Below are 57,671 nucleotides of genomic sequence, written 5' to 3'. Positions count from 1 at the left end.
GAAGTCGTCAGCGCGGAAGATGGATCGGTCGCGGCACTCCTTGGTGCTTCTCCAGGTGCATCGACAGCTGTTCATGTCATGTTGAAAGTGCTCGAACAGTGCTTCCCGCAACAGTTGCCGGAATGGGAAGCAAAAATCAAAGAGATGGTTCCATCGTATGGCTTGAAGTTGTCGGAACATCCGGACCTGTTTAGAACGATTCACGAATCGACAGCGCTCGCGCTCGGTCTAAAAGAAAAAGATATGGTACACAATTAATTTACTTGGAGCGAGTATACAATCGTATGCTCGCCCTCTTTGTATAGAACAAGTGATTACTCTTTCACCATTTTTTGGACTTTCGGACCTATCTAGTATGTCATCGATGCGTTTGACGATTCCTTAACTGTTGTCGTTTGTTTCTGTGATGGAGAGAGACTTTTTTCGAGAGGTTGCGTACCCTTGTTGCGACGATATTGAACCTGTGCCGATGATGGCTCGTCCGTATTGATGACATCACAAAAAAAGACCGCTTCCACAGGAAGGGGTCAAGGTGTGAGTGTCGTCATACTTTCATGTAAATACTCAGATATGCTACGATCAATGTCGCTTTCTGAACGATTGAGAGCAAGCGAGATTTCTTTTACCAAAATGGTTTTGGCGTTCTCTAGAATCTTACGATCTTGTTCGTATAGCTTTTTATTCGCATGGAGCGCCTCAATATGTCGACGACTCAATGTATTGACGACTTGAGCGATATCGTGACGGTTCCCTGAATGGACGACATTCAAAAATTCGCGATTGCGATTGTTGGAATGCGGGTTCCATTCAACGCCAGGCGAGCGGAACGACTCTAAAATCTCTAATGCCTCGTCTGCTTCGAGCAATGTCAACATCATCACATTATCGTTATCGACCGGGATGCTGATCTGTAACTTCTGTGCATTGTTGATCGGGTGAAGCGTGTAGTATGATTTCGTTTCTCCTGCGACCGTTTTGTCCGAAATGTCGTCGATGCGACATACGCCATGGGTCGAGTAGATGATTAAGTCTCCAGCTTTAAACAAGTCGATCACCTCTTCCTTATCCATAAGCATAGTCGTTCAGAAGGTGAAATGTCAACTCGGTTGACGTTTGGGTTCATGTATGCATATAAAAACCGTGCCGATTCTATCCGACACGATTACAGCTTCCAGTCCATGCGCAGAATGATTTTCAGTTGCTCGAAAGCATCTTGTCCAATTCCTTCTCGGATACGTTGCTCGAGTTGCGCTTTGAGCGCCTCGTTTTGTTCATAACAAGTATGGCCGAGCGCAGTCAGTTCGATGCATTTGTCTTTTCGACTCTGTGGATGGTCCGTTACGAGAACGAGTGCTTTTCCTTCAAGGTTCTTAATTAGTTTATGGATGGCTTGTCGAGAGATATGGACATTTCTTGTGACTTCGGCAATAGTCGTGTTCGATTGGTAAAGTGTTGCGAGAATATACCATTCAGAGTTTGAGATGAGGATGTCACTCTGTTCATTCCAAGATTGTTCACTCATCCGTCGAACTTGATTGTTTCGTTCTGTCAGCAAATCAAGCAGACGGGTTGACGTTAATGGAGTCAAATCAAGTCACTCCTCTTTCATTTTCGGCTTTTTGGACGTTCCTAACTATACAAAAGCAACTATACCCCGTCAACGTCAAACTAGAACAAAACGAGGCACATGGCCTCGTTTTAATTAACAGTCTTTATTTTTGAAGTCGATGACCATGCGTCCTTGAATTTTCCCTTGTTCCATCTCTTCAAAGATATCTTGCACTTCGTGAAGACAACGTTTGTGAACAACAGGCACAACGAGTCCTTCTGCTCCGAATTGGAAGGCTTCCTCTAAGTCTTTACGTGTCCCGACGAGAGATCCGACGACTTCGATTCCATCGAGAACGAGACGAGGAATATTCAAATCCATCGTTTCAGAAGGAAGACCGACTGCTACGACTTTCCCACAAGCGCGAACCGCATTGACAGCTGAGTTAAATGCGACTTTAGAGACAGCCGTGACGACTGCAGCGTGTGCACCACCGAACTTCTCTTGGACGATGTCTGCCGCATCTCCTTCGGTCGATGGATTGATTGTCAAATCAGCGCCACTCTCTTTAGCAAGTTCAAGCTTATCATCGTTCAAGTCGACGGCAATCACATGCGCATTGAATACATGCTTCGCATATTGAATTGCCAGGTTGCCCAGTCCCCCACAACCATAGATGATGACCGTCTCACCAGGTTTGACGTCTGCCACTTTGATGGCCTTATACGTCGTGACACCGGCACAAGTAATACTTGATGCCTGTGCAGGGTCTAATCCTTTAGGTACTTTGACGGCATAATCGGCGACGACGATACTTTGTTCGGCCATTCCGCCATCTACGCTATATCCGGCGTTTTGAACGTTTCGGCAGAACGTTTCCCGTCCCGTCGTACAATATTCACAGCGACCACACGCATGATACATCCAAGCGATACTGACACGGTCTCCGACTTTTAAACTCGTGACATCATCCGCAATTTGAGACACGACTCCAATTCCTTCATGACCGAGCACGCGACCTTGAACATCTCCAAAATCACCACCGGCGACGTGAAGGTCCGTGTGACATACCCCACAGTACTCGACATCGACGAGTGCTTCTCCTGCTTGTAATGGACGTATTTCCTTTTCAACGATTTCGATATTGGCTTTGCTTGCTGAATTGACAACGACTGCTTTCATGTCTCAACACACTCCTTGTGAAATGTTATAAAACCTAAGGAATTCTTTCTTCAATCACAACGTCAGGATATCACAAAATATGGAATGGAAGCGCTTTATTTTTATATAGCATTTGTCTGAAACATGAACTTTTTTCACATGAAGATTTGGGGGAATATAGATAGAAGTAGCAAATGGAAGGGGTATGGTTCAGGTGACAAGAACAAAATTATTTCACACATATAAATCAAAAATCTTGCAGCTATCTGATTTAGAGGAAGAGAAGTTAAAAAGTGAAGATTTTTTGTTAGACCGTGATGAAAAGAAACAACTCGATATCTATTACGCACCGTTTGAATATATCAATCCGGATGCTAAAGTCGTTATCGCCGGGATCACGCCAGGCTTGTATCAGATGCGTCAGTCGTTCGAGGCGATTCGCGATTTGAAAGGTGCTTCTGATGAAGAAACACTGCGAGCCGTCAAACAACGAGGAAGTTTCTCTGGTCCAATTCGTAAGAACTTGGTGACGATGCTGGACGATTTGGATTTACATCATCATTTGGGAATCGAATCATCCCTTGATTTATTTGGGTCGGCGAACCATCTCGTACAAAACACGGCGGTTCTCCCTTATCCCGTTTTCTATAAAGGTAAGAACTATAACGGGTCGAGCCCGGATATGATTCGGACTGAACTGTTTCGACCTTACGTGGAAGGTGTATTCGCTGAAGAGATGGCACAGCTGAAAGATGCCCTCATTCTACCGATGGGCGTGAACGTGAGACGAGCCGTGGAGCTGTTAGTGGAGCGCGGTCTCTTGGACCAGGAGCGGGTCGTGAGCGGGTTTCCGCACCCATCCGGCGGGAACGGTCATCGTCACCGCATCTTCGCCGAAAATCGAGACGCGATGAAACGACACATTGCTGAACATTTCAAACGACATCCACTCTGAACCGTATAACGAAAAAAAAGATTGAGCCTCCGTTGGCTCAATCTTTTTTAGTACTCTTCGTATTCACGCGGATCCTGGTCATCGATGCGACCATCTGGTTTCGTCAACGCATTAAGCGTCTCCATCTCTTCATCTGTCAATTCGAAGTTGAAGATATCGAGATTCTCTTTTTGGTGCAACTCGCTAGACGAGCGGGCGAGCGGGATGACCCCAAGTTGCATATGCCAACGCAAGATGACTTGAGACACACTCTTTCCTTTTTGTTTGGCGAGCTCGGTGATCTTTTCATCATGGATGACCGTACGGGCGCGACTGAGTGGGCTCCACGCTTCTGTGATGATGCCTCGCTCCTTGTCGGCTTGACGCTGTTCGACTTGAGAGAAGTACGGGTGTAGCTCGATTTGATTGATGACCGGTGTTTCTCCCGTCTCTTCAATCAAACGATCGAGATGTTCCGGCATAAAGTTCGAGACCCCAATGGAGCGAATCCATCCGTTTTTCTTTGCTTGAATCAAGGCACGCCATGCCTCGACGTATTTATCCTGCTTCGGATTTGGCCAATGCAAGAGGAACAAATCCCAATAGTCGAGATTTGCTCGGTAAAGGGACTCCCGAATCATCTCGAGTGCCTGGTCATAGTCATAATATTGCGCGCGCAATTTAGATGTTAAGAAAAGCTGTTCGCGCGGAATGCCGGATTGACGAACCGCTTCACCGACCGTGCCTTCATTGTCATAACGAATTGCCGAATCGATGAGTCGATATCCGTTTCGGATGGCACACGTAATGGCGTCAACCCCTGCCTCACCTTTCAAATAAACCGTCCCGAGTCCAATGGCTGGAATCTCATGGCCGTCATGTAACTTGATTGTTGGAATACCCATCAAATGCCTCCCCATTCAAAATCCGTTCTCTAGTCCCGTATTCCACTTTCCTCGGAAATGAAACGTTTGAATGTGAGATCAACGCCGAAATGCTTTGTAGAAACCTTCACCTAAATCAATGATACACACGATGATGATGGTGAGCAATACACTCCAGACGCCCCAGCGACTAATCGTTTCGATGTCGATATTGATTTGATCGGCAATCAACGAAATGGCATCGGATGAAATCAAATCAGGTTGCAGTAAAATGAGCGCCGTGACGACAATCCAGACGACATTGAAGAGGGCGTTCCACAAGGCGAGCGGCTTCGTCCAGTGTCGAACCATCCATTTATAAATAGCGATGGCGATTCCAAAGACGGCCAAGGCGATGACAAACGGGAGGAATCGATCCAAGACAGACGGATTCAACAACGGATAGGATTTACCATTCATGACGACTCGAATCATCTGCTCGGCGTTGACGTACAATACGACCATCAAAACGGTGGCGACAAAGTCAAACAAGATGGAACCAAAAGAAATCGAGGTCGAACGTGGTTTCACTTTCTTGAGTTGTTCAGGTTTCCAACTAGAGAAGGGGACTTCACCTTCAGGCACAGTGCGTTCGATGATGAAGAACGTAAGCGTAATCCAAAATAGCGTCTGGACGACGACGTTGAAGATGGCCGCCCCGACTTGAAGGAGTCCTTGAATCAAGAATGGAAGCCAAGACGTGTCGTCAATCGAGTTGTTCAGATAACCGATGACTGAGAGGATTGTGATGACCGTGACGGCAATCGGTAAGACGATCTTGATGACGTTCACGTATTGTGTGAAGAGGGCAGGGCCGATCAGGTGGAGCGGTCGGTTCGCATAACGAGCGGCGAGAATATGAGGGTCACCGAGTTGGCGCAACGCTTCAAACAAAGTCGCTTCAGACGGGTCATTTCCAGTCATGTCATCAATGGTCGACTCTAATTCGAGTGCGACATCTTGCCGCATCGACTCAGGAATTCGAGAGGTGACTTCATCAATATACACATCACGAAGATTCATGATCATTTCCTCCTTCAATCAAACGGGTCAATGTTTTCGACATGTTCATCCACTCCACGTACAACTCATTCAAAATATCCAATCCGTCCGGGCTGAGCACATAGTACTTTCGTGGTCGACTCTCCGTCGTGTCCCAGGAGCTCGTGACGAGTCCTTGTTTTTCAAGTCGACGCAAGAGGGGGTAGAGCGTACTCTGGTCAATGTTGATGTCGGCATCAAGTAGCGCTTGAACGAGAGAATAGCCGTATTGAGGTGTCTTCAACTGGCTGAGCACCGCAATCGTCAACGTGCCGCGTCGCAACTCTGTCACTAATGAGGCTTTTACATCGGACATTTTTTCGCCTCCTTCATTCGTTTATTTTTATACTGTATATCATACACTATAAGTTATCATACATCAATGTGAATAAAAGATGTTGAGTTATTTCCTTATTTTGGGATAATGAAAGGGAGGTGATGTGGATGAAGTGGTGGTGGATGATTGGCGGTATAATAATTGTCGTGTTGATGGAAGTGAACGTTCGAGTATATGGGGGAGCCGCAACATTCGGGGTACCGATTGGCTGGATCATCATGCTACTAGTCTTGGCACAGTTTCGAAAGCCGACATCGACTGCGTGGGCTGTGTCGTTTGGAGTGATCAGCGTAAGTATAGGAATCGTGTTATCCGTACCGAGTTATTCGGTAGCGGAAGCAGAAGAAACGTTGGGCAAAACGTACAATGACGTGACGTATATGGAAAACGTTCCGACGACCGGGGGAGAATGGAATCCATTTAAACCTCGAGTAGGATATCGGTTTAAAGCAGGAAGCGGAGAATCGATTTTATTCATCCCGGACTCGGGGAAAACGTTTGAACTGTAAAAAAAAGACTCGCCCTCTAAGATGAGAGCGAGTCTTTGTGTTAGTTGCGAATCATGTAGTCGAAGGCGCCGAGTGCGGCTGTCGCACCAGAACCCATCGAGATGATGATTTGTTTGTAGGCGCTGTTCGTGCAGTCTCCTGCCGCGAACACACCTGGGATGTTCGTCGCGCCATGACGGTCGACGACGATTTCCCCGAAGTTGTTGCGTTCGACCGAGTCGAGCCAGTCCGTGTTCGGGACGAGACCGATTTGGACGAAGACGCCTTCAAGTTCGACATGATGTGACTCGTTCGTCTCACGAGACACATACGAGATGCCGTTCACTTTGTCCGTACCCGTGATTTCTGTCGTCTGAGCGTTCGTGATGACAGTCACGTTCGGGAGGCTGTGGAGACGGTCTTGAAGCACTTGGTCGGCCTTGAGTTCAGGAGCGAACTCGAGGACCGTCACGTGCTTGACGATCCCGGCGAGGTCGATAGCCGCTTCAATCCCAGAGTTACCGCCACCGATGACCGCGACACGTTTCCCTTCGAAGAGAGGTCCGTCACAGTGCGGGCAGTAAGCGACCCCTTTGTTTTTGAACTCCGCCTCACCTGGGACGTTGACGTTACGCCAGCGTGCACCGGTTGAGAGGATGACGCTCTTACTCTTCAAGACAGCACCGTTCTCGAGTTCGATTTCGACGAGGTCATTTTTCTCAAGACGCTTCGCGCGTTGGAGGTTCATGACGTCGATGCCATACTCTTTGACGTGCTCTTCAAGACTTGCGACAAGCTTTGGACCTTCTGTATAAGCGGTACCGATGAAGTTCTCAATACCCATCGTGTCCATCACTTGGCCACCGAAGCGCTCTGCGATGATTCCTGTACGGATTCCTTTACGAGCCGCGTATACGGCAGCACTCGCACCCGCTGGACCGCCACCGACGACGAGGACGTCGTATGGGTCTTTGTCTGAGAATGCAGAGGCGTCAGGACCTGTACCGAGTTTCGCCAAGATCTCTTCGAGTGACATCCGACCGTTACCGAACGATTCGCCGTTCAAGAAGACCGTCGGGACAGCCATGATCTCTTTTGCTTCCACTTCATCCTTGAACGCGGCTCCATCGATCATCGTGTGGGTGATGTTCGGGTTGAGGACGCTCATGACGTTTAGCGCTTGCACGACGTCAGGACAGTTGTGGCAGCTGAGGCTGATATATGACTCGAAGTGATACGCGCCTTCGATGTTTTGGATTTGTTTGATCGTGTCCGCATCGACTTTCGGTGCGCGCCCGCTCACTTGGAGGAGGGCGAGGACGAGTGATGTGAACTCATGTCCGAGTGGAATCCCCGCAAAGACGATTCCTGTCTCTTCAGACGGACGATTCACGCTGAAGCTCGGTGTACGCTCGAGTGTCGCGCGTTCGACCGAGATGCGTGATGACATGCTGGCGAGTTCGTTGACGAGCTCGAGCATCTCGTTTGAGACGTTGTCTTCCCCAGCGCTCACACGGAGGACGACATCGCCCTCCATGAGCTGGAGATATTGGTCGAGCTGTTGTTTAATCGCTGCTTCTAACATGCAATCGCTCCTTACAATTTACCGACGAGGTCAAGGCTTGGGCGGAGTGTTTCAGAACCCTCTTCCCATTTCGCCGGGCAGACTTCGCCTGGGTTGTTGCGTACGTATTGTGCTGCTTTGACTTTGTTGACGAGCGTGCTCGCGTCACGGCCGATGCCGCCAGCGTTGATCTCGACAGTTTGGATGACACCGTCTGGGTCGATGATGAACGTACCACGGTCTGCGAGGCCGTCTTCTTCGTTCAAGACGTCAAAGTTGCGTGAGATGACGTGTGATGGGTCACCGATCATGATGTACTCGATTTTTCCGATTTTCTCAGATGTTTCGTGCCAAGCTTTATGTGTGAAGTGTGTGTCTGTTGAGACAGAGTATACTTCTACACCGAGGTTTTGAAGTGCAGCGTACTCATTTTGAAGATCTTCGAGTTCAGTTGGGCAGACGAATGTGAAGTCAGCTGGGTAGAAGCAGACAACGCTCCATTTGCCTTTGAGGTCATTCTCTGTAACTTCGAGGAATTCACCTGTTTGGAATGCTTGTGCTTTGAATGGTAGTACTTCTTTGCCGATTAATGACATGGGTTATGTCCTCCTTGTTTTTTTACTCTAGCGTTTCTATCTCGACTAGAATAATTATAATGTAATACTAACTTCATATAACGAGCTAGAATTGTCAAGGCGTTTGCATGCTTTGAAAGTATGAGGCTTACCAACAAATTATCTACATTTGGCTTAATGGAAGTAAAGAAAACGATTACATTCCGAATGGTATTTTTCTCTCAATTTTCTTATTTCGATAAATAAACATGTTGAATAGAGTTGCTAATATTTTGGAGAGGGTTCTACATTTTCTCGTCGGAAATTAGAGGATTATCAATTACATCAATAAAATAACCTTAATCACAAGTAGCGATTAAGGTTGAAGAATTTGCTGTATAATTTTTTCTCGATACAAAGCACGATCCTGACTTTTCCGTAGTCGAGCATGACAGTTAGGGCAAGTGGCAATCACTTGCTCGGGAAGAGCCAATCCTTCATCTGATTCTTTATATAGCGAGTAAAGTTCTAAATAAGGACCATTTTCAGTATCGAATGGTGCGCCTTGACCGCATGCTTCACAGTGATTATTTGCTCTTGCAAGTACATAATAATATAAGGCCGCTGTCTGTTCTCTCACTTGACGCTTTCGAATCGACATGCTTAATCCAGTCGCACGCTTCGGGTCACGATTGGCAATTTGTTCGAGTTCCTCAATTGACTTGTACCTCATAGTTGTTGCATATTCGTGAGATTCTTCCTGTACGACATGGAGAGGTTCGAAAGCAAAAACGATTACTTCTCGCTGATTTTGATGTTTGTCGATTCCAAATTGAATATCATAGCCAATCAAAACAAGTTGATCTACAAAGCGGTAATTTCCTTTTCCGAGAGATTCAAATAGATAAACATCTTCACCATTTTCGATGTGATGGAGAAGCGCCTTGTTACCGAAGGAGAAGGTTTGATTTCCTTCTTGTCCTTCTCCGCTATAATAGAACAACCCATCTTCTTCGCTCCAGCCATTCTTATAACCAAACTCTTGGTCCATCCCACTATCGAAAATAAAAATAAGTTTATGTTTGTTAGGTGTACTGATTCCTCGTTGACGACTCCCACCATATTGATCGTGGATAAAGGAACGCCTATACACTTTATTTTTTTCGAACAGCATAAAGCACCTCATTTCCAGGTTTTTCTTTAAATAGAGTGTAGCATGCTTTTTTATTAAAAACGAAAAGACAGAGGTCGCCCTCTGTCTTTCAATTATTCCGCCATCAACGCACACACCGCATTCGAATACGCTACCGGATCTTCAATCGGTAACCCTTCAATGAGGAGGGCTTGTTGATACAAGAGGTCTGTATACTGTTTCGCTTTCGATTCATCTTCTTTATACACACGTTGGAGTGTCTGGAAGATGGCGTGGTCGGCGTTCACTTCGAGCACTTTCTCCGCTTTCATGCCGCCACCGTTTGGCATCGCGTTCAAAATCTTTTCCATCTCGATCGAGACGTCACCCGCGACCGTCAAGCAGACCGGATGTGACTTGAGGCGTGTCGAGGCACGCACTTCTTTGACGCGGTCTCCGAGCTCTTCTTTCATGAATGCGAACAAGTCTTGGTTGTCTTCGTTAAGCGATTTCGCTTCCGCGTCATCGAGACCGAGGTCGCCACTCGCAATCGACTTGAACTCTTTGTTGTCATACGACTGAAGCATCTTGATAGCAAACTCGTCGATCTCTTCTGTGAAGTAGAGGATTTCATATCCTTCCTCTTTTAAGCGCTCTGCTTGTGGCAAGAGGTCGATGCGATGAATCGATTCGCCTGTCGCGTAATAGATATACTTCTGATCTTCTTTCATCCGCTCGACGTACTCTTTGAGCGAGACGAGTTTCTTCTCGTGAGAAGAATGGAAAAGAATCAAGTCTTTCAATTCTTCTTTGGCTGCGCCGAACTGGTCATACACGCCGAACTTCAATTGGCGACCGAACGACTCATAGAACTTCTCATAGTCCTCACGCTCGTTTTGAAGCATCTTCTCAAGCATGCCTTTGATTTTCGACTTCACGTTCTTCGCGATCACGCGAAGCTGGCGGTCCTGCTGTAACATTTCACGGGAAATGTTGAGTGAGAGGTCTTCTGAGTCGACCATTCCTTTGACGAAGCCGAAGTAGTCAGGCAAGAGGTCGGGTGACTTCTCCATGATCAACACGCCGTTCGAGTAGAGCTCGAGTCCTTTCTCGAACTCTTTCGTGTAATAGTCGAACGGGACCGTCGACGGGATATAGAGGATTGATTGATAACGAATCGTGCCGTCGACGTTCAAGTGGAGGTGCTTGAGCGGCTCATCAAAGCCGTAGCGCTTCTCATGATAGAACGCCTTGTAATCCTCATCGGTCAACTCGCTCTTACGCTTCCGCCAAATCGGTACCATGCTGTTGACGGTCTCTTCTTCCTTATAGTCCTCGTACTCTTCTGAGTCCTCTTTTTGACGATGTTTCGTCACATCGAGTTTGATTGGGTAACGGATGAAGTCCGAATGTTTCTTGATGAGCGAACGGATCTCATACTCTTCAAGGAATGACGAGTACGCGTCATCTTCAGTGTCTGCTTTCAAGTGGAGCGTGATTTCTGTACCGATGTCCGCCTTGTCTGTCGACTCGATTGAATAGCCGTCTGTGCCTTCTGACTCCCATACGTAGCCTTGATCACTGTCAATCGAGCGAGTCCGTACGGTCACACGGTCAGCGACCATGAACGCAGAATAGAATCCGACTCCGAACTGGCCGATCAGGCTATGGTCTTCTTCCATCTTCGTCGCTTGCTTCATGGCGAGTGAGCCACTCTTGGCGATAATTCCAAGATTCGATTCGAGCTCTTCTTCTGTCATCCCAATCCCTGTATCACGAATCGTGATCGTCCGCGCCTCTTTGTCGAGTTCGATTTTGACGAAGTAATCGTCTTTGTTGAACTCGATGCTCTCATCGGAGAGGGCGCGATAATACATCTTGTCGATGGCGTCGCTCGCGTTCGAGATGAGCTCGCGCAAGAAAATGTCCTTATGTGTATAAATTGAGTGGACCATCAACTCTAAAATTCGTTTCGATTCGGTTTGAAACTGTTTCTTTGTCATGATCGTTCTCCTTTTGATGTCTGTATTTTGGCACTCTATAATTAAGAGTGCTAACACTCTTAATTATCCTAATTTTTAGGAAGATGTCAACCGAGATTGAAGAAAAGATTGACGAGGACGTAGGTTTCGCATATAGTTGAGTACATGCGATGAGCTGGTCTATGTAAGACGGCGGACATTCCCTTGAGGAGCACGTTGTGGAGCGTGGTCCGTCGCGGTAGACTTTCGAGAGCACCTCTAGTGAGAGGTGCTCATTTTTTATGTATACAATTAGCCTCCCTTCAAGCGAAGGGAGGCTTTTCTCATGCCCGAATGGATGCGAGTAACATCTCTTTCAACGCACGCAATTGAACGGCCGGCTCGATATCGTCTTCTAAATAACTGATATGTGACTTCAACATGATGTTGTTTCCGAACGTCCCGAACGTATTGATGATTGTGACGACGGTCACCTTCACATCGATATCCGAGCGGAATGATCCGTCTCGTTTCCCGTCTTCAATCAAGGGTTCGAGCGTCTGCATGATTTGTCGCTGCACGTCAATATAAGTCTCGATCCCAGGAAGGGGCGTGGCGACGAACGATGCATAGCTTTCAAACGCCTCTCGGAAACGGGCGTGGTTCGACCGCTCCAACTGCATCTCGAAAAAGTGGTTCAAGATGGCTTCAAGCCTTTCATAGGCGTTTCCCTTCTCATGCATGAATTGTTCAAATCGCTCGAGTGTCGGTTGTAGATTCTTGACTGCCGCTGCGACGATCAATTGGTCTTTCTTCGGGAAGTAGCGAAATAGCGTCGCCACCCCAATTCCTGCCGCATCCGCGATATCCTGCATTTGAACTTTCTCAAAGCCGTTCTCTAAAAATAAGCGCTCTGCCTCTTTGATAATCAGTTGAATCCGTTCTTCTTTGTTTTGTTGTCGTTTACTCAATTCCATCACCTCATTGTCTTTCCTTAGTATATCGTCTTCGAGCAGTTTCGTTGAGATTAATGTCACATCCAATTATGATTATGATAGTTAGACTATCATAATTTAAAGAATGGAGCTGGGACAATGCGTTTACAGGGGAAAGTAGCGGTCATCACAGGGGCAGGAAGCGGTATGGGAGAGTCGACGGCACGTCTATTCGCCAAAGAAGGAGCGACGGTCGTCGCGACAGATATCAATGAACAAGGTGTAAACAGCGTGGTCGAATCGATTCGTGCACAAGGCGGTGAAGCCATCGCGGTGAAGCATGACGTGACATCGCGTTCGAGCTGGGAAGACGTATTCGCAGAAGTGGAAGCGACGTGTGGCAAATTAGATATCCTCGTCAATAATGCCGGAATCGCACTCGCGAAACCGTTCTTGGAACAGACAGAAGAGGACTGGGCACGGACGTATCGGATCAATATCGATGGCGTCATGTTAGGGACACAATATGCGATTCCGCTCATGACCGAGAATGAGGGAGGATCAATCGTCAACATCTCCTCGATCTCTGCATTAACCGGTATGGCGGGTGCCGGGGCATACACGGCCTCAAAAGGTGCTGTCCGTTCTCTTACGAAAGCAGCAGCAGTCGATTACGGGAAACAAAACATTCGCGTCAACTCGGTACACCCAGGGTATATCGTGACGCCGATGAGTGCGCCACATATGGAGCACCCGGACTATAAACAGCACTTCCTGAATCAAATCGCATTGCCAAATCTCGGACAAGCGGATGAAGTGGCGGCAGCCGTTCTATTCCTCGCGTCAGACGAGGCGAATCATATTAGCGGGATTGAACTTCCGGTAGACGGTGGCGTGACAGCGAAATAAAAAATAAGCCTAGACGCGCGTCTAGGCTTATTTTAGTACCATTCTTTTGGTTCGTAATTCAATTCGCGGAACAATTGCTCCCGTTCTTTTTTCGAAAGGTCGCGCCATTGTCCGGGTGGGAGCTTCCCGAGCGTGATGTTCATGACACGCACACGTTGGAGGCGGAACACTTCATAGCCGAGCGCCTCACACATCCGACGGATCTGACGGTTGAGTCCTTGGGTGAGGGTGATGTTGAAGTCAAACTTCGAGAGCGGACGGACTTTACACGGAAGCGTCTTCTGTCCGAGGATTTTGACGCCGGCTTCCATCTGTTCGACGAACTCTGGTGTGATCGGCTTATCGACCGAGACGATGTATTCTTTCTCATGCTCGCCTTCTGCACGGAGAATCTCGTTGACGATATCGCCGTCGTTTGTCATGAGGATAAGACCTTCCGAGTCTTTATCGAGACGACCGATATTGAAGATGCGGAGCGGGTGGTTGACCATGTCGACCAAGTTCCCTTTTACTTTCTTCTCTGTCGTACTCGTGATCCCGACCGGCTTATGGACGGCGATGTAGACGTTGTTTCGTGCGACACGTGCGGCCGAACCGTTGACGAGGACTTCATCGCCCGGTTTGACCTGGTCGCCGATTTTTGCTTTTTTCCCGTTGATGGTGACGCGTCCCTCTTCGACGAGACGGTCGGCTTGGCGACGGGACGCCTTGCCTGATTCACTAATGAATTTATTGATGCGCATGTATACACGTCCTTTATTTGGCTTCGTCCTCTCACTATAACGCATTTTATAAACTCTCGAAAGCGGGAAACGAACGGGAGAGGAGGGATGACATGGAGGCAGTACGACTGTTACAAGACGCGATTCGATTTCAAGCAACGCTATGTGATACATCATTCGGAAAAGAATTAATTTCGGAGGCGTCGCCTGTCCTTTGGTACGGTCGACCTGGTCTGAATCAATGGCTGACCATCGGGACGAATCCGTCCCGCGGCGAGTTTTTACATCGTGACGGGACGCCGAGAATGGGGCAAGCCCAAAAGTTCTATTGGCGGGACACACTCTCGTTTGAAGATTACCTCGGAAATGAAGAGGCGCTGAAACAAACGCTCGAACGGACATCGGTCTATTTCGAGTCGGGTCGCGCAACGACGAGCTGGTTCGGGAAACCAGGTGGCGCCAAACTCGAGGCGCTCCTCAACGGGATGGGGCGGTCGTTTTATGACGACCCTAACGCTGTCATCCACGTCGATTTTTTTAAATTTGCGACGTATGAACAGATGGGGAAGATGAGGACGGGGCGCGACTGGATGGAGCATCCGACCTCAATCGAATTGTTGGAGCGGACGATTGCGTATATTAAACCGAGCCGTATCATCGTGCTCGGGCGAGACAACTGTCGTGCCTTGAACGAGTTTTCAACAATAGGAAGTCTGTCTACGTATCCTGCCGTCACTTATGAAATCGGACGTCATGAATCAGGTATCCCGATGATTGGCCTCCATATGAAGCCGTCAGAAGTGTTCGTCGGGCTCGGGAATGGGTATGACTCAAACGGGCTACATTACGGGTCATACGCCAAGCGCGAGCATCTTTTAAAAATCGGTCAAGCGATTGAAACGATTACGGACGAGTGGTTGGTGGATGGACGCGCGTGATGCTTCCCCAAAAGTTGAATTCGTTGAAGTCGATATAGCGCACGTCTTTCGACCGGTTGTCGAGCACGGCCAACAAGACGACGTCGGGAAATCCCCGTTTTTCAAACTGTAAATAGCCGACCCCCGTGACGGAATGATTCTTATAGAAGCCGTTCGCCATATTTAATACGAACGGTCGACCCGCTTTCAGTTCCCGCTCGAACGTCGACCACTTCCATAGATAGCGGGAACTGCCTCGACCGTCATACCCGTATCGTTTCCATAATTTCGTGATGATGGTGGCGATTTGAGTCGGTGGCGTCCCTTTCTCATCTTTGAAATGGTGCCTGAAGGCAATCTCGCGCATATCCTCCTGAATCTGCGTTACATCGTCTGGGATATTAGTGAATCCGTGATTTCGATAAAAGCGGAAGATGGCGGTGATCGATGTCAACGTACAGTTGTTCTTTCCGTTCTCGAATTGTCGTTGGAGCAAGACGGGCACGCCTTCGATCTGTACAGAGCGCTTTAATGTCCAGCGTCCATGGTAACGATCGTTCACATAAGCTTCCGGGTCGATGATACCGGCATAACCGTTGTTTGCGACCTCGAGTTGTCCTGCGAATGGGTGCTCCATCTAGATTTCCCTCCTTTTCTTTTAGTATACAAAGGACGCCCCATCTCATAAAAGAGAAAGGGCGTCGTTTTCGTTAAAACACAAGATGTGCAATTCCGACGATGATTGGAAGTGTGATGAATGTACGTAACAAGAAAATCAACACGAGATCGAAGAACGAGATTGGGAGTTTCGAACCAAGCAACAAGCCCCCGACTTCAGACATATAGATGAGCTGGGTGACGGACAACGTGGCGATGACGAAACGCGTCATTTCACTCTCGATTTCACTTCCGAGTACGGCCGGCAAGAACATGTCCGCAAAACCGACGACCATCGTCTGTGCGGCCGCTGCCGCTTCCGGCACTTGTAGGAACATTAAAATCGGCTCGAACGGCTTTCCGATGATTGTGAAGAACGGTGTATATTCGGCGATGACGACAGCGATTGTCCCGACAGCCATGACGACCGGAAGGACACCAATCCACATATCGAGTACGTTTTTAAAACCATCTTTTAATGTTTCCAAGAAACTCTTACTTGATTGTGACTTCTTCAAAGCTTGGGTCAGCGCCCATTTACCGAGCGACATGTTCGCCGGAACATCTTCTTCCGGTTGAAGCTCGATTTCCTCATAAGCAGTATCCGCTTTTTTAGATAACGGATAAATTCGCGGCATGATGAGGGCTGCGATTAGACCTGATAAAATGATGGCACCGTAGTACGGCAGGAAGTATTGATCGAGTCTCATATACTGCAGGACGACGATTGTGAAAGTGATGGAGACGACAGAGAATGTCGTTGCAATAATGGATGCCTCTCGTTTCGTATAATAACCTTCTTCATACTGTTTTGTCGTAAGTAGAATTCCAATCGTTGCATCTCCGACCCATGACGCGAGCGAGTCGAGGGAAGCGCGTCCTGGCAGACGGAACAACGGACGCATGATTTTCATCAGGAATGTGCCGACGAACTCGAGAAGTCCGAAGTTCAATAGGAGCGGTAACAACATACCCGCAAAAAAGAATGTCGCAAACAAGATTGGAATCAAATCAAAGAGTAGCAAGCCACCCGTAAATTCCGACGTAATCATCTCTGGTCCGACCGCGAGTAGCGTCATGACACCGGCGATGAAACCGATGATGCGCATGACGAACCAAAACGGTGTCACGCTAAACAGTGCGTTGATTGATGGTCGTTCCACTATAAAGGCAGGACGTGCCGTAAATAATAACAACGAGCCAAGGATTGAAATTCCCATCATGATGACGGCGAGTGCCGGTACGATGGCGCCAATCCAATCAATCAATAGATTGGATAAGAAGGCGATTGGAATCGTGAAACCTTCCTCAGATGAGATTGGTACGATAAAAAACATAATGCCGATGAGCGATGGAATCAAAAACTTAAAAAAGTCTCGACTCGAAAATTTCTTTCCGTCTGGTGTTGATGAACCATTCATGATGCATTCCTCATTTCCCCGAAATGTTTTTGCTGTCTATCTATCCCCATTACACATCCAGCCACGATTAAAACCTCTTTCTTTATCAGTATAAAAAATATGACTAGGTACTATCAACCAAATGCGTGAATTTTCTAAAAATATTGGATGTTGACTAGGCAAAACATTCGTATTCTATAGAGCCATTTAGTATGATGACGGCGAGTCCAACAAATTCAAGATATTTAGAAACTTCATTATAGAGATAGGAGAATGCATGATGAGATTGAGTGTGTTAGATCAGGCGCCGGTCACGTCGGGTCATACGGGAGAACATGCGCTGAAAAGTGCGGTCGAGCTTGCACAAGTCGCAGAAGAGTTAGGATATTACCGCATGTGGATGGCGGAGCACCATGGAGGCATGTCGTTCGCTAGTTCGGCTCCTGAGGTCATCACAGCCTATCTGGCAGCCAAAACAAAAAAGATTCGTCTCGGTTCAGGTGGCATCATGATGATGCACTATTCGCCACTCAAGATGGCGGAGGTGTTCAAGACGCTCAGTGCACTTGCGCCTGAGCGAATCGACTTTGGTGTCGGACGTGCACCTGGAGGTGACTCGAACGCGATCTATGCGATGTCACAGGGACAAAAGCCGATGATGGATGGGCTTTATGAAAAATTAGATACGACGCTTCAATTGATTAAAGACGAGGCACCTGAAGAACGTTGGTATAAGAATACGCCGGCTGCGCCGACAGGCATCACCCTTCCAGAGGCATGGTTACTCGGTTCGAGTGGGAACAGTGCCATTCAAGCTGGACGGATGGGGCTTGGCTATTCGTTCGCTCAATTTTTCAATGGCCAATTGAGCGCCGAGACGCTCGATACGTATCGTCATCACTTCACACCGTCTGACTTTATGGAAAAACCGGATATCAGTGTCACGTATTTGGTGACGACGGCGGAAACGGAAGAAGAGGCTGAGTATTTGGCTCGACCTTCTGATTTGTCGCGTCTCTTCTTGATGCGAGGGCAGTTGCGACAGCTATTGAGTCCAGAGGCGGCCCATGACTATCCGCTCACGGAAGTCGATAAAATTCATATCGCCAACAACCGGGCGATTCACCTCGTGGGGACGCCGAAACAAATCGCGGAACAGTTGCGTGATGAGTCGGAACGTTACGGCTTCGATGAAGCGATGATCTGTAGTATTCAGCATAAGCAAGAGGACCGATTAAACGTCTATCGCCTATTGGCAAACGAATTACTTTAATCCGACAGACACCTTCTCAAGACAGGGAAGGTGTTTTTTGTACGGACGAAAAACGTTTTCCCATTTTTTCAAAGGTTTTCTCCATACTTAGCACGAAACCAACTACACTATAAGAAAAAGGAACGGGTGGAGGGATACGATGCAACGGATGAAAGGGGACCCACATTATCTGTTCGAGTTGTTCACACGTTTGTATCGAATGGTATTTCTAATGGAAGTGTCAGATGAGGGCTATCGTTACGTTCACGTGAGCAATCAGGCAAAACTTGCTTCTTCACTCCCGGATGATGTGGAAGGGCATTATTTACATGAAATGTATCAATCAGAGGTGGCCAATGAGCTGATTGAGCATTATGATTCGGTCGTTGAGACAGGCGACCCGGTCTATTTCATGTCGAAGATGAATATCGAATCCAATACGGCCCGATTTGCGTCGTCTATGCTTGTACCAATCGAGGATGAGGCGGAGACGGTTCGTTATATACTTAGCTTGACGACCGATTTATCGGAAGAGGCGGAAATTAAACTACTTCGAAGTATCGAGCACATGGACTATTTGACGGGAATGCCGAATTTGATGAAAGTGAAATTGGAGCTCGATCAATTGTTCGAGCAACAGAGTTCAGAAGAAACGAGCGTCATACGTCTGCACATCAATCGTTTCAAGATGATGATGTCACTTCAAGGGGTAGAACGATCGAATCAGTTGATTAAAAATATCACACGTCAATTGGCGAACACACTTCCAAAAGGGTCCATCATCGGTCGGGTGGACAGCGAGGACTTCATCGCGGTTCTGCCATATGTGCCGATTAAAATCGCTTATATGTATGCTGAACATTTGCTTGATGTGATTGCGAGTCATTCCTACCAAGTTGCGGAGGCAGAATTCCCATTATCGAGTTGTATCGGAATCGGAGCGGGGACGACAGACGCCGACCGTATCATTATGAACGCTTCGACTGCTTTACTCGAGGCGCGGCAGACCGGGAGTCAGACGATTCGTTTATATGAGCACGATGAGTACGTACAACGCTATATCGATGAAATCATGATTGAGACGGAACTCGTGAAAGCACTCAAACAAGACGAACTGTACATGGTGTATCAGCCGAAAGTATCGATGGATGGAGCAATTCATTTTGAGGCGCTCATTCGTTGGGAAAGTCCGGTGCTCGGTATTGTTTCTCCTGAAATGTTCATACGGGTTGCGGAGCAGTCGCTACTGATTGAGGACGTGACACAGTTTGTACTGAATCGGGTGTGCCAAGAGGTGTCAACACATCCCGAGCAATTTGAAGGGCGCCGTGTGGCCGTGAACGTGTCGCCGAACTTGTTTCATGAGAACCATATGAATGAACTCGTTTCCATCATTTCATCGTACGGTCTTCAACCTGAACAGTTTGAGTTTGAAGTGACAGAGCACACGTTAATGCATGAACCAGTCGCTACGATCAAAATAGTCGAATCGTTAAAACAGCAAGGCTTTCGACTGATGATTGATGATTTCGGAGTCAGTTACTCCTCTTTAAATTATTTGAAGCTATTCGAAATTGATGGAATCAAGATTGATCGATCGTTCGTTGCTCAACTCGATCAAGAGAGTGGACTAAAAGAATATGAAATCGTCAAACTGATTGTGTCGCTGGCAAAAAAATTAGACCTAGAGGTGACGGCAGAAGGGGTCGAGACGGAAGAACAATATCGTATTTTACGTCAACTCGGCTGTGATGAGATTCAAGGTTATTTCTTTAGTCGCCCGATGCCGCTCGGAGACTTGGATGAAGCGCTCGATATCTTATATTCCCATCAAGCGATGTTGTCGAAAATCGAACAGCCGTCACAGTTACTTCAACCTTCTCTAGACGACCGTGAAATAAAACGCTTAAAAGCGATTCTGAGATTGGAGATTTTAAATACACCTCAAGAGGAACGTTATGACCGAATCTCACGTTTGGCCGCACAAACTTTACAGATGCCGGTCGCCTTCATCTCCATCATGACGACGGATCAACAGTGGCTCAAATCATGTGTCGGGATTGAACTCGAATCTGCGCATCTTAAACGGGAATGGACGTTATGCAATCGGGTTATCACATCCGAGCGTCCGGTCGTCATTGAAGATGTCGTGTCAGAAGCGATTGAGAGCGATAGTCCTTGGCTCGAGCGTATTGGGTTTTATGCAGGTGTACCACTTCGTACAAAACAAGGTCATGTCATCGGTACGCTTTGTGTAGTCGACGAGCAGGCGAGAACGTTCACGGAAGCAAATCTACAAACACTTGAATCGTTTGCGCATTGGGTCATGACAGAAATTGAGCATACAGAAGTTTTAAGGCGACAAATCAATCGTCAGCAAGTTGTAGAAGCATTGTATGAAGCGACGGCATTACGCCTGCCATTTCAAGACCAATTGGAGCGGGTTCAAGAAATTCTATTGGAATGGGTCGGTTATTCACACGCGGTCATCTTCTCGATTGAGACTTTCAACCGACTCTTGGTAGAGAATGGGGTATCCCGTTTGACGTGGGGAGAAGAAGAACTTCAATCCCTCCATCAACTGACGACAGTCGGTTCACAAACGCTACAAGAAGGCGAACTTATTGTAGACGGCATTGAATTCACCACGCTCATCAGTTTTCCTCTGACACATAATCATCAAGTGTTTGGCTGGATTGTTTTATTGGCGGAGCAAGGGAATTTAAATGATCAACTCGACGAGAATACCCTTCAGGAATTGACCGACACGATACGATTGCTCGCGAGGTGGATGGAGAGCGGGATTCGAAAAGAACGGAAACAACGCGAGATGGTTCATATCGCGAAACAGGATCAATTGACGAAACTATGTAACCGTCACACCCTCACGACTGATTTATACAAGCAATTGCAACGCTCGCAACCAATCACATTACTATTAATTGATTTAGACGATTTTAAACGAATCAATGATCAATTCGGTCATTTGATTGGGGATGAAATGTTAATTGAGATGGCTCAACGATTAAATGAGTTTGTACAGCGTGTTGGTGGTCAGGTGTATCGATTTTCTGATAATGCATTCATTGTGATTCAGGATGGCTCTCCCCGCAGGTTAAAAGATATAAATAAAGTCATTTCCCGGGGAATAACTGCGTCGAATGGAGAAGTGATTCATCTTACGGCGAGTGTCGGGGTCACTATGGTGCAAAGTAATGACACGATCGACGCTATTCTTCATCAAGTCGATTTGGCCATGCACATTGCAAAAAACAATGGAGGCAATCAATGGTTCCGGTACGATGTATATTCAGATGGTGAGGAACTTTAACTGATTTAGTAGAAGAGGAGTTTATTTGTTCATGCAAACTTTGATCAAGCACTCGGAACGTTTTTGGTACATGACACCTGTCGACCGTACAGACCGACCGATTCTCGGTGCCGTTGTCGGCGATACGCATACGCTGCTCATTGACGCTGGTAATTCTGTGTCGCACGCGTCATTCTTTTTAGAACAGCTAGAAAAACAAGTCCTCCGTGCGCCTTCGATGGTCGCATTGACACATTGGCATTGGGACCACATCTTTGGTTTACCGGTCCTAGAAGGGGTGGTATCGATTGCAAGTGAGGCGACAAAACAAGGTATGGAGAAGCTCGTCCCGTACGATTGGGACGATGCGTCTCTTGATGAACGGGTGGCGCAAGGGATTGAAATCGCATTTTGTGCGGAGGCGATCCGAGAAGAATATGGGGACGCCCGCGACATCGAAATCGTGTTGCCGACGCTGACGTTTCAAGAATCGCTGACGCTCGACCTCGGTGGGGTTCACGTTGTGTTGAAACATGTCGGGGGAGACCATGCAAAAGACGCTGTCATTCTATATTTTGTAGAAGAGAAAATCTTATTTTTGGGAGACGCGTTATACGCAAATCTATACGCTCCGACATGGCGGATGACACCGGAAGAGACACTTCGATTGTTGGATGTGTTGGAGACATTCGATGCCCAACAAATCGTTTGGTCACATGGTGAGATGGTGAGTCGTGAAGCGTTCGCAGAAGATTGCCTCGCATTAAGACGAATCGCCACCATATCAAATGATTTCCCAGGAAATATCGATGGAATCACTCGGTCATACGCTTCACTCGTCAATCGTGAAATCAACGAAGAAGAGAAAGAATTGATTACGTTTTTTGTGAACGGGACGATGGGAAGATGACACATATCACAAGAATTCACGAGGAGGACGAGACGTTCCAACAGTTTTTGACCACTCAATTGCGTGAGTATAACAACGTTCATTCGATTCATCATCGTGATATCCGCGAAGCGAACGTGCCGCTCATTCAGTTAAAAATCGAACAAGAAGGACAGGTGATCGCCGGATTGTATGGGAGTGTGTATTGGGGATGGTTCGATTTGGATCGCCTGTGGGTCGATGCAGACTTTCATGGTCAAGGCATCGGTAGTCAAATACTTGTAGAAGGGGAGGCGTTAGCGAAGTCGCTCGGTGCGACGCGTGTGAAGTTGACGACGTTCTCGTTTCAAGCAAAAACGTTTTATGAACGATTCGGTTATACGGTCGCGGGTGTGCTACCGGACTATCCACCTGGATCGGACTACTACATGATGATGAAAGAACTATAAAAGGCGACACGAGGTCGCCTTTATTAATATACTTTATCCCCATTGAAGATTGAGTTTTTCACCATGACATAGTCTACTGTGCGCAATGCCTCGAGACTGTCACCACCCGCGTAAGAAATCGCCGATTGGAGGTCTTGCTCCATCTCGGTCAATGTATCTTGTAGTGCCCCTTTGTGTTCGACAAACATCTTTTTCCCCTCGACGTTTTTCCGCTCACCTTTTTGAAACTCGGAAGCCGAACCGAAATACTCTTTCAATTGTTTCCCGTCTTGCTCGAACGTTTCCCCCGGTGATTCATCGTGTCCGGCAAATAACGAGCCAATCATGACCATCGAAGCCCCGAAGCGAATCGATTTGGCGATGTCACCATGTGTCCGGATCCCTCCATCCGCGATAATCGGTTTTGTCGCCGCCTTGGCACACCATCGCAGTGCAGCCAATTGCCAACCCCCTGTACCAAACCCAGTCTTGATTTTCGTGATACATACTTTACCGGGTCCGATTCCGACCTTCGTCGCATCCGCTCCGGCGTGTTCTAATTCGCGAACAGCCTCTGGCGTCCCGACGTTCCCGGCGATGACGAATGAGCCGGGAAGATGGTGTTTGATGTGTTGAATCATTCGAATGACCGCATTTGAGTGTCCGTGTGCGATATCGATCGTAATGAATTCTGGCGTATGACCGGTCGATTTAAGCATCTCGATAAAGGCATACTCTTCTTTCTTCACCCCGACACTGATGGATGCATACAATCCACGCTCATGCATATCTTGGATAAACGCAAGACGCGTCTCTGGATTGAAGCGATGCATAATGTAAAAGTAACCGTTCTTGGCCAGCATCAGTGCTACTTTTTCATCGATAATCGTCTGCATGTTAGCCGGAACGACCGGTAAACGGAAAGTAAAGCCACCAAGCTCGACGGTCGAGTTACATTCTGAACGACTGTCGACAATACATTTTGCAGGAATCAATTGAATATCTTCGTAATCAAATACTTTATCCATATGTCACACCCCTATTCACGAACATTAACGTCTTAAATAACAAAAAACTTCGCCCATTCGGTAATATAACGTGAATAGAACACAAAGTCAAAGGATATCTAAATAAATTAACTTAAATATGAATATAATTCGATAAAATACATTTAATCGTTCGGTTTTTGATGTTTCACGTGAAAAAAGGACCACTCATTCGTGGTCCTTTGCGAGTACATATTGGTTTCGTCCGCCAGCTTTCGCTTCGTAGAGAGCAAGGTCGGCGCGTTTTAATAACTGTTTGGTCGACAAGCCTTTCACATAACGAGCGCCCCCGACACTTGAAGTCGTGATGAATGTATGATGGTCAATTTCCCATGGACGTTGCAATGCCTGGATGACTTTCTCTGCGACACGATGTAGAGAACAGAGGTCGTTGAAGCGAATGAGCACGGCGAATTCATCACCTCCGAGTCTAGCGATCATATCTTGTTTTCGAAGCACGGATGTCAATCGACGTGCGAGTTGGCGCAAGAGCTCATCACCCACATCATGACCGAACGTATCGTTTATTTGTTTGAAGCGGTCAACGTCAAGTGCGAGGACGGCCAATTCGCCCTGTTCGAACTCGGTTCGATCAATCTCTTCTTCGAGATAGGCGAGGAAGAAGCGGCGGTTCGGCAAATCCGTCAACGTGTCGTGATACGCCAAATGTTTCAATTGTTTCTCGAGTGCTTTTCGCTGCATGATTTCACGGCTGACCGTCAAGTAGTGAAGGAGACGTCCAGATTCATCATAGATGGCCTGTATTTTCGTTTCGAGCCATATCCAGCGCTGATCGGCGTGAAAATGACGGAACTCAAGTGTCAACGAGATGTCCTGTTGCTGCCTTTCTTTCAATTGCTCCCTGACGATATGGATGTCGTCAGGATGGATATAGTCGAGCGTATTCTTCCCTTCGTAATACCCGGCCGCAAAGCCGAGCACGGTACGGTGGGAAGGGGATGCATAACGAACGGTACCGTCCCGTTCTAACATACAAACGAGATCACTCATGTTTTCTGTGATCAATCGATATTGTAACTCGCTTTGTCTCAAGGCTTGTTCCATTTCACGTTTTTCTGTGACATCACGTAAAATCGTTAGGACGGCCGTTTCGCCCTCGTAGTCGATGAGGAGACTACTGATATCCATCTGGAGCTTGTCTCCACTCGGCGTCACGATGGCCATTTCCGTATCCTTCACAGGGCCTCCAAGTTCAAGGGATGCGAGTCGTTTACGGGTGGATAGATGATGCTCTTCTGCGATGAATGAAAAAATCGATTCACTCTCGAGGTAAGTTTCACCAATTGTGGCGAGCGCCATCGCGTTCGCGTATATAATTTTCCCGTCTTGATGGACGATGATGCCTTCTGGAATCGTCTCGATCAGTTGACGATAGCGGCGTTCACTTTCGACCGTAGCACGTTCGGCGTTCTTCTCGGGCGTCAAGTCGATGATGATTGCAAATAGGCCGGTAATGTTACCACCGACCTCGATTGGAATGTTGAGGACTGACAAGTCGAGTCGTTCACCGGATTGATGTTCAGCATAAACGGAATATTTGTGTGGAATCCCAGAAAGCGTGAATTGTAATCCTTTCCGTACACGAGACCGTTCACTCTCGGGAAGCCAATGCAAGAACGGATGGTGAAGCATGTCCTGTTCCGCATAACCCGTGATGGCCGTGACGGCCGGATTGACTGATTTAATGTTTAGATGATGATCGAGCACAAAGATGCCGTGGGGAGAATACCGTCGCAGCGACTCATGATGATCTTTCAGGATTGAGAGTTCGAGCTCACGACGTTTTCGTTCTGTCACTTCACGAACGACGGAGACGATATGTGTGCAGATTCCCTCATCATCAAAAATCGGAGTTACTTCTGACTCGAAGTAATGAAGTGGAAGCGTCAACACATCATTCGCCTCTACGGTATCCGTATAAAATGAGTCAGCAAGAAGATAGTCTTCATAGACGACACTCTTTTTTGTTCGGATTGCTTCATCGTAATACTGTGAGATGAGAGCGGCCGTCTCAGTCGGAACGAGTTCATCAATCTTCTTCCCGATATCCTCATCCGACCAGTTGATTGCACGTTTTCCGGGTTCGTTCACGAAGACGTATCGATAAGCTGAACCATCAACTTCCATAAAGAATACATAGTCTGAAATTTTATCGAACGTCCGTAGTAAAATCGATGCGTTGGATTGAAGTGTATGGTCAGCTTTCATCTCGTCTCCCTCATTTCGTTCATTCTATTTTTTACACGTCATTTTTATTTTAACGTATCCACCACAGAAATGTGTGAACTTTCAAAAAAAGACAGGATGCATATACATCCTGTCAGGCAGCTTCGTTCAGTTGTTTTTGTTCGTTCCGTCCATTCATAACGTAATACAAGAAAATGGTAAAGAGAACGACGCCAGAGAGAATCAGGTATAACGTCGAGAAACCGGTCAACGGAATGAGTAGTCCGATGAAATAAGGTCCAAACCCGAGACCTGCATCGAGCGCAATAAAGAACGTGGATGTCGCCATCCCCATCCGGTGGGGTGGTGAAGCCTTAACGGCAATCGCTTGTGTACCAGATTGGATATTTCCGAAACCTAGTCCAATCAAAGCACCTGCGAGTAGAAGAATCCAGCCACTGCTTGCTTGACTGAGCACAAGAAGCCCGACGGCAAAGATGGCGATTGCCGGATACATGACGACGTTTGCTCCGCGCGCATCCATCAATTTCCCAGTGATTGGACGTGATAAGAGTACTGCAACCGAATAGACAAGGAAGAAGATACTTGCCGCCTCAATCAAGTCGAGTTCACTTGCATAAAAGTTGATATAGGACAAGACACTCGAGTAGCTTAGTGCGGCCATGCCGATGATGAGGGCAATCGGTAACGCCCTCGGTTCGACGAATGATTTCAATGAGAAGCCACGAACGACTTCAGGAGCATCGACTTCAGGTACGTTGACGAAGAACGTACTCGCTAAACTGATGACTCCAATCACGAAACAAAGAGCGAATATGACGGTAAAGCTCGTATATTGGCTAAGGAGCAATCCGACGAACGGCCCGATGGCTGTCGCCAGAGTGGAGCTCATGCTGTAATAGCCGATGCCTTCACCTTTCCGGGTCGCAGGGATGATTTGCGCTACGATGGTCCCGGTTGCCGTACTCGATAATCCCATCCCGAGACCGTGAACGAACCGGGTGAGCAATAAGAAGCCGATGCCCCAATGGACGAAGTACAATAAAATCGTGGTGGTGAAAAAGACGAGCCCGATATAAAGCGTCTTCTTCCGACCAATCGAATCAATGAGTCGACCGATGAATAATCGTCCGGTCAGCGTCCCGATGATGAAGATACCGGTGACGAGTCCTGCTTGACTCGTCGTCGCTCCGTACGACTCGACGGCATGCACTCCGATTGTGACCATCAATAAGAAAAAGATAAGCGTCAGGAAGAAGTTGATGAGCGAGATGATCAAGAAGTCTCGCGTCCACAGTTTTTGAATAGGTTGATGCATCGAACACGACGCCTCCTTTTCTTCAAAGTCGAATAGTTAATAAACATAACTAAAAGAGTATACCAAATCAAATTAGGATTGTCTGAGATGATGCACTACATGCACTGAATGACAGACATGAAAAAAACTCGACTCGGGAATCGAGTCGAGTAAAGTAACGTCGTTAGGCACGGTCCCAGAAACGGGCTGTCGCAATCCCATCGATGAACGCATCGAATCCATCGAGGTTGTGCTCGTCAAACGTGAAGACGCCAGGCTGGTCTGTCTTCACGCGACATGTGGCGAGTGCCTCTTTGTGATGCACGTGCAAGGCGAGCGGCTTATAGTGCTTATACGTGTTCTCGATAAACTCGAGGACATCATCTTCGACCGAGGTTGCGGCGCTCACTAAGAAAGCGGCATCGAAGAGACTCGCGTCGACTGTGTCATACGTCTCTTTTACTTTCAAATCACCGAGCATATGCGCTTTTTTTCCGACGAGGCTATAGTTGACATTGTGGTCGGCGAGCGTCTGCACCCATTGTTTCACCTGATTCGCGTCCACGTCACCGGCGAGGAGGAGGGCGACACTCTTCGTGTCCGGTTTTTTAATCGTGTTGGCCATCGAGAGGGCAGGGGAGCTCTTATCTGACTGGACCTCATTATTCTCTTCTGGCACTTGTACCCCTAAATTGTCCGCGACGACTTCGGCGAGGTGACGATCGATCCGATTCAATAAATCGACGGCGTTTTCTTTCACCATGTCGGACTCACATTTTCCGAGTTCAAAACTACAGGCGTCTTGAATATGTTGCTTCTCGACATCGGTCATGCTGTTGTAGAAGAGCTTCGCCTGTGAATAGAAATCAAGGAAGCTGTCGCTACGGCCGCGAATCTTATGCCCGTCCACCTTTTCTTGATAATGCTCGAAACCACCTTGGTCGGCCGGTACGGGTTCCGGCTGGTTGTTGTTGAGCGCATTTTTGTGATAGCTCGTCTGCCCTTTATGGACGGCCATTTGATGCATCCCGTCCCGCTGATTGTTGTGGAACGGACAAACTGGTTTATTGATTGGAATCTGGTGGAAGTTTGGTCCACCGAGACGCGAAAGCTGCGTGTCCGTATACGAGAACAGACGACCTTGCAAGAGCGGATCGTTCGAGAAGTCGATTCCTGGAACGAGATGACCCGGGTGGAACGCGACTTGCTCAGTTTCCGCGAAGAAGTTGTCGACGTTTCGGTTCAAGGTCATCTTCCCGACGAGTTTGACCGGGATTTCTTCTTCCGGCCACAGTTTGGTCGGGTCTAAAATGTCGAAGTCGTACTTGAACTCGTCTTCTTCAGGGATGAGTTGAAGTCCGAGCTCCCATTCTGGATAGTCGCCTTTATTGATTGCTTCATACAGGTCGACACGGTGGAAATCAGCATTTTTCCCGGCTGCTTTTTGGGCTTCGTCCCATACTTGTGAATGCACCCCGAGCTTTGGCTTCCAATGAAACTTAACGAAGTGCGCTTTTCCTTCAGCATTTACGAGACGGAACGTATGCACCCCGAACCCTTCCATCATGCGTAGACTACGCGGAATCCCCCGATCACTCATCGCCCACATGACCATATGAGCGGTCTCGTGATTTTGTCCGACGAAATCCCAGAACGTATCGTGCGCGCTTCCCCCTTGCGGCACTTCTGTATGTGGTTCAGGTTTCACGGCGTGGACGAGGTCCGGGAACTTGATTGCATCTTGGATAAAGAAGACCGGGATGTTATTCCCGACTAAATCATAATTCCCTTCGTCTGTGTAGAACTTCGTCGCAAATCCACGGACGTCCCGAACGGTGTCACCGGAACCGCGTGACCCCTGAACCGTTGAGAAACGGACGAATACGGGTGTTGTCTTCGAAGGGTCATTCAAGAAATCCGCTTTGGTGAACTCGGCAAGCGGTTCATACACCTGGAACTCCCCGTGTGCTCCGACTCCACGCGCATGAACGATGCGCTCCGGAATCCGCTCATGGTCGAAGTGAGTCATCTTCTCACGGAAATGGAAGTCCTCGATTAACGTCGGACCACGACGTCCTGCTTTCAGCGAGAATTCGTCTTCCGCCATCTTCAGACCTTGGTTTGTCGTCAAGCCAGCTTGTTGTTCGTTATCAATCGTATGTTGTTTTAACTGCTCTTCTTTCTTGTTCCCCATGTGATTGCCTCCCTTAAGTATGACTGACCGTCGTAAGTCACGATTTGACCTACTATATCGGTGTTCCCTAACCTAAAATAAAAAAATCCCTCTTTTTCAAAAAAAGAGAGATTTCACACAAAGTTAAGGTTATTCATAATGCGGCCCATACATGTTGTTTCAATACGATTTGTTGCACCACTTTAGGGTCGAGTTCGTATTCCGTGGCAATGACACGCGTCACTTTCGCTTTCGCATCGGGGTCATCAGGATTCTGCTCCGTATACTGGTCTTGCCATGACCTCCAAATCTGTATCTCTTTGTCGGTCAATTTGGTCGTCCATTCTTTTTCCCGAAGTTGCCAGCCGAATATCATGTCGTCTATTTGACCGGGTTTCACCCAATCGGCAAGCGCGTAATCACCTTCCGGAGCGAATACGGCTTCACCGAGTGGGGGTTCCGTCCCGATATACGCGGCATCATCATAAAATCGTAGCAAGGCGGCCTGAAACTGATCAGACTGTTGTACGTCATCGATGACGTCATGACTGATTGATTGAAGCTCATCCGTACTCCGTTCCCCATGTACCACGACATCATATTCATATCGAGTGACGCCGTCTTCTTCAATGGGTGTACGTTCTTCAATCGTGTATATTTCCTCGGAAATAGAGGCTTGTTCAGACTTCAATTGTGTGGTGGGTGTCGACTCCTGCGGCCAGAACCAGACGGCCAAGCCGAGCGGGACGAGAAACACGGCGAGACGCCGGAGTTGATATACCCAATTTGCTTTTCTTTTTTTCTTCAACCAAAAAACACTCCTTCAATATGTAACAATCCCCGAGATGTCGGGGATTATGTTCGATCTAGACGAACGAGGTCCGCATCGGGATGCGACTGACCGCGAACGAGGGCACTTAAAATACGAGAGCCGAGCATGCTGTACACCGTCCCATTTCCCCCATATCCAAGTAAGTAAAACAAGTTCGGTTGATTCGGGTGCTCTCCGATGAACGGGAGTTGGTCCACTGATTCTCCGAACAAGGCGACCCAGGCATAATCGATTTCAAGGTCATACATCGGGAAGAGCTCGGCTATTTTTTCTTTCACCCGTTCTGCCCGATCATTCATGAGCGTCTCGTCGTGAGGTGTCTCCGCTTTGTCTTCATCGAGACCGCCAGCGATAATCCGACCATCGGGAGTCGTACGTAAATAGAGATACGGGCGTTTCGTTTCCCAAATGAGGGCACGTCCTTCCCAATCACTGAACTCAGCGATCGGATTCGTGGCGATGGCGTATGACCGATTTAAATCGATTCGATGGGAGTCGAGTAGGGGGGCTGGCCCATAACCCGTCGCAAAAATAACTTTATTCGCTTTGAATGTCCCGTTTGAGGTGAAAACGACCCATCCGTCACCGTCGGACACGACCTCATCCACCGACGTTTCTTCAAAAATTGGGACGTGTTGTTTTGATAAATGGCGAATGATTTGACGGCTTAGCGTGAGCGGATTGACCTCGGCATCGCCTTTGGTGATGAGGGCCGCCGGTTTTTCGAATGGGAAGCGTTCGCGTAATGTCTCACGATCCAACCATTCCACGTCAAAACCGTACTTTGACAGCATTTCATACTCACGTTTCAATTTGGCAACATCGGTCTCATCACTCGCAAAACAAAGACTGTCCCGTCGAATATATATATCGGATGCACCGACATCTTTTGCCACCTGGTCGAGCGATTCGACCGCATCGAGACACAATTGATAAAAGCGAACAGCTGCCGCCTCTCCAATTTTTTCTGCGAGTTCATGTAACATGATGTCATTTGAATATTGAATTAACCCGGTATTTGCTGATGTGCTTCCTGTCCCGACTTTGCACGCATCAATCACCGCAAAATCGACACCGTCCTGTTGTAGCGTATAGGCCGTCAATGTCCCGGACATGCCAGCTCCAATGACGAGCACGTCGTAGCGTTCCTTTTTTTCAGGTTGTTGCAATACGACGTTATCTGATTCAGTTGTTGGCCAATACAGTTCTCCGTTATACAGTTCCATAATTTCTCCTCCACGATTCAGCTTCTTCCTTTTTATCCCCGCTTCAGAAAAGGCAAAACCTAAAAAACCGCAGACAATGTGTCTTGTCTGCGGTTCAAGATGTCATTTCTTGATAATGATTGATGAAGGAGAGGCACCTTTCGTATACGTGATGCGTTGGACGTTCTTCGCACCATGAATCTCAGCAAGGTTTTTCCCGTCAACGATGACTTCCTTCACTGTTGCACCTTTGAAGTCGATAGTGGCACCAGCTTCTTTTGGTTTCACTTGAACGACGACGTTTTTTAAAGCGTCACCAGTCAATTCCGTGTATATACCACGAACGAAGATCCCATTTTTGAAGTTTGTACCTTTTCCGATCGTCACACCGATATAATCCTCTTGAAGGACGAGACGTGCAGCTTTATGGTTTTCCACGGTATAACGCGTCAATTCCACTTCTGGTTCCGGTGTGAAGTCGATTTGTGCAAGGACTGGATCGTGGTCACTCGCACGTCCTGACATCTCTGTGAAGTCTGCGTTGACGTGAATCATGTCGATCTTCGTAGAGTTCGCTAAGCGGTTCGACACGAGGATATGGTCGAGTACTTGCGAATTCCCTTGATACACATAAGAGTAACGGTCGACAGCCGGGACTTTCTCGACCATGTTCGTCATTAAGTCACCTTTGAAGATTTGAAGTGCATCCGAGAATTCGAAGTCGTTGAAGTCTCCAAGTGCAACAACGTTTGCTTCTGGGTTCTTCGTCTTCACGTCCGACACGAAGTTGTGGACGACTTGTGCAATTTTCTTACGTTGCACTTCACTTCCGAGTACGACCGGCTGTTGTGAGCCGAAGAACCCAGTATCGCCGCCTTTTGAGTTCCAGTGGTTCGCGATGACGATGACGTTCTCGCCTTGGAAGTCGAATTGAGCCGCCAACGGTTTACGTGAGCGATCGAACGCTTCGTTCGTTGGGTCGATCCGTCCCGGGTTGTGCGTCAATTTCCCGTCAGCGTATCCGACTGCCGTCGTCGCATCACCGGCAGGAATTCCGTCAGTCAATGACACGCGCTCAGGGTCGTATAAGAAGCCGACGCGGATGTTGGCATCCGGTGCGCCACCATCCTGGTTGTTCTCTGGGTCGATGTTTGCGTACTTGTATGTCTTCCCGCCGACAGCAACAATGTTGTCAATCAAGCGTTGATAACTTTGATCAGCGGCAGAACCTGCCCCTTTGTCCTGTCCGTCGTTGTCTTGTACTTCTGTCACGCCGATGATGTCAGGGCTGTTCAATTCATTGACGAACGCTTTCGCCAATTTGAGTGCCTTCTCATCTGATGTTTCTTTGATGTTGTTCGAGAAGTTTTCTAAGTTATACGATGCAATCGTTAATTGATCTTCCTCTGCCTCGATGAACGTCTTCTCACGCTGCGCATCCCCTTTGACGAATGTAGCCTTCATATCCTCAAGTGAAGCTTGAATCTTATAGTTACCGAATGAATAGCCGACGACACCGACAATTGGTCCGTTGAAACGGTCGCCTGTCGCGACATCAAAGTCACGTGCTTCAGCGTTCGGTTCGAGACGGAACTGAATGCGTTCTGGGTTCGCGTCGTTCTTTTTCAATAAGACGCCGCCATTGTATGTCTCCGTTGGCGTATCTTCGAGAACAGTCACCAAATCACCGTACTCCTGCGGTCCGACCGACTTCAAATTGTTCGTTTGAACGCGCATCCCTTCAAGGCTCTCCCAGAAATCGATTGCGTCCTTCTCCGGGTTGAAGACGGCGAGATTATCACTGTCGATATACTCGGTTGGGAGATTTGAAGCGTCAATCGTGATCGGGGTAGGAAGTGTTACACCGCTCTCGAGAACTTCAACTTTTCCGTTACGCGTATCGATTTGTGTCATCTTCATATCTGTCTGTTGACGGTCGCTGTATCCTTCAATCGCGTACTCGCTCACTTTTCCGTTCACTTTAACGAGGTCACCGACTTGAATACCAGCAATTGAACGTCCGCCGTAAAGGACAATCCCTTCAGATGTGCGTGCATCATTATCGGCTTCCGTGTCAGGAGTTTGAATGAAGTAGTAGGTCGTTCCGCTTGAGACGAAAGTAGACGTGACGATCCCTTCGATACCTTCAACCGTCTGTCCGTTCATCGGAGCGGTATGGTTCGCACCTTGGATGTCGTGAATGCGAATTTTGTCTGTAATCTTGTAAGAGAATGTCGAGATGGCACTGAACGCATCTTCCGTTTTCACGACCGTCTTCAATGTCATCGAGTTTTCGATGCGGATTGGATTTTCGTAACGAAGACCATTCTCTTTCGGATCAGATCCGTCGAGCGTATAGAAAATCTCGGCGTCTGCTGTCGTTGTCGAGAGCGTGACGTCTTGTGGTCCGACGAACGTACCGGCACCTGGTTTTGCGACGGCAGGGCGAAGAACAGACGTATCGATGACTGTATCTGCTGGGTCACGAGGGATGATTTGGTACATGTTATCAAATTGCTGGACGATTCCTGTAATCGATGAATAGTTCACGTCTGTCTGCAAGTCGAGGATGCTTCGCTCGTCACGAACGATGAACTCTTTTGTCCCATCTGTTGCCGTCAAGTTCTGACCGCTACCTGTGAGCGTGACATTTTTGACGGTGACGAGTTCTGATTCGACGTTTTCGTTGATTTGTTCACCTGTCACTACTTGTGCAACAGGAAGCGTCGATTCCTGTTTGGAGACGACGACGGCACTGTTCAATTGAAGTAGTTCACGATATGAACCGACGACCCCTGTGACGACAACCTCATCCCCGACATTGACCGCAAGTGACGTTGGACGGATAGACAGACCTCCCGTCGCGTCTTGGATGGAGATCGTGTTTGCTAATTTAGCCGTGACGATTCCTTTTACCGTGACCGTCTCGTTTTCTGCTTTTGTCCGCGCGTCAGCAATTGAAATCGGTGTGATTGGTGCAGGCGGTTCAGTCGTGCCACCATCTCCGTACTCGACACCTTGGAACGTATGTAACCCGAGGTTATCGAACGTGTCTTGTGGTGTCGATATCCATTCGATAGACGGGTCGAACGTGTCGCTGCCTTCACTGTCTCCACGCGTCACCGTATCTTTACGAATGAGCGACTGATCGGCAGTCGCAACGATCGTTCCCCATTTTGTCCCCGGGTCGAAACCGAGTTGACCAAAGACATCGAGAATAGTGTCTCCTTTTTTCAAGATGATTGTGTCATCCCCATTGAAGTTCGTCACGGCGCTCACCGTGTTCGATTTTTCTTTCAACGCGTCCGATGCACTGCCGTTCACGATGACATATGTAGCTCCCGGTGCGAGTGTGCCTGTTAAATTCAATGTGTTTCCGGCAGTCGTGCCTCCGTTTGAATACAATTCAATCTTGTAAGCAGAAAGGTCAATTGTCGCGTTCGTTCCGTTAAATAACTCGATTGCCTTGTTATTACTTGATCCTTCAACATATTCTGAAATGAAGAGGTCTGAAGCGTTCAACGTTTCGGCGTGTACGTTTGCCGCGATCGGCGTCATGCTGCTGACGATGAGTCCTGCTGATAAGGCAAGGCCAGTGACTGTCTTAAATGATTGTGTTGGTTTCCCCATGTGTAAGTCTCCCTTAGATGTAATGGTCTAATCCGATTTCCCCAATTCGTGTCGTTGATTAATGGTGAATATTCGTCCCCCTTTTTCGAAAAAACGACGTGATAGCGCTTACATTACTTCTCTTGTGACGAATTTCTTGAAAAACATTCGTGTATTGTCAAAATTAACACGTTCATTTCCCAAGTTTTTAACTACATGTTAAACATAACCAAGCAGACGTCAGAACTCAATCTACTAAATACGAAGTTATGATTACATTTTGATGACAAGGTAAATGAAACCTGAAGAACTTGACGATTGCTTCGATAAAATTTACACTCTTCTAATACTAATTAATTATATCGGTTAAGTGTGTATTAAGAGGAGGAAGAAATGAAAGAAACCGTTTATCCAGTTATTCCTGGAGCAGGCGCATTTTATTATGAAGGAAACGAGATTGGAATTTTACTTTGTCATGGCTTCAACGGGACACCTCAAAGTGTGCAAGATGTCGGGATTGAACTGATGAAACAAGGGTTTACTGTTTACGCACCACGTTTGAAAGGGCATGGGACAGACCCGGAAGATTTTCGATGTTCAACGCATCGATGCTGGTATAAGAGTGTGATCGAAGGAATTGAGCGATTGCGTGAATCTTGTCAGACTGTCATCGTTGTCGGTCAGTCAATGGGTGGAACGTTGGCACTCAAAGCAGCTCTTGGAAGAAAAGCAGACGCAGTCGTAACAATCAATGCCGCACTGTCCGTACCGGGATATGCGTGCCATGCGTCGGATACCGAGTGTCGATTCATCGACGAAGACGCGCCCGACATCTTAGCAGAAGACGTATATGAGATTGTCTATGACCGCGTGCCGACAAGAGCAATCCGAGAATTGCTTTCGCTGATTGACGAGGTGCGACCTCACGTCGAATCGGTGGATGTGCCGACATATGTGATTCATTCAGCTGTCGACAACGTGGTTCCACCTTCCGACTCCATCTGGTTGTTTGATCAGCTACAAGGAACAAAAGAATACGCCGTGCTTCCAAACTCATATCACGTCGCGACGATGGACCATGATTGGAAACACTTATCGAAGCTCATCACGGCCTTCTGTGAACAAGTGGGGGCGCATCATCAAAATGCAGTGTAAAAACTGCATTTTTTTATGGACTGATTCTTTGCAAACGCTTGCACTAGTGCTATGGTAGATGTGAATCATACCTTATTGTAGGAGGCACGGTGCCGTATGGAGACGTTGTTCAGCCAAACGAAACAAACAAAAATAAGTCGTGTATGGTGGAAAGAGGCGATTGCCTATCAAATCTATCCACGAAGTTTCAAAGATTCGAACGGGGATGGGATTGGAGACCTTCGTGGAATCATTGAAAAGCTTGATTACTTAGAAGACCTTGGGATTGATGTCATCTGGATTTGTCCGATGTATAAATCGCCGAACGATGACAACGGATACGATATTAGTGATTACCAAGATATTATGGAAGAGTTCGGGACGATGGAAGATTTCGACGCCTTGCTAAAGGCTGTACATGCGCGTGGGATGAAGCTGTTGCTCGACCTCGTCGTCAACCATACGTCGGACGAACATCCATGGTTCCTAGAGTCGAAAAGTTCGAAAGACAATCCGAAACGGGATTGGTACATTTGGCGAGATGGTAAAGAAGGTGCACCACCGAGCAACTGGGCGAGTATCTTTGGCGGCTCTGCCTGGGAATACGATACAGAGACTGATCAATATTACTTACACGTCTTCTCGAAGAAGCAACCTGATTTGAACTGGGAGAATCGTGAAGTACGAACGGCTGTTTACGATATGATCAATTGGTGGCTCGATAAAGGCGTCGACGGATTCCGTGTCGATGCAATCAGTCACATTAAAAAGATGCCGACGGGGACGATGCTTCCATCTCCGGACGGCAAACCGGTCGTCACGGCGTTCTCGATGTATTCGAATATCGATGGAATCCATGACTACCTTCAAGAGATGAAGCGGGAGACTTTCTCGAAATACGATATTATGACCGTTGGTGAAACGAACGGGATTGAACCGGAAGCAGCGGATCTTTGGATGGGACCGGAAAATGGCGCGATGAATATGGCGTTTCATTTTGACCATGTCGATATTATGCGACGGTCACGTCTTGCCCCGCTCGATGTCGTCGAGTTGAAACGAATCTTTGATAAATGGCAACAAGGTTTACTCGAAACCGGTTGGAACGCACTATACATTGAAAATCATGATATGGTGCGAGCGGTCTCGCTCGTTGGGGATGAGCAACATTACTGGCGTGAGAGTGCCACGGCTCTTGGGATGATGTATTTCTTTATGCACGGCACACCATTCATCTATCAAGGACAAGAGATTGGGATGAGGAACGTGCCCCTCCCGTCCATTCATGACTATGATGATGTCGCGACAAAAAATGAGTATTTCGAACGGATTGCGAACGGGATGAGTGAAATCGATTCGATGCAACAAGTATGGGGGACCTCACGTGACAACGTGCGAACGCCGATTCAATGGGATGCGTCGCCTCATGCTGGTTTCTCGACGAAAACACCATGGATGCCGATTCATGAAGAGTATGAGACGCTTAACGTCGAGGCGCAGCAACACGATCAACACTCAATCCTATCATTCTACAAGGAGATGATTCGACTTCGCCGAGCCGAAGAGACGTTTACGTATGGTCGTTATCGTGACGTCTTGCCAGAGCACAAGCAAGCCTTCGTCTATGAACGTTCATTTGAGAACAATCGATTTTTCGTGGTCGTCAACTTGACTGCCAACCCGGCAGAAGTGACAATTCCAGAAATAGCGGGCGCTACGCTCGTCATGACGAATGAAATTGATCCGGAGACGATTGAGACCGAGACATTTATGTTGCGACCATTCGCAGCCCGTCTATATCGTTTATGATAGAGAGGTACCTTCTGAGGAGGGTACCTCTATTGAATGTGAGGTGAGATGAGGATGCATACGATTGAATTTTCAAATGGGAACGAGGTAGCACGAGTCGTCATCATAAGCGCGAGCCGCGAACAAGTAAACTTGATGATGGATGAGCAACGTGTTGTAACCACTGTGACAACGTATCTCGATTTTGGAGAGGCGTTCGCCTCGGCCTTCCATTCCCTTCAAGGAACGGCGACGCTCCATGATATCGATGGAAATACGATCATCAACGTCATCTTTTCGCATCGAGGAGTCAGCTTGCAATTCCATCATCCGCTTCCCGAGAAGACACTACAGACCGATCAAAGTTACATGACGGAAACGATGCGACAAATCGGTATATGGAATAGACTGTGACAAATACGGGAAAAGAGCATATGATAGAGATTGACTAAATGGAAAGGGGTGTCGGGTATGGATGGAACGAAACGTGCTGACATTCGCCCAGGGCTCCATGTCCAAATCGTTTTGAAACAAGATCAACGAAGCGGAAAGTTGACGAAAGGCGTCGTTCAGGATATATTGACGAACTCGCCACGTCATCCGCACGGAATCAAAGTGCGTTTGAGCGATGGACAGGTCGGTCGTGTGAAAGTGATCGAAGCTGGAGGTGAGTAAGATGAGTGAGAAAAAATTATCTTTTCAAGAGGCGATGAAACAAAAGCTAGCAGAAAAGAAACAGAACCAGACAAAGGTTCCGACAGGTTTACATGGTACGAAACAAAAACCATTAACGAGTCAATTGACGAAAAAACCAAATAACCAGAAGAAACGTACTGGTATTTAAGACGACAGCTACTCGAAAAGAGTGGCTGTTTTTTTTGAATATTCGTTTCATGGTCATCAAAAACAATCATGATTTAATATTTCTAAACATTATTATTGTAAGCGCTTTAAATGAGTTTGTATAAGGAATCATGATTCATTGATGTGAAAAAACAGTGAAGTAACCTATAAAAAAAATTGTTGATAATTTTCAGAATATTTGTATAATTCAGAACTAAGACATCATAAAAAATCTCAACTTCAGATTCACACAACAGGGAGGAACTTATTCATGGAAGCGATTCAAGGTTTGCTACAAGGAAGCGTCGACTTTTTGAACAACATCTTATGGTCGTACGTATTGATCGCCGTACTCGTTGGAGCCGGGATTTATTTCACAGTCAAAACACGATTTATGCAGTTCCGGTACTTAAAAGAAATGTTCCGTGCGGTCACGGATAAGTCGGACGTGACACCATCAAAAGATGGCAAGAGTATCACACCAATGAAATCATTTTTTATCGGTGCTGCGACTCGAATCGGTACAGGTAACCTTGCAGGGGTCACGGTAGCCGTCACACTCGGTGGACCGGGAGCGGTCTTCTGGATGTGGATCGTCGCCCTTCTCGGTGGCGCCACAGCCATGATTGAAAGTACATTGGCTCAAGTATACAAAGTGAAAGACGATGTCGCTTATCGCGGTGGCCCAGCGTACTACATCGAAAAAGGTTTGAATAACCGTGCACTAGGAATCGTATTTGCGGTTCTCATCGCCGTCACATTTGGCCTCATCTTCAACTCTGTTCAATCGAACACGATCGCTGCAGCATTCGATAACGCATTCGGTGTCGATGCAGTCATCGGTGGAGCAATCTTGGTTGTTCTTACTGGTCTCGTCATCTTCGGTGGAGTACAACGTGTCGCTAACTTCTCGGCAATCGTCGTACCGGTCATGGCCGTGTTGTACCTTGTAATCGCGCTCTACGTTGTTGTTGTCAACTTTGCTGAACTCCCAGCCGTCTTCGCGATGATCTTCCAAAGTGCATTCGGTTTAGACGAAGCAGTCGGTGGTTCAATCGGTGCTGCGATTTCTATGGGTGTTCGTCGTGGACTCTTCTCGAACGAAGCTGGTATGGGTTCTGCGCCGAACGCTGCAGCAGCAGCTGAAGTATCACACCCTGCGAAGCAAGGTTTCCTTCAATCACTCGGTGTATTCTTGGATACGTTGATTGTTTGTACAGCAACTGCAGCCATCATTCTTCTCTCAGATAGCTACGCTTCAGGGAATGGTGAAGGGATTGTCCTCCTTCAAAATGCCTTGACTGAACAAATCGGAGCACTCGCCCCGGCATTTATCGCCATCAGTGTCTTCTTGTTCGCATTCAGCTCGATTGCAGGAAGCTACTACTACGGTGAAACGAACATCGAATTCATCAAGAAGAGTAAAGGTGCAGTCCTTGGATTCCGTCTTGCGACAATGGCATTCGTCTTCATCGGAGCGGTTGCGAGCCTCGGATTCGTTTGGAGCCTCGCTGATCTCTTCATGGCAGGAATGACATTGATCAACATCACAGCCATCACATTGCTTGGTGGTGTTGCCTTCAAAGTTCTTAAAGACTACGAAGAGCAACGTGCTCAAGGTCTCAACCCACGCTTCTCAGCTCGTAAACTCGGTATCGAAAACACAGAGTGCTGGGACGTCGAAGAAGACGAGGTGGCACAAGGTTCTGTTCAAACAGCCGCTGCTGACGCTTCAAAATCATAATGCATCACGCAACAAACAGGGACCCTGCTAATTGGGGTCCCTGTCTTTTTATGCACGTTGGCGGATTGGCTTGACGGCTTGTTCCATTTCAGTTTTATTTAAATACAAGTAACTTCCGGCCACGAACAACGCGCCCCCGACAATGTTACCGAGTGTGGCGAAGAATAGATTGTAAAGGGCGCCACTAAAGTTGATGAGTTCTGACGGCACATAGTGAAGCGCAAGTGCGAAGACACCCATGTTCGCAATCGAGTGTTCGAACCCGGCAGCAAAAAATACGACGACTGGAATCATCGTTAGCATGATTTTTGCGACGTCATTATTTGTTTTTAGTGGCATAAAGATAGCCAGACAAACGAGAATGTTACACAAAATCCCTTTTAGGAAAATCGCAAGGGCATCTCCGCCGATTTTTTTCGCCGCGACGACAGCGAGCAAATGATCACCCGTTACCTCGCCCATACTGTGAGCTCCGATGACGAGAAGAGATAAAATGACGGCGCCAATCAAGTTGCCGATCCAACTGATTCCCCATATTTTCGCTAAGTCTAACCAAGCGACACGTCCCCGTTTTGCCCCTGTGTAGAGATACATCGTATTACTCGTAAATAGTTCTCCACCCATCCAAACGATGAAGACGAGTGCCACCGAGAAACTAGCACCGGCAATGAGCATCGTTCCGGGGACATCGATGAACATGTTTCCGACTGTGAATGAGAAGACAACTCCAATGCCAATTAAAAAGCCGGCGATAATCGACCGTAACACATATTTAGAAAATGAATGCTGAAGCAACGATGATTTTTTAAATGCGGCTTCTTCCATATAATCGATGACTTGCTTTTCCATAAGAAGACCTCCTTTAGACCCTTTCAGTCTAGGAGGTCGACGTAGAGTTTGCAATTGTTTTCACAAACTTTCAATAAGTTCTCACGAAACCGTTCACATCGTTGCCACGAGTTCAACTTTGATGCGATCTGGGTCTTCGAAAAACAGCGCTGTATAGTCCGGACCACCTGCATGGGGAAAGCGGTCTCCGTAAAGCTCTTGGAAGCCGTGTGACGTCAGCTGTTGACGAATATCTTCTAGTTGTGTGAGTGAGGTAGCATGAAACGCCAAATGATTGAGACCGGTCTTTTTTCGGTGATAGGACGGAGTGAGATGGTCTTCTTCCGTCTGTACGAATACGAGATATGTATCGCCGAAACGATAGCTTCGACCTTCCGGCCAAGATTGATAGAGCGTGTATCCGAGTTGGTCACATAGAAGCCATTCCCAAGCACGTACACTGTCATTTAGGTTTGATACGTACAGTTCGACATGGTGAAGCATGAGAATCATCCTTTCGATGGACGTTTGAAATCGGTCCGTTCGGTATAATTGAACTATACAACGTATGGGGAGGTAGCGTATGGATCGGACAGGGCTCGTCTCGAATATTTTGATTGCCGGAAAGACCGGCGTTGGAAAGAGTGCGTTCATTAACTATATATACGGACACGACGTCGCTGAATCGAGGGCCGGAAGTCCGGTCACCTCAGAAGGACTTCATGAGTACGAGTATTACGACTTAGAGCGGGGCATCTTGTTTCGGTTCTTTGATACATGGGGGCTTGAGGCAGACCGTTCCGAGGAGTGGCACCAAGCAATATTATCTATCGTCCATGAGCGCGAAGGGGCGCTCGATATCGCAGAGTGGTTTCATACGATTTACTATTTGCTGTCGGTACAGTCGGGACGAGTCGAGGCATACGAGCTCGAGTCGATTTTAAAACCGCTATATGCACGAGGTAGCAACGTCACTCTCATTTTAACCAACTTCAATGAAGAAGATCCGATGAGTGTACAGAAAGCCTCGGCGATGGAACAAGTGTTGCTGCGTGAACTTCCGATTGAAGAAGAGAACATCATCCGGGTGAACAGTGTCGAGAAAACGTTACTGACGGGAAAGCGCATCCCGGTGAGCGGATATGAAGAGGTGTGGAAGCGTAATCGGACGAACCTTTGGAGAGACATCGAACGAAAGCTTCCAATCAATCTAACGAATCATTTGGTGGAAGAGTTAGAGGATTGGCGAATACGCAGCATCACTTCGGCGGAAAAAATTCGCATGCTGACGCCACAAGCGATGATCAGCTGGAAAGCGCGTAACATCGAGAAAGACTTAGAAAAAACGCTCGAACAGGCTGCCCTGACAACGGAAGATGCGATGGCAGAAGGGGTACGTCATTACATCCAACTCATGCAACGGTACCCGTTAGTCGGTGAACAGGCAAATCAACTATTCAAGACAAGGCGAGTCGAACTCGGATTTGACTATTCGTTCGGAAAGACGGTGCGAAAGATGGTCCTCGGTATGGTTCCTGGAGTGCACTTCATTTACTGGGCATTCAAGCGTCGAACGGCAGAACGAGGCATTAAAAAAGCCATCGAGCAGCAATATGCATCCGTCAGACAAACGATTGAAGAAGAGATTCGACGTGGTTTTGAGCGCGAGATGCGCCAGCTGGGACAAACGCTTAACTCATAAAGGGGGAAATGAGAATGGAATCGACGAAGCGGTTTGATTTTAAGGATTATGATTTAAAGGCAGAACTTGAACGACTGCGTGGAAATGTGAAAAAACCAAATATCCTCATTGCTGGAGCGACGGGAGCGGGAAAGAGTTCGGTCGTGAACTATGTGTTTGGACGTGATTTGACGAACGTGGCTGCCGGAGAACCGGTCACAAGAGGGATTCATCAATATAAAAATGATGACATTGCGGTCACCTTGTTTGACAGCGAAGGGTATGAAATCGGAAGTGCGCGACAGCAACATTACGAGGAAGAAGTCATCGGTTTTGTGGAGAATAATAGACGAAAGGAAGCGTCTGATCGAATTCATCTCGTGTGGTATACCATCAATGCCGCAACGAAGCGCGTCACACCTCTCGATAAAACGCTCATTCGTCGCCTAAATGAATCAACGGCTGTGGCTGTCTTATTTACTCAAATTGATCAAGTAGACCTGGATGAACTGACAGCACTACGAAATGAACTAAATGGAATAGTAGTAGAGGAATCCATCTTCCAAGTGAGTATCGCCCGAGAAATCATAAACAACGAAGCGTTGCGACAACATGTAGATTGGGAGCGATTGATTGTTTGGTCGGTCGAACAGTTAGATGCATCCTTGCAGGAAGGACTCCTGATGGAAATTCAGGCAGAAAGTGAGGCGATGCTTAAGCTAAAGCGTAAAAAGGCGAATCGCATCATTTCAGGTTATGTGGCGAGCGCGGGAACAGCTGCTGCAGTACCACTTCCATTTGCAGATGCGGTGGCGTTGACACCTATCCAGGTGACAATGAGCGTTCATTTATTCCGCTATTGGGGTGTGAAAGCGAGTGACGATTTACTGAAGACACTCATCGGAAGCACAATCATTCCACAAATCGGTCGAACGTTATCGAAGACTCTTCTGTTAAATGTAATGAAATTTTTTCCTGGGGCGAATATGGCGGCCGGCGTCATTAACGCGACCGTCGCATCAGGCATCACATGGGCAATTGGTCTGGCCATCAATGAAATCGCTTATCGAAACGCAATGGATTCTTCGAAAACGATTGAGCAGTTGTTGAATCAAGAGTTCGGCTCACTGTTCGAACAGTTCTTGAAACAAAATCCGAAGACGGATAAACCGTCATAACGACTCTCATTTGTTAGACTACAAGTAAGTGTAGAGAGGGGGAGAAAGTTGAAAAAACGAATCTATATTACACGCCGATTGCCTGAAGAGGCAGTCGAAACACTTCGTGACCACTATGACGTACGCATGTGGGAACATGAGGGACAAAGTGTCCCACGTGAAGTTCTTCTAAAAGAAGCCGCCGCGGCACATGCACTTTGGACGATGCTTAGTGACACAATTGACCGTGAAGTGTTTGAAACAGCAAACAATTTAGAAGTCGTCTCAAACTTGGCTGTCGGATATAACAATATCGACTTGAACGCAGCGAAAGAGAACGGGGTCATCGTGACGAATACTCCGGACGTCTTGACGGAAACGACAGCGGACCTGACGTTTGGACTGATGATGATGACGGCCCGACGTCTCGGTGAGGCCGAACGTGATTTACGTGCTGGCGAGTGGAAGTCTTGGCTTCCGATGGGATATGTCGGGATGGATCTCTATCAAGCGAAGCTCGGCATTATCGGCATGGGACGGATTGGTGAAGCGGTCGCACGCCGGGCGAGAGGATTTGATATGGATGTGCTCTATCACAACCGGACACGTCGTCATGAGTCAGAGTCGATGTACGGCTTCACGTATGCAGAGCTCGATGATCTGTTGGAGCAATCTGACTTCGTCATCGTTCTCGCACCGCTCACGGACGAGACACGAGGTATGCTCGGAGCTAAAGAGTTTGCCAAGATGAAAGAAACATCGATTTTCATCAATGTGGCTCGTGGAGAGATCATCGATGAACAAGCATTGTATGAAGCGTTAAAGGCGAAGAAGATTTGGGGAGCAGGGTTAGATGTGTTCACTAAAGAGCCGGTCGATCTTGATCATCCATTATTGAAGCTTCCGAACGTGACAACATTGCCGCATATCGGAAGTGCCTCGATTCGGACACGTCTGGCGATGATGGCATTGAATCGAGAAGCGATTGAGAACGTGCTCGAAGGGAAAGAACCGAAGAATCGATTGACGTAAGAAAGCCTGACGCGCACGCGTCAGGCTCAGGCTGTTGACTAACATGAATAATATCGCTCGCCTTTCCGGCGCCCACGCTTTCCTGCAGGAGTCGGGGCGCCGTCGGGCGAGCAACGCAAACGGTCGTCATCTGGCGACCGTTTGTCTTTTTCTGAGGCCTCGACGGCCGAAGAAAAAGCCCGGTACATACTTCGAATCTGTCCAAAAGGGGAAAGGGACGGTAAACACCGATCCCACCCGTCATCGACGAGAAGGTGCCCGACCATTCGACGATCAGCCAGGCCTATCGGCTTCGTCCACAGACGGTCGAGCGCTCAATTGCCGACGGGAAAGAGCTCCACGGGCTCCGTTTCACCTTCTACAGGGGGATCAAGAAGGTCCAACGCGCCAATCTGGTGGCAGCCACCGCACAAAAAATGAAGAAACTGGCCAATCTGTTAGCCAGAAAAGACTGTCTACATAGCATTTCTTCAATTTTATGGGGGCAGAACGTCTCAAGAAACTGGGAACCACAAAAAAGGACGAACCAGGTCGCAAGATGCGACCTGGTTCGTCAACAAGCTGAGCCTGACGCGCACGCGTCAGGCTTTCTTATTAAAAGCGTCGGATATTATCTGGATCTTCTACATCATTACGGTAGGCACGATCATCGAGCCCACGTAGTTTTTCTTCACGATCACGTTGCTTTGTTTCTTTATCAATTTTATCTTGCTCAGGGTCTACCGGATGACTTGGGTCGACGGTTTGAGTTTCTTGATATGGTTTTGAGTCGATTTCTAAACCATCGTCTGTGTGACTACCGAGATGTGTTGACGATGCGTCTTGATACGGTTTCGCGTCGACTGTCACACCATCTTGATGACGGCGTTCAAAGTCTTCATCCACGTAGACGAGAAGTTTTCCGGCTTCAACATCGTCATAGTGACGTTTCACCTCATCTTCACTGAGTCCCATGTTACGCAAACCAGCATGAACGTCTTCATGTCCACTCAAGAAAGCCCGAACTTTATCGAACCAGCTCGCCTGATGAGTCGACTCTGTATGAACGTCCGTATCACGTCTCAAGATTGACACGTTGTCTTCATGTTTCGTCACGACGTAAATGTGTGAGTCTTCATATCCTTTTGCCCGTAACTCTTCAATTTTTCCAAGTGCTGCGTCTTGTGTATCGTGCATACTGATGAATCGTTTCTCATTCATAATCGTTCCTCCTTATAATCGTCGGTGATCTTCTAATCCAGAATGACCGCGTACAATCGGGTCCTCTTTTGTTCCTTTTGGTTTCTTGTCATGATCATTGAATGGTTTCGCATCAAAGGCAATCCCATCTGCCTTTTCTCCTTTATCATGATCGAGTTCGCTATCTTTTTTATACATATTTGGATAACGGTCATACGAATGGCGATCGATATAGAGTAAAATCTGTCCTTCATCGATGGCATCATAGTATTGCTCTGCCTCTGCGTCATTGAGCCCCATGTTGCGCAGTTCATCACGGATTCGGTCACTGCCGTGTAAGAATGCTTTAACACGATCGAGCCAATTCACGTCTCGAACTCCGGATTCGGCGTTCACATCCGTGTGGTCACGTAGCGCGGAGATTTCGCCGTCTCGCTTGGCGACGACGTGCATATTTTTTTCAGCTTCCCCTGCAGCCTTCAACTCTTCTACTTTGTGTATGACTTCCTGTTCCGTCTGAAACAGACCAATCATTTTACGATCTGACATCGAATACCCCCTTTAAAAATTCGACAATCTCCAACAAGCGTCACAATAGGAGTAATTTCCGTTCTATCGACGATTGAAACAAAAAACGCCATCCCTTTGTAGGAATGGCGTAGATTTAGTAATAAAGCATAAGCGAATCGTCACCGAGTGAACAGCGTGTGCTCTTCCATACGAATTCAATCAATGTCCAAATTGCCATGAAGCTACTGATTGCTAATAAAATGAGCGCATACAGTGGACTTAATTGAATGACGAATGACCAACCGAGTGTGATTAAGAGCGGTTGAATCAAAAAGATGGACGTGATATAGACAACGACAATGAGGGATGCGAATGCGATGCGTCTTCCAAGCGTCTGAATATGGTGACGAAAGCGGGTCAATATGCCGAAAATGGCACCGGTCACGAGGACAGGCAGCAAGAAGGCTAAATAGTCGACCGGATATGTCGACATGGGGGCACTGAACAAGCGCCCACTAAATACATCATCGATGACGAGCAGTAAGTTGGCGTAAGCAAATGCCAAAATCATACCGAGTAACCAGCCGAAACGGTTCCAAATGGTGCGCGATGATTTGAGTGCTTCGATTTTTGTATAGGCGAGAAATGCCAGGTCACGCACTTCAATCTCTTTTAAAGAAAGGTTTGCTTCATCGAGTTGATTGACTGTCCAATCGAAGTCTCGGTTTGCTTGGGCTTTTTCATGAGGTTTTAATTCATCAGAAGCATCAATCAACACGTGGTAACGAAGACGATATTCTTCATTTGTCTCGGGTTGTTCGATGAGGAAGCGGGCGTACTCGTGAGGGTCTTGATTTAAAAGACTGTCTAACGACTGTCCGCTCTTCTCCGCATGACGGATATAGCCGGCGAGTGCAAGCAGAAGACGGTCCGCTTCCGTCTCATCTTCAACCAGTTCAATGAGGCGCTTCCGCACTTCGTTGAAAAACTGTTGAACGTTTGGGTCTTGAATCAGATTTGGTTCCAGGGAGATTCCTCTCCTTTCTTGGTTTGTCATCGTCAGGCAGGTGGTTCGTCATTGTGAGAGAGCTTCAGCGACTCGAAATCACCTTGTTCGATGCTTCGAATCAAAATCTCGCTTCCTCCCATATTCGTCGAAAGTGGAATGGAATAAACGTCACAAAGACGCATGAGCGCACTCACGTCCGGTTCATGAGGCTGTGCGGTCAGCGGGTCTCTGAAGAAGATAATCATATCCATTTCACCGCGAGCAACAGCAGCTCCGATTTCTTGGTCTCCTCCAAGCGGCCCGGAACGGAAGCAATGTACAGGTAAGCCGGTCGCTTCGGCAATTCGTTTACCCGTCGTGCCGGTCGCGAACAACTGATGCTTTTCTAGAATATGTGCATACGTTTTGATGAGAACGATTAAATCATCTTTCTTTTTGTCGTGAGCCACTAAAGCGATATTCATAGCGATTCCTCCTAAAATGACTTCTCTTGTTATTCGTATCATATATCGCGTGATTTGACACGATTTCTTTCTTACTTAAGTACCCATTTCCATTGAATCGTAAGAGCCATCTGGAAGAAATGCCTTTTTCATGAGGTTTGATAGTTTTGAAATATAGGTATGTAAGAAGTAACACTGCAATCATTTCATACAAAAAAGGAGGAAGGGTTGATGAACGATACAACGTATAACTTTGATTCGTTCATGTCATGGTTACCGGAACTTTTGCTGGCAATTGTTATTCTTGTAGTCGGGTATATTTTGGCAAAAGTTTTGGAAAATGTGACACGAAAAGTATTGAAGAAGGCACGACTCGATGAGCGGGCCGGAATTAAAAAAGATGGGGAAAAAGGAGAGAAGTGGACACCTGAACGCATTATCGCAAAAGTGGTGTTTTTCGGGGTCTTACTTCTCGCGTTCTTAATCATCTTTGAATTTATGAACGTTCCTGCAATTACCGAGCCGTTCAGTCAGATTTATGAAGGCTTCTCAGGATTGATTATCGGTGTCATTAAAGCAGGTTTGATCTTACTAGTTGCTTGGGTCATCGCTACCCTTCTGAAAAAAGGGATTCAAATGGCAGGACATCGCTTGAATTTGAGCAAGTTGATGGAAAAGACGGGACAAGAATCGACCAGTGTCAACCAAACGAAATGGGTAGACACGGTCGCAAATATCGTCTTCTATCTCGTTCTCTTATTAGCGTTACCAGCTGTACTTGATGCACTCGGACTTCGTGGGGTCAGCGGACCATTCGAAGACTTGTTGAACAGTTTCCTCGGATTCATTCCGAAACTTGTCGCAGCGGCACTCATCTTCGCAATCGGATATGTGGTCGCAAAAATTGTACGCGACATTTTGACGAAGTTCCTAGAAGCAGCAGGGTTAAATCGATTAGCAGAGCGATTCCATCTTTCTGATTATGTAAAAGGATCGAGTCTTGCGAAAGCAATCGGTACAATCGTCTTTATCTTCATCATGATTCCTGTGACGATTTCAGCGCTTGAGGCGCTTGATATTCGTGGAATCTCTGAACCAGCGATTGCGATGCTCAATGATGTCTTGGTCATGATTCCAGACATTCTCGTTGCGATTGTGCTCGTCCTTGTTGGTGTGTTCGTCGCGAAATGGTTGAAAGGTGTCGTCGTATCGCTCCTTGAGAACCTTGGCGTCAATTCACTGGCTCAAAAAATGGGCTTCGGAGAACGTGCGACTTCGATGTCGATTGCCCAAGTGGTTGGTGTGGTCGTACAAGTCATCGTAATTTTACTCTTCGTATCAGAAGCGCTTCAAGTCGCGAATCTTGAGTTCATGGCGTCCCTTGCAACAGCCATCTTTGCTTACTTGCCGATGGTCATTGCAGCGCTCATCATCTTAGCAATCGGCTTCTGGTTGGCTAACATGGCAGAGCGCTTGGTCGGAAGTGTCCTTGTCGATAGAGCGGGACAACCGAGCGCGCTTCGCTATGTGGCGAAGTATGCGATTCTCGGACTCGTCTTCTTCATGGCGATCAGTCAGCTCGGCATTGCGCCGATGATTGTCAATACGGCCTTCCTTCTTATTCTTGGAGCCGTTGCTCTCGCTTTCGGTCTTGCTTTCGGTCTTGGCGGTCGCGAAACGGCGGCACGCTACTTGAAAAAGGCCGAGCAACGTATCGATGAAACAGAAGTCTCGAAAGAAGGACTTGAGCAGGAAAAAGAGCAGATGAGTCGCGAAGCGGAAGATGCGAAACGCCAAGCAAAACAGGGTGTTGAACAGTCGAAACGTGAAGCGGAACAATCGAAGCAAGAGATGAAGCGAGATGTTTCTGAATCAAAGGATGATCATGTTGACGGACCGGAATCGAATCCGTTCCATGAAAATATCACTCCAGACCAAGACAATCGCTCTCTTGATGACAACGAGGGTCCATTACGCCCATAATTTATCTTTTAGCGGATCTCCCATGTGGAGGTCCGCTTTTGTGTTCAACTTAGAAAGAGTCCGGTCGATAGTAAAAGAAAAGAGTGTCAGTGATAGAAGAAAAAGAGTACAGAGGTGAGGGGAATGTTTGAACGATTTCAACGGACACTTATTGTAAACTATGTGATTGGCTCAGGGTTGGCCGTTTTTGGTGTAGGGGGCGTCTTTATTTTTCAGACGCTTGAATTATCAAGGCAAGAGATGTTATTACTTCTGACCATCATGTTAGGTTCAGGGGTGGTCATGATTACGTCTGAACTACTCTTATACCGTCGCCATATTCGGCCGATTCGACAGTTCTTTACGACCGAGTCCTCGACAATGGACGAATTGACATCAGCGTTTGATCAGGCGAGCCGATTTCCGATTTTGACGATACAGCGGATTCTCGGTCCTCATTTGTTTGGACTATCCATCCCGGCTATCGGCGTAACGACTGTTTGCATCTATAATGATTGGATTAATTTACCCTATCGTTTGATTGGTTTAGCCGCAATCGGTGCCGTGATGATTGCCGTGCTCCATGCGTTGATTGAATATTTTTTAACGGTTCGGTCAGTCGAGCCATTACTTGTGTATATGAAAGAGAGACACTATGAGTTGTATCGCCAACCGGTCCAAACAACATATCAGTCGTTCAGTGTGCGAACAAAATTATTGATTAGCATGCTCATTACGGGTGTCTTTCCCATCCTATTATTTATGTTGGCTTCAAGTGTACAACTTTCGACATCGACACGGATAGATACGTACTGGAACTGGGCATTCATTATTCTCATAATCATCATTGGAATTGCAGTTTTGTGCAGTTTCTTGTTGTATGACAATATCAAACGCCCCATCGGATTTTTGACATCAGGTATCGAACAAATGGAGTCGGGACAACTTCAAAAAATCGAGAATCCGTACTTAGATGAGTTCGCCCGATTGATTGGTGGATTCAATCAAATGGTAGAGACAGTAAATAAGCGGGAACAGGAAAACGCGCAACTTTTAGATAGTCTCTTCATTTTATTTGCGGCAACACTCGATGCACGTGACCCTTACACAGCAGGACATTCGGAGCGTGTAGCGATGTACTCGGTCGAGCTTGCCCATGCACTTAGTTTGTCGAGTACCCAAATCGATTTACTCAATAAGTCGGCACTTCTTCATGATATCGGGAAAATCGGGATTCGCGATGATGTATTGTTGAAGGAAGGGAAATTGACAGATGAAGAGTTTTCAAAAATTCAGGAACATCCGACAATCGGGATTCATATTTTGAGTCAAATTCATTTACCCACATCACTTCAGCCAATTTTGGCCGGCGTTCGGTCACATCATGAGCGAATCGACGGGAAAGGGTATCCGGATCGCTTAAGCGAAGAGAATATTCCGCTGTTTGGAAGAATCATGGCCATTGCCGATGCGTATGACGCGATGACGTCAGACCGCCCATATCGTTCAGGCATGCCGATTGAAAAGGCGCTCTCAATTTTAGAGAGTGGGCGTGGAACGCAATGGGACGCAGAATTTGTAGATCTGTTCGTACAGCTTCGTAGGGAAGCCATCTCGGCATAAAAAAGGAGCAGCACCTTGTGTGTCGCTCCTTTTAGTATGGTTCGAAAGGCGTATACCCCGAATACAGCACCAAAGGCGACGGCAAACGGGATTATCCAATTGCGACGGGGATCCCTCCCGTCACCCCGCCGGAAACGTGGGTGGTGGTGAAACTTTAGGTGTTGATGGTACAGAAGTAGCCATGACAGATCTCCTCAATAATCAAGATGATCTTAAAGTCATTCGGAGTGAATCGACGGTTTCCTGCTCAAATGATGAAAAAGAGGGTATACATGTATCGTTAAGGAGGTTGATTACATGAGTCGTGCTGAAGACTTTTTAGCATCTTACCACCGTATTGAAGACTACTTGAGTCGAGAAATGGGAAATGGTAAGCATTTTAGTTTTAGCAATATGGTGAATCGTCTTGCGAAACAAAATCCAATCATCGACCGCTATAAAGAAGATTTACATCAAATGAGTCAACTGCGAAATGCCATCGTCCATGAGCGGCGGGAACCTGATTTTATTATCGCAGAGCCACATGAGTCGCTCGTTGAATTGATTTTAGAAGTGGAGCAAGAGCTGCTTCATCCCCGTCTCGTCATTCCTTTATTTGCGAAATCGGTGGTGACGTTTCAGTCCGAAGATTTTTTGACGGAAGTGCTTCGAGAAATTCGTGATAAGAATTACTCACAGTTCCCTGTATATCACGCCAACGGCTCTTGGCGTGGTTTGTTGACGAAAAAAGGAGTGACAAGTTGGCTGGCCGAAACCATCGACGGAACCAACTTATCACTCAAAGGAGTTCGCGTGAAACATGTGCTTCATCACGACCCGCATATGCATCGGTATCGATTCATTCAAAAAGACACGACGGTCATCGAGGCGCAACACAGCTTCACTCAAATGAAAGAAGGTGCGCGCTACGACGCACTTCTTATTACGAAGACGGGTAGTCCGGATGAACCGCTACTCGGCATCATTCGTCCTCAAGACTTATTGAACGCTCTCCGTTGATGCGAGATGCTCGATGGCGACATCATATTGAGTCACAGTATTGCCGAGGACGATTGGTTTTACTTCCGACGTCCCGTCATCTCGTTTCTTATGGGCGTGCTTGTAGGCATTGCTGTCGCGCCAGTTCTCAAAGCTTGCCGCATCACGCCATGTGGTCATGATGACGACATGATCCATCGCCACATCGGACGTATCCGTCAACACTTGCATCCGGACAAAGCCATCCATCGCTTCGATTCCTTTTGTCGTTTCGAAGCGTGCTTTGACCGCATCGGCTTTTCCTTTTTCAACATCTAGTTTGTTCATCACAATCCACATCACACATTTCCCCCTATACGAATAAGATGACTCCATTATAACTTGAATGGGGAAATGCTTGAAAAAGGATGCTCACTCAACGTTTGCTCCACCATTCTTCAAACGTCCAGTTCTTCTGCTTCATCATCGTCGCTTCATTGACCCCGACATAACGCAAATGCCAAGGCTCGTAATTGTATCCGGTAATTTTTTCTTTTCCTTTCGGATAGCGGACAATGAATCCATATCGATGGGCGTTTTGAATCATCCACTTTCCTTCAGGCGATTGGTCAAAGGAGGCATATAACCCTAGACGCATCCGTTGACTCGTCATATCAACCGCTAGACCGGTTTGATGTTCACTGTGACCGGGACGTGCCACATATTTTGAAGCGTATGCGACTCCGCGAGTATTGACGTAATAGGCATAGAGCGATTTTTGGGTCGAGTAAGATCGGTAGGCGCTAAGGGCGTATAACGTATGACCTTGCTTTCGACCTGCGTAATACAGTTTCGCTAGCGCGTAAGCGGCTTCCGCTGTCATCAATGTACGTTCGCTTCCTTTTTGATAAACAGTTGGGACGGTTAAGGTGACAAGTTGTGGGGAACGATAAGTGGACGGGAGACCATATTTTTTGTTGACGAGTCGTAAACGGTCGGCAGAAGGCATTTTAGGTATACCGGCTCTTAAGTTGGCAGATGGAGTGAAGTATTTCGTATTTCCGATGTAGACGTTCGACCAGCTTCGGTTATAAGTGGTGTAACGAACAGGGACATTCGTTCGTAACGTCTTTAGTACGGGAGAAGATTGCATCGCCCGACCGTATAAATAGGTTGTTTTGATTGTATAGCCTGGTTGTGGGGACGATGATGCCGCTGTCACCGGCGACGTCTGAAACAGGAGCAGACAAATGATCAAAATACGCAGGGACTTCATGGCGAAACGCCTCCTCATGAGTTAGATGATGTTCCTTTTCCCGTTTTCTTGATGGACTGAGCATCTTTTATCCATCTTTAGGTCGGATAAGGATACAGCTTGGGTCCGATGAAACGAGGTACCAAATCAGATACAATAAACATAACGAATGAAATCGTAGAAAGGAGTGAGCGAATGGAAGTCTTATTTGGATTACCACTGTTATTGCTCGTCCTGTTCTTTGCCTTTTTATACTTTAATATTAAAGGGCTATCGAATATGTGGAAGGACTACAATCGAACGAAATCGATGATTCCGTTAGGTTTTTTCATCATCGGAATTATCGGGATTTTCACAGGAGTTTGGACGTGGCTTGTCATCTTGATTTATTATGCCATCCGACCGAAAGACTAAACACTGTATGCAGACGCATACGGTGTTTTTGCTATACTAAGGACGAGGTGTTGAGATGGAAAAGTTAATAAAGGCATGGTTTATCGTGACGTTGATCACGTTTGGAATCTTTAAGCTCGGCGAAGTGATGACGACCCCTTATTCGGAGACACCGAGTGAAGGGAATCTGTACTGGATTGCTCTCTTGATCGGATGGCCGTTTCTTTTATTGTTCATTTGGGTCACCATCCGTTTGACGCATCGAGTCGTCGCATCCGTCCGACCGATTGGAAAGATTGGGTTAGCAATCGGAAGTTTCATCATGGCCGCCATCGCTTGGATGACGAATCACTCTCAGGCAGTGTCTCTTCGAGAAGGGATTCGTTTGTCAGCCAATGAGTCGTACGCAGAAGGATGGAATCAATTCACAAATATCATTTACATGAACCAGCTGACGTTCTTTTTTCTGACAGTCGGCTGTATGGGAGTCGGAATTCTCTTATCATTCTTCCTAAACAAAAAACAGCGAGAAGAAGCCGTGTGAGCTTCCTCTCGCTGTTTTCATAAACGCTCTTGATAAAGACGGGCGTAGCGATCAGCCGCGATGATCGCGTCTGCAACTTCTTCAGGCGTGACATCGAAACCGCTATGAATCGTTTCGCCTTCTGCCGTGGCCGCCTTCCCGACTTTCAAGATATCTTCTCGAGACGCATCCTTTAATTTAATATCTTCGAGTGTGACCGGTAAGTCGAGCGCCATATAAAAGGCAACATATTGCTCGAATTCTTCTTGAGGACGCCCTTCGAGTGCGAGTTGTACGAGTGTTCCGAAAGCAACTTTTTCACCGTGCGTCAAATGGTGGATGTCTCCTTCTAACGCGGTGAATCCATTGTGAATAGCGTGGGCCGCAGCCAAGCCACCGCTTTCAAAGCCGAGACCGCTTAATAGTGTATTGGCTTCAACGATGGCTTCGAGCGCAGGCGTCACAACTTTTGCCTTGACGGCCTCATACGCCTGAATGCCGTACGTGAACAGAACTTCTTCACATCGTTCAGCAATCGCTTCCGCCGCAAGCGTCGGGACACCACCGGCCATCGTCTTGCCTCCAAATGTAAGGACGCTTCGCACTTCGACCCACGTAGCCAATGCATCGGCAATACCTGACGCAAGGAAACGTGGCGGCGCCTGTGCAATCAACTCGGTGTCCACTAAAACGAGATCTGGATTCTTTTTATAGAACCGATAGCTTTCGAAATTACCTTCATCTGTATAAATGACCGACAATGCGCTTGTCGGCGCATCTGTAGAGGCGATGGTCGGTACAATGACGATGCGGGCATCCAATTCATCTGCGACCGCTTTTGCCGTATCGAGCGTCTTGCCGCCACCAAGGCCGATAACGAACGCTGTACCGTTCTCTTTAGCGTCTGTGGCGATGCGAGTAATCTCATGCTTTGATGCTTCTCCGACAAAATCTGCTTTTGTCGCCTTGATATCACTCGACTGCAGAGACTGTGTCACGCGTTCGCCTACTAAATCCCACACGATATCATCCGCTATGAGTAAAGCGTTTGAACCGAAGTGAGTGACAAACTCTCCGATGCGATCGATCGTTTGTTTCCCTTGCACATACTTAGCCGGACTGATGAAAATACGTTCTGACATAGTGAAATTCATCCTTTCCTATTGGGTTTATTGTAAGTGCTTACAACGACATCATACTACAGTTTGTGAACGAATGGCCGTGAAGATTACATGAAGATTGGCAACTGACCGAGCACAAGTAACAGGATGATGATGGCGACGACAATGAGAAACCCCCAATCATTTATTCGTTTCGTCATAGCGGATGTCTCCTTCATAGGGCGAAATAGCAACTCACCTTCAGTATAGAAGGTTAAAGGAAAAAGGCAGGATGAATAAATCACCAGGTTAAAAAAAGAACTACCTTATGACATCGAAGCAGCTCACCGGGTTTAACAGATGATGAATCGGGAACATTAGAGTCGTATGTTGATTTTTTTGAAGGAGGAATTGAGTATGTCGAAACATGTACTGATTGTCACAACGTCAGCGAATCAATTATCAAATGGTCATGCAACGGGACTTTGGCTTGAAGAGTTTGCCGTTCCTTACTTATTGTTTGAAAAAGAAGGATACAAAGTGACGGTCGCAAGTATCGAAGGTGGAGACGTGCCAATCGATGCGAATAGTTTAGAGGATGGCTTGTCAGAAGATATATTAAATACGCGTGAATTGCTCAAAGATACGGCTCGCCTCGATCAAGTGGCAGACGAACCATACGATGCCGTTTATTTACCAGGAGGTCACGGGACGGTCGTTGATTTCCCAGGAAATGAAACGTTACAACGCGTTGTCCGCAACGTATACGAAAATGGCAATATTGTCGGGGCGGTTTGCCACGGACCCATTGGATTGGTCAATGTGAAGCTCAGCAACGATGAGCCGCTCGTTAAAGACAAACAAGTGACAGGATTCACTGACGCTGAAGAAAAAGAAATGCAACTTGATTCTGCTGTTCCGTTCTTACTCGAGACGGGATTACGTAATGAAGGTGGACAGTTCAAGGGAGCTGACAATTGGGCGGTGAACGTGGTTGTTGACGATCGACTCGTTACTGGTCAAAACCCTCAATCTTCTGAAGCGGTCGGGAAAGAGCTTGTCAAATTACTCGGATAA

At 47.2% G+C, this 57,671-nt stretch carries 54 protein-coding genes and 1 pseudogene (1 of these 55 running past the window's edge); 25 read left to right on the top strand and 30 right to left on the bottom strand.

The window, feature by feature from the left end; all coding sequences use genetic code 11:
* A protein-coding gene (locus KNO95_RS11130; RefSeq protein WP_214879027.1) for a malate:quinone oxidoreductase crosses the window boundary here: on the top strand, positions 1 to 258 show its 3' portion. The gene continues 1,242 nt to the left of window position 1, outside the view; the window shows 258 of its 1,500 coding nt (coding positions 1,243-1,500); its start codon lies beyond the left edge, outside the window; it ends in the stop codon at positions 256 to 258.
* Positions 259 to 527: 269 nt separating this feature from the next.
* Here KNO95_RS11130 and KNO95_RS11125 read toward each other — a convergent pair whose 3' ends face one another.
* The 3 genes from KNO95_RS11125 to adhP all read right to left on the bottom strand — a co-directional run bounded on the left by KNO95_RS11125 (position 528) and on the right by adhP (position 2,731).
* Entirely contained in the window at positions 528 to 1,055 is a 528-nt protein-coding gene (locus tag KNO95_RS11125; protein WP_026824688.1) for a CarD family transcriptional regulator, read from the bottom strand.
* Positions 1,056 to 1,162: 107 nt separating this feature from the next.
* A complete protein-coding gene (locus KNO95_RS11120) occupies positions 1,163 to 1,588 on the bottom strand; it encodes a MarR family winged helix-turn-helix transcriptional regulator (protein WP_214879025.1) in 426 nt (141 codons plus the stop codon).
* Positions 1,589 to 1,702: 114 nt separating this feature from the next.
* Positions 1,703 to 2,731 carry an alcohol dehydrogenase AdhP gene (gene adhP / locus KNO95_RS11115; protein WP_026824686.1) on the bottom strand — a complete coding sequence of 343 codons (1,029 nt, stop codon included), beginning with the start codon at positions 2,729 to 2,731 and terminating at the stop codon, positions 1,703 to 1,705.
* A gap of 193 nt (positions 2,732 to 2,924) precedes the next feature.
* Here adhP and KNO95_RS11110 point away from each other — a divergent pair, with 193 nt between their 5' ends.
* Positions 2,925 to 3,665, top strand: a complete 741-nt coding sequence (locus KNO95_RS11110; protein ID WP_353047596.1) for a hypothetical protein — start codon at positions 2,925 to 2,927, stop codon at positions 3,663 to 3,665.
* A 47-nt stretch (positions 3,666 to 3,712) separates the two neighbouring features.
* On the opposite strand, the gene KNO95_RS11105 is transcribed toward KNO95_RS11110, so the two are convergent.
* The 3 genes from KNO95_RS11105 to KNO95_RS11095 all read right to left on the bottom strand — a co-directional run bounded on the left by KNO95_RS11105 (position 3,713) and on the right by KNO95_RS11095 (position 5,924).
* Positions 3,713 to 4,549, bottom strand: coding sequence for an aldo/keto reductase (locus KNO95_RS11105; protein ID WP_214879023.1), 837 nt, complete (start codon positions 4,547 to 4,549; stop codon positions 3,713 to 3,715).
* A gap of 78 nt (positions 4,550 to 4,627) precedes the next feature.
* Positions 4,628 to 5,590 carry an HAAS signaling domain-containing protein gene (locus KNO95_RS11100; protein WP_214879021.1) on the bottom strand — a complete coding sequence of 321 codons (963 nt, stop codon included), beginning with the start codon at positions 5,588 to 5,590 and terminating at the stop codon, positions 4,628 to 4,630.
* Positions 5,577 to 5,924 carry a PadR family transcriptional regulator gene (locus KNO95_RS11095; RefSeq protein WP_026824682.1) on the bottom strand — a complete coding sequence of 116 codons (348 nt, stop codon included), beginning with the start codon at positions 5,922 to 5,924 and terminating at the stop codon, positions 5,577 to 5,579. The genes KNO95_RS11100 and KNO95_RS11095 overlap by 14 nt, the downstream gene beginning before the upstream one ends.
* Positions 5,925 to 6,052: 128 nt before the next feature.
* Here KNO95_RS11095 and KNO95_RS11090 point away from each other — a divergent pair, with 128 nt between their 5' ends.
* The gene (locus KNO95_RS11090; RefSeq protein ID WP_214879019.1) at positions 6,053 to 6,454 is read left to right on the top strand and encodes a hypothetical protein; all 402 of its coding nucleotides are present in this window, start codon (positions 6,053 to 6,055) and stop codon (positions 6,452 to 6,454) included.
* 40 nt (positions 6,455 to 6,494) lie between these two features.
* Here the strand turns inward: KNO95_RS11090 and ahpF are convergent, their stop codons facing one another.
* The 5 genes from ahpF to KNO95_RS11065 all read right to left on the bottom strand — a co-directional run bounded on the left by ahpF (position 6,495) and on the right by KNO95_RS11065 (position 12,621).
* On the bottom strand, positions 6,495 to 8,018 hold the full coding sequence (gene ahpF / locus KNO95_RS11085; RefSeq protein WP_214879017.1) for an alkyl hydroperoxide reductase subunit F: 1,524 nt from the start codon (positions 8,016 to 8,018) through the stop codon (positions 6,495 to 6,497).
* Between the two features lie 11 nt (positions 8,019 to 8,029).
* Positions 8,030 to 8,593 (bottom strand): alkyl hydroperoxide reductase subunit C, encoded by a 564-nt coding sequence (gene ahpC, locus KNO95_RS11080; protein ID WP_214700819.1) that lies wholly within the window; start codon positions 8,591 to 8,593, stop codon positions 8,030 to 8,032.
* Positions 8,594 to 8,927: 334 nt separating this feature from the next.
* On the bottom strand, positions 8,928 to 9,725 hold the full coding sequence (locus tag KNO95_RS11075) for an SRA domain-containing endonuclease (RefSeq protein WP_214879015.1): 798 nt from the start codon (positions 9,723 to 9,725) through the stop codon (positions 8,928 to 8,930).
* Between the two features lie 92 nt (positions 9,726 to 9,817).
* Positions 9,818 to 11,686, bottom strand: coding sequence for a molecular chaperone HtpG (htpG, locus tag KNO95_RS11070; protein WP_214879013.1), 1,869 nt, complete (start codon positions 11,684 to 11,686; stop codon positions 9,818 to 9,820).
* A 302-nt stretch (positions 11,687 to 11,988) separates the two neighbouring features.
* Positions 11,989 to 12,621 carry a TetR/AcrR family transcriptional regulator gene (locus KNO95_RS11065; protein WP_251125165.1) on the bottom strand — a complete coding sequence of 211 codons (633 nt, stop codon included), beginning with the start codon at positions 12,619 to 12,621 and terminating at the stop codon, positions 11,989 to 11,991.
* Positions 12,622 to 12,738: 117 nt separating this feature from the next.
* Here KNO95_RS11065 and KNO95_RS11060 point away from each other — a divergent pair, with 117 nt between their 5' ends.
* Positions 12,739 to 13,488, top strand: coding sequence for an SDR family NAD(P)-dependent oxidoreductase (locus tag KNO95_RS11060; protein WP_026824673.1), 750 nt, complete (start codon positions 12,739 to 12,741; stop codon positions 13,486 to 13,488).
* A gap of 32 nt (positions 13,489 to 13,520) precedes the next feature.
* Here KNO95_RS11060 and rluF read toward each other — a convergent pair whose 3' ends face one another.
* Entirely contained in the window at positions 13,521 to 14,231 is a 711-nt protein-coding gene (gene rluF / locus KNO95_RS11055) for a 23S rRNA pseudouridine(2604) synthase RluF (RefSeq protein ID WP_026824672.1), read from the bottom strand.
* Positions 14,232 to 14,323: 92 nt separating this feature from the next.
* On the opposite strand from rluF, the gene KNO95_RS11050 reads away from it, so the two are divergent.
* Positions 14,324 to 15,148, top strand: a complete 825-nt coding sequence (locus KNO95_RS11050) for a hypothetical protein (RefSeq protein ID WP_214703573.1) — start codon at positions 14,324 to 14,326, stop codon at positions 15,146 to 15,148.
* Here the strand turns inward: KNO95_RS11050 and KNO95_RS11045 are convergent.
* Positions 15,114 to 15,764, bottom strand: a complete 651-nt coding sequence (locus tag KNO95_RS11045) for a C39 family peptidase (RefSeq protein ID WP_214700825.1) — start codon at positions 15,762 to 15,764, stop codon at positions 15,114 to 15,116. The two genes, KNO95_RS11050 and KNO95_RS11045, sit on opposite strands and share 35 nt — an antisense overlap.
* Before the next feature lie 73 nt (positions 15,765 to 15,837).
* On the bottom strand, positions 15,838 to 17,205 hold the full coding sequence (locus KNO95_RS11040) for a YjiH family protein (protein ID WP_214703574.1): 1,368 nt from the start codon (positions 17,203 to 17,205) through the stop codon (positions 15,838 to 15,840).
* A 259-nt stretch (positions 17,206 to 17,464) separates the two neighbouring features.
* Here KNO95_RS11040 and KNO95_RS11035 point away from each other — a divergent pair, with 259 nt between their 5' ends.
* From KNO95_RS11035 to KNO95_RS11020, 4 genes are all read left to right on the top strand, one after another.
* Positions 17,465 to 18,457 (top strand): LLM class flavin-dependent oxidoreductase, encoded by a 993-nt coding sequence (locus tag KNO95_RS11035; RefSeq protein WP_214703575.1) that lies wholly within the window; start codon positions 17,465 to 17,467, stop codon positions 18,455 to 18,457.
* A gap of 139 nt (positions 18,458 to 18,596) precedes the next feature.
* A complete protein-coding gene (locus tag KNO95_RS11030; RefSeq protein ID WP_214879011.1) occupies positions 18,597 to 21,767 on the top strand; it encodes an EAL domain-containing protein in 3,171 nt (1,056 codons plus the stop codon).
* A 31-nt stretch (positions 21,768 to 21,798) separates the two neighbouring features.
* Positions 21,799 to 22,656: an MBL fold metallo-hydrolase gene (locus KNO95_RS11025; protein WP_214879009.1), complete on the top strand. Its 858-nt coding sequence runs from the start codon at positions 21,799 to 21,801 to the stop codon at positions 22,654 to 22,656.
* Positions 22,653 to 23,084 carry a GNAT family N-acetyltransferase gene (locus tag KNO95_RS11020; RefSeq protein ID WP_214703578.1) on the top strand — a complete coding sequence of 144 codons (432 nt, stop codon included), beginning with the start codon at positions 22,653 to 22,655 and terminating at the stop codon, positions 23,082 to 23,084. The genes KNO95_RS11025 and KNO95_RS11020 overlap by 4 nt, the downstream gene beginning before the upstream one ends.
* A 23-nt stretch (positions 23,085 to 23,107) precedes the next feature.
* Here KNO95_RS11020 and guaC read toward each other — a convergent pair whose 3' ends face one another.
* The 7 genes from guaC to KNO95_RS10985 all read right to left on the bottom strand — a co-directional run bounded on the left by guaC (position 23,108) and on the right by KNO95_RS10985 (position 35,454).
* Positions 23,108 to 24,091, bottom strand: a complete 984-nt coding sequence (gene guaC / locus KNO95_RS11015) for a GMP reductase (RefSeq protein WP_214703579.1) — start codon at positions 24,089 to 24,091, stop codon at positions 23,108 to 23,110.
* Positions 24,092 to 24,277: 186 nt separating this feature from the next.
* Positions 24,278 to 26,338, bottom strand: a complete 2,061-nt coding sequence (locus KNO95_RS11010; RefSeq protein ID WP_214879007.1) for a PAS domain S-box protein — start codon at positions 26,336 to 26,338, stop codon at positions 24,278 to 24,280.
* 112 nt (positions 26,339 to 26,450) lie between these two features.
* Positions 26,451 to 27,635, bottom strand: coding sequence for an MFS transporter (locus KNO95_RS11005; RefSeq protein WP_214879005.1), 1,185 nt, complete (start codon positions 27,633 to 27,635; stop codon positions 26,451 to 26,453).
* A gap of 163 nt (positions 27,636 to 27,798) precedes the next feature.
* Entirely contained in the window at positions 27,799 to 29,808 is a 2,010-nt protein-coding gene (locus tag KNO95_RS11000; RefSeq protein ID WP_214703582.1) for a catalase, read from the bottom strand.
* A gap of 133 nt (positions 29,809 to 29,941) precedes the next feature.
* Positions 29,942 to 30,595: a hypothetical protein gene (locus KNO95_RS10995; protein WP_214703583.1), complete on the bottom strand. Its 654-nt coding sequence runs from the start codon at positions 30,593 to 30,595 to the stop codon at positions 29,942 to 29,944.
* Between the two features lie 47 nt (positions 30,596 to 30,642).
* Positions 30,643 to 31,845, bottom strand: a complete 1,203-nt coding sequence (locus KNO95_RS10990; RefSeq protein ID WP_214879003.1) for an NAD(P)/FAD-dependent oxidoreductase — start codon at positions 31,843 to 31,845, stop codon at positions 30,643 to 30,645.
* Between the two features lie 102 nt (positions 31,846 to 31,947).
* On the bottom strand, positions 31,948 to 35,454 hold the full coding sequence (locus KNO95_RS10985) for a lamin tail domain-containing protein (RefSeq protein WP_214703585.1): 3,507 nt from the start codon (positions 35,452 to 35,454) through the stop codon (positions 31,948 to 31,950).
* Positions 35,455 to 35,826: 372 nt separating this feature from the next.
* Here KNO95_RS10985 and KNO95_RS10980 point away from each other — a divergent pair, with 372 nt between their 5' ends.
* From KNO95_RS10980 to KNO95_RS10955, 6 genes are all read left to right on the top strand, one after another.
* The gene (locus KNO95_RS10980; RefSeq protein WP_214703586.1) at positions 35,827 to 36,588 is read left to right on the top strand and encodes an alpha/beta hydrolase; all 762 of its coding nucleotides are present in this window, start codon (positions 35,827 to 35,829) and stop codon (positions 36,586 to 36,588) included.
* A 132-nt stretch (positions 36,589 to 36,720) separates the two neighbouring features.
* Positions 36,721 to 38,376, top strand: coding sequence for a glycoside hydrolase family 13 protein (locus tag KNO95_RS10975; RefSeq protein WP_214879064.1), 1,656 nt, complete (start codon positions 36,721 to 36,723; stop codon positions 38,374 to 38,376).
* 54 nt (positions 38,377 to 38,430) lie between these two features.
* The gene (locus KNO95_RS10970; RefSeq protein ID WP_214700843.1) at positions 38,431 to 38,769 is read left to right on the top strand and encodes a hypothetical protein; all 339 of its coding nucleotides are present in this window, start codon (positions 38,431 to 38,433) and stop codon (positions 38,767 to 38,769) included.
* Between the two features lie 57 nt (positions 38,770 to 38,826).
* Positions 38,827 to 39,030, top strand: coding sequence for a YwbE family protein (locus tag KNO95_RS10965; RefSeq protein WP_015880320.1), 204 nt, complete (start codon positions 38,827 to 38,829; stop codon positions 39,028 to 39,030).
* 1 nt (position 39,031) lies between these two features.
* Entirely contained in the window at positions 39,032 to 39,199 is a 168-nt protein-coding gene (locus tag KNO95_RS10960) for a hypothetical protein (RefSeq protein WP_015880321.1), read from the top strand.
* Between the two features lie 270 nt (positions 39,200 to 39,469).
* Positions 39,470 to 40,942: an alanine/glycine:cation symporter family protein gene (locus tag KNO95_RS10955; protein WP_214700845.1), complete on the top strand. Its 1,473-nt coding sequence runs from the start codon at positions 39,470 to 39,472 to the stop codon at positions 40,940 to 40,942.
* 48 nt (positions 40,943 to 40,990) lie between these two features.
* Here the strand turns inward: KNO95_RS10955 and KNO95_RS10950 are convergent, their stop codons facing one another.
* Both KNO95_RS10950 and KNO95_RS10945 read right to left on the bottom strand, forming a co-directional pair.
* Positions 40,991 to 41,791, bottom strand: coding sequence for a formate/nitrite transporter family protein (locus KNO95_RS10950; RefSeq protein WP_026824654.1), 801 nt, complete (start codon positions 41,789 to 41,791; stop codon positions 40,991 to 40,993).
* 93 nt (positions 41,792 to 41,884) lie between these two features.
* Positions 41,885 to 42,274, bottom strand: a complete 390-nt coding sequence (locus KNO95_RS10945; RefSeq protein ID WP_214703588.1) for a VOC family protein — start codon at positions 42,272 to 42,274, stop codon at positions 41,885 to 41,887.
* Between the two features lie 79 nt (positions 42,275 to 42,353).
* Here KNO95_RS10945 and KNO95_RS10940 point away from each other — a divergent pair, with 79 nt between their 5' ends.
* The 4 genes and pseudogenes from KNO95_RS10940 to KNO95_RS14505 all read left to right on the top strand — a co-directional run.
* Positions 42,354 to 43,472, top strand: coding sequence for a GTPase (locus tag KNO95_RS10940; RefSeq protein WP_214703589.1), 1,119 nt, complete (start codon positions 42,354 to 42,356; stop codon positions 43,470 to 43,472).
* 14 nt (positions 43,473 to 43,486) lie between these two features.
* Positions 43,487 to 44,629, top strand: a complete 1,143-nt coding sequence (locus KNO95_RS10935; RefSeq protein ID WP_214879002.1) for a YcjF family protein — start codon at positions 43,487 to 43,489, stop codon at positions 44,627 to 44,629.
* 48 nt (positions 44,630 to 44,677) lie between these two features.
* Entirely contained in the window at positions 44,678 to 45,640 is a 963-nt protein-coding gene (locus tag KNO95_RS10930) for a 2-hydroxyacid dehydrogenase (RefSeq protein WP_214879001.1), read from the top strand.
* Between the two features lie 254 nt (positions 45,641 to 45,894).
* Positions 45,895 to 46,008, top strand: a pseudogene (locus tag KNO95_RS14505) (hypothetical protein); the annotation flags it as partial.
* A gap of 226 nt (positions 46,009 to 46,234) precedes the next feature.
* On the opposite strand, the gene KNO95_RS10920 reads toward KNO95_RS14505, so the two are convergent.
* The 4 genes from KNO95_RS10920 to KNO95_RS10905 form a co-directional block, all read right to left on the bottom strand.
* Positions 46,235 to 46,840 (bottom strand): YflT domain-containing protein, encoded by a 606-nt coding sequence (locus KNO95_RS10920; RefSeq protein WP_026824649.1) that lies wholly within the window; start codon positions 46,838 to 46,840, stop codon positions 46,235 to 46,237.
* 12 nt (positions 46,841 to 46,852) lie between these two features.
* Positions 46,853 to 47,368 carry a YflT domain-containing protein gene (locus KNO95_RS10915; protein ID WP_026824648.1) on the bottom strand — a complete coding sequence of 172 codons (516 nt, stop codon included), beginning with the start codon at positions 47,366 to 47,368 and terminating at the stop codon, positions 46,853 to 46,855.
* A gap of 115 nt (positions 47,369 to 47,483) precedes the next feature.
* The gene (locus tag KNO95_RS10910; protein ID WP_251125163.1) at positions 47,484 to 48,386 is read right to left on the bottom strand and encodes a hypothetical protein; all 903 of its coding nucleotides are present in this window, start codon (positions 48,384 to 48,386) and stop codon (positions 47,484 to 47,486) included.
* Between the two features lie 2 nt (positions 48,387 to 48,388).
* A complete protein-coding gene (locus KNO95_RS10905; protein WP_026824646.1) occupies positions 48,389 to 48,802 on the bottom strand; it encodes a methylglyoxal synthase in 414 nt (137 codons plus the stop codon).
* 210 nt (positions 48,803 to 49,012) lie between these two features.
* On the opposite strand from KNO95_RS10905, the gene KNO95_RS10900 reads away from it, so the two are divergent.
* The 3 genes from KNO95_RS10900 to KNO95_RS10890 all read left to right on the top strand — a co-directional run bounded on the left by KNO95_RS10900 (position 49,013) and on the right by KNO95_RS10890 (position 53,365).
* Positions 49,013 to 50,764, top strand: coding sequence for a mechanosensitive ion channel (locus KNO95_RS10900; RefSeq protein WP_026824645.1), 1,752 nt, complete (start codon positions 49,013 to 49,015; stop codon positions 50,762 to 50,764).
* Positions 50,765 to 50,887: 123 nt separating this feature from the next.
* Positions 50,888 to 52,366, top strand: a complete 1,479-nt coding sequence (locus KNO95_RS10895; RefSeq protein WP_214703592.1) for an HD-GYP domain-containing protein — start codon at positions 50,888 to 50,890, stop codon at positions 52,364 to 52,366.
* A 297-nt stretch (positions 52,367 to 52,663) separates the two neighbouring features.
* Positions 52,664 to 53,365, top strand: coding sequence for a CBS domain-containing protein (locus KNO95_RS10890; protein ID WP_026824643.1), 702 nt, complete (start codon positions 52,664 to 52,666; stop codon positions 53,363 to 53,365).
* On the opposite strand, the gene KNO95_RS10885 is transcribed toward KNO95_RS10890, so the two are convergent.
* Positions 53,345 to 53,683 carry an antibiotic biosynthesis monooxygenase gene (locus KNO95_RS10885; protein WP_214700854.1) on the bottom strand — a complete coding sequence of 113 codons (339 nt, stop codon included), beginning with the start codon at positions 53,681 to 53,683 and terminating at the stop codon, positions 53,345 to 53,347. The genes KNO95_RS10890 and KNO95_RS10885 overlap by 21 nt on opposite strands.
* Before the next feature lie 76 nt (positions 53,684 to 53,759).
* The gene (locus tag KNO95_RS10880; protein WP_214703593.1) at positions 53,760 to 54,599 is read right to left on the bottom strand and encodes a M15 family metallopeptidase; all 840 of its coding nucleotides are present in this window, start codon (positions 54,597 to 54,599) and stop codon (positions 53,760 to 53,762) included.
* Positions 54,600 to 54,773: 174 nt separating this feature from the next.
* Here KNO95_RS10880 and KNO95_RS10875 point away from each other — a divergent pair, with 174 nt between their 5' ends.
* Both KNO95_RS10875 and KNO95_RS10870 read left to right on the top strand, forming a co-directional pair.
* Positions 54,774 to 54,992 carry a hypothetical protein gene (locus tag KNO95_RS10875; RefSeq protein WP_026824640.1) on the top strand — a complete coding sequence of 73 codons (219 nt, stop codon included), beginning with the start codon at positions 54,774 to 54,776 and terminating at the stop codon, positions 54,990 to 54,992.
* A 55-nt stretch (positions 54,993 to 55,047) separates the two neighbouring features.
* Entirely contained in the window at positions 55,048 to 55,515 is a 468-nt protein-coding gene (locus tag KNO95_RS10870; RefSeq protein WP_026824639.1) for a hypothetical protein, read from the top strand.
* A 17-nt stretch (positions 55,516 to 55,532) separates the two neighbouring features.
* On the opposite strand, the gene KNO95_RS10865 is transcribed toward KNO95_RS10870, so the two are convergent.
* Positions 55,533 to 56,636 (bottom strand): glycerol dehydrogenase, encoded by a 1,104-nt coding sequence (locus KNO95_RS10865; protein WP_026824638.1) that lies wholly within the window; start codon positions 56,634 to 56,636, stop codon positions 55,533 to 55,535.
* A gap of 375 nt (positions 56,637 to 57,011) precedes the next feature.
* On the opposite strand from KNO95_RS10865, the gene KNO95_RS10860 reads away from it, so the two are divergent.
* Positions 57,012 to 57,671: a type 1 glutamine amidotransferase domain-containing protein gene (locus KNO95_RS10860; protein ID WP_026824637.1), complete on the top strand. Its 660-nt coding sequence runs from the start codon at positions 57,012 to 57,014 to the stop codon at positions 57,669 to 57,671.

It is taken from the genome of Exiguobacterium sp. ERU653, from assembly GCF_018617775.1.
In the GTDB taxonomy this organism is placed as follows: Bacteria; Bacillota; Bacilli; order Exiguobacteriales; family Exiguobacteriaceae; genus Exiguobacterium; species Exiguobacterium marinum.
The sequence above is the reverse complement of the archived record's forward strand: the minus strand, read 5'-3'. Positions and strand labels throughout refer to the sequence as shown.

Excerpts from the sequence above, each read along its gene's own strand:
- KNO95_RS11045 (WP_214700825.1), bottom strand. The coding sequence starts at position 15,764 with ATGGAGCACCCATTCGCAGGACAACTCGAGGTCGCAAACAACGGTTAT.
- KNO95_RS11005 (WP_214879005.1), bottom strand. The coding sequence starts at position 27,635 with ATGCATCAACCTATTCAAAAACTGTGGACGCGAGACTTCTTGATCATC.
- KNO95_RS10895 (WP_214703592.1), top strand. The coding sequence starts at position 50,888 with ATGTTTGAACGATTTCAACGGACACTTATTGTAAACTATGTGATTGGC.
- KNO95_RS10935 (WP_214879002.1), top strand. The coding sequence starts at position 43,487 with ATGGAATCGACGAAGCGGTTTGATTTTAAGGATTATGATTTAAAGGCA.
- KNO95_RS10905 (WP_026824646.1), bottom strand. The coding sequence starts at position 48,802 with ATGAATATCGCTTTAGTGGCTCACGACAAAAAGAAAGATGATTTAATC.
- KNO95_RS10860 (WP_026824637.1), top strand. The coding sequence starts at position 57,012 with ATGTCGAAACATGTACTGATTGTCACAACGTCAGCGAATCAATTATCA.
- KNO95_RS11040 (WP_214703574.1), bottom strand. The coding sequence starts at position 17,205 with ATGAATGGTTCATCAACACCAGACGGAAAGAAATTTTCGAGTCGAGAC.
- KNO95_RS10890 (WP_026824643.1), top strand. The coding sequence starts at position 52,664 with ATGAGTCGTGCTGAAGACTTTTTAGCATCTTACCACCGTATTGAAGAC.
- KNO95_RS11000 (WP_214703582.1), bottom strand. The coding sequence starts at position 29,808 with ATGGGGAACAAGAAAGAAGAGCAGTTAAAACAACATACGATTGATAAC.
- KNO95_RS11090 (WP_214879019.1), top strand. The coding sequence starts at position 6,053 with ATGAAGTGGTGGTGGATGATTGGCGGTATAATAATTGTCGTGTTGATG.
- ahpC (WP_214700819.1), bottom strand. The coding sequence starts at position 8,593 with ATGTCATTAATCGGCAAAGAAGTACTACCATTCAAAGCACAAGCATTC.
- KNO95_RS10870 (WP_026824639.1), top strand. The coding sequence starts at position 55,048 with ATGGAAAAGTTAATAAAGGCATGGTTTATCGTGACGTTGATCACGTTT.
- KNO95_RS10910 (WP_251125163.1), bottom strand. The coding sequence starts at position 48,386 with ATGACAAACCAAGAAAGGAGAGGAATCTCCCTGGAACCAAATCTGATT.
- KNO95_RS10885 (WP_214700854.1), bottom strand. The coding sequence starts at position 53,683 with ATGTGGATTGTGATGAACAAACTAGATGTTGAAAAAGGAAAAGCCGAT.
- KNO95_RS10965 (WP_015880320.1), top strand. The coding sequence starts at position 38,827 with ATGGATGGAACGAAACGTGCTGACATTCGCCCAGGGCTCCATGTCCAA.
- KNO95_RS10990 (WP_214879003.1), bottom strand. The coding sequence starts at position 31,845 with ATGGAACTGTATAACGGAGAACTGTATTGGCCAACAACTGAATCAGAT.
- KNO95_RS10945 (WP_214703588.1), bottom strand. The coding sequence starts at position 42,274 with ATGCTTCACCATGTCGAACTGTACGTATCAAACCTAAATGACAGTGTA.
- KNO95_RS10970 (WP_214700843.1), top strand. The coding sequence starts at position 38,431 with ATGCATACGATTGAATTTTCAAATGGGAACGAGGTAGCACGAGTCGTC.
- KNO95_RS11020 (WP_214703578.1), top strand. The coding sequence starts at position 22,653 with ATGACACATATCACAAGAATTCACGAGGAGGACGAGACGTTCCAACAG.
- KNO95_RS10915 (WP_026824648.1), bottom strand. The coding sequence starts at position 47,368 with ATGTCAGATCGTAAAATGATTGGTCTGTTTCAGACGGAACAGGAAGTC.
- KNO95_RS11010 (WP_214879007.1), bottom strand. The coding sequence starts at position 26,338 with ATGAAAGCTGACCATACACTTCAATCCAACGCATCGATTTTACTACGG.
- KNO95_RS10960 (WP_015880321.1), top strand. The coding sequence starts at position 39,032 with ATGAGTGAGAAAAAATTATCTTTTCAAGAGGCGATGAAACAAAAGCTA.
- KNO95_RS11025 (WP_214879009.1), top strand. The coding sequence starts at position 21,799 with ATGCAAACTTTGATCAAGCACTCGGAACGTTTTTGGTACATGACACCT.
- rluF (WP_026824672.1), bottom strand. The coding sequence starts at position 14,231 with ATGCGCATCAATAAATTCATTAGTGAATCAGGCAAGGCGTCCCGTCGC.
- KNO95_RS10900 (WP_026824645.1), top strand. The coding sequence starts at position 49,013 with ATGAACGATACAACGTATAACTTTGATTCGTTCATGTCATGGTTACCG.
- KNO95_RS10985 (WP_214703585.1), bottom strand. The coding sequence starts at position 35,454 with ATGGGGAAACCAACACAATCATTTAAGACAGTCACTGGCCTTGCCTTA.
- ahpF (WP_214879017.1), bottom strand. The coding sequence starts at position 8,018 with ATGTTAGAAGCAGCGATTAAACAACAGCTCGACCAATATCTCCAGCTC.
- KNO95_RS11095 (WP_026824682.1), bottom strand. The coding sequence starts at position 5,924 with ATGTCCGATGTAAAAGCCTCATTAGTGACAGAGTTGCGACGCGGCACG.
- KNO95_RS10955 (WP_214700845.1), top strand. The coding sequence starts at position 39,470 with ATGGAAGCGATTCAAGGTTTGCTACAAGGAAGCGTCGACTTTTTGAAC.
- KNO95_RS10880 (WP_214703593.1), bottom strand. The coding sequence starts at position 54,599 with ATGAAGTCCCTGCGTATTTTGATCATTTGTCTGCTCCTGTTTCAGACG.
- KNO95_RS11060 (WP_026824673.1), top strand. The coding sequence starts at position 12,739 with ATGCGTTTACAGGGGAAAGTAGCGGTCATCACAGGGGCAGGAAGCGGT.
- KNO95_RS10875 (WP_026824640.1), top strand. The coding sequence starts at position 54,774 with ATGGAAGTCTTATTTGGATTACCACTGTTATTGCTCGTCCTGTTCTTT.
- KNO95_RS11100 (WP_214879021.1), bottom strand. The coding sequence starts at position 5,590 with ATGAATCTTCGTGATGTGTATATTGATGAAGTCACCTCTCGAATTCCT.
- guaC (WP_214703579.1), bottom strand. The coding sequence starts at position 24,091 with ATGGATAAAGTATTTGATTACGAAGATATTCAATTGATTCCTGCAAAA.
- KNO95_RS10940 (WP_214703589.1), top strand. The coding sequence starts at position 42,354 with ATGGATCGGACAGGGCTCGTCTCGAATATTTTGATTGCCGGAAAGACC.
- htpG (WP_214879013.1), bottom strand. The coding sequence starts at position 11,686 with ATGACAAAGAAACAGTTTCAAACCGAATCGAAACGAATTTTAGAGTTG.
- KNO95_RS10980 (WP_214703586.1), top strand. The coding sequence starts at position 35,827 with ATGAAAGAAACCGTTTATCCAGTTATTCCTGGAGCAGGCGCATTTTAT.
- KNO95_RS11105 (WP_214879023.1), bottom strand. The coding sequence starts at position 4,549 with ATGGGTATTCCAACAATCAAGTTACATGACGGCCATGAGATTCCAGCC.
- KNO95_RS10950 (WP_026824654.1), bottom strand. The coding sequence starts at position 41,791 with ATGGAAAAGCAAGTCATCGATTATATGGAAGAAGCCGCATTTAAAAAA.
- KNO95_RS11065 (WP_251125165.1), bottom strand. The coding sequence starts at position 12,621 with ATGGAATTGAGTAAACGACAACAAAACAAAGAAGAACGGATTCAACTG.
- KNO95_RS11030 (WP_214879011.1), top strand. The coding sequence starts at position 18,597 with ATGCAACGGATGAAAGGGGACCCACATTATCTGTTCGAGTTGTTCACA.
- KNO95_RS10920 (WP_026824649.1), bottom strand. The coding sequence starts at position 46,840 with ATGAATGAGAAACGATTCATCAGTATGCACGATACACAAGACGCAGCA.
- KNO95_RS11050 (WP_214703573.1), top strand. The coding sequence starts at position 14,324 with ATGGAGGCAGTACGACTGTTACAAGACGCGATTCGATTTCAAGCAACG.
- KNO95_RS10865 (WP_026824638.1), bottom strand. The coding sequence starts at position 56,636 with ATGTCAGAACGTATTTTCATCAGTCCGGCTAAGTATGTGCAAGGGAAA.
- KNO95_RS11035 (WP_214703575.1), top strand. The coding sequence starts at position 17,465 with ATGAGATTGAGTGTGTTAGATCAGGCGCCGGTCACGTCGGGTCATACG.
- KNO95_RS11075 (WP_214879015.1), bottom strand. The coding sequence starts at position 9,725 with ATGCTGTTCGAAAAAAATAAAGTGTATAGGCGTTCCTTTATCCACGAT.
- adhP (WP_026824686.1), bottom strand. The coding sequence starts at position 2,731 with ATGAAAGCAGTCGTTGTCAATTCAGCAAGCAAAGCCAATATCGAAATC.